This window comes from Polyangium sorediatum, assembly GCF_029946465.1.
Classification (GTDB): Bacteria; Myxococcota_A; Polyangia; order Polyangiales; family Polyangiaceae; genus Polyangium; species Polyangium fumosum.
On sequence record NZ_JARZHI010000065.1, the window covers coordinates 1 to 56,623 of the forward strand.

Below are 56,623 nucleotides of genomic sequence, written 5' to 3' on the forward strand. Positions count from 1 at the left end.
CGCCCATTCCGCCGGCGCCGCCCACGCCGCCGGCGCCGCCCGCTCCGGCTCCACCGCCGCCGCCGCCGGAGCACCCGGCGGCGGCGACCGCGGCGACGAGCAACCACGTGCTCGTGAATCTACACGCTTCGATTCGCATGGCTCGGTCCTCTCAACGACCCCGGCGGCGGCGGGCGAAAAGAAGCGCGGCGAGGCCCAGGCCCACGGCCGCGAGGCCCGGTCGCTCGGCGCCCGACACGCTGCAACCGCCGGTCTCGAGCACGCGGCGCTCGACGGTGTAATCGAGGACGAGCTTGAAGCTCTGCCCGTCGCCCTGGAGGTTGAGCTCGTCGTGGTGCACGCCGGGCCCCCCGCCCACGTCCTCGCCCGAGGGGCTGCCCTCGACGTTGAGGATGCCCGTCTCGCCGGCCAGGACCAGGGTCTTGTCGCTGACGAAGGAAAAATCCTGGGCTGCGACTTCGAAGGCGCAATTGTTCACGAGGTTGACGGTGCCATAACAAACGCATCCGTTCTCAGGCTCGACCGTGTCGAGAACGGCACAGGCGGGCGCTCCCTCGAGGCGGGCTTCGATCTTGATGACGGCGTCGCACCCGTCCCCCGCCTGCGGGCATCCGGCGTGCGCGGCGCGCGGAGCGAGGGTGAGGGCAACGGCGAAAGGAATGGCCAAAGCAAGCAATTTCATGGAAGACCTCCGTGCGGGCGACCGTAGCACGAAACATCCGCGCCGCGCCTCCCCCTCGTGAGCCGCATCGCAGGAGGCCGGTCCTCGCGGGCCGGGCGCCCTGGCCCCAGATGACACGGATCTGGCACGAGCGAACCTGCCGAGGCTTGGCGCGTCGTGTCACGATCCGCATGTCCCCGCACGAGGTGAGCCATGTCCGTTTCCCCGACGATCGAGGTTCGGAACCTCCGGTTCGAGACCGACGAGCGGATCCCGCGTTATTGGCACGGAGGGCGGCGGGCCGTCACCCTCTTCTTCGACAACCTGTCCATCTTCTTCCCGGCGGGCGAGCGATTCTTCATCGCAGCCGTGAAGGCCCATCGGGACCGGGTGCAAGATCCCAAGCTCCTCGCGGAGGTCAAAGCCTTCGTCATGCAGGAGGGCATTCACGGGCGCGAGCACGACCGGTACAACGAGATGCTGCGCAAGGAGGGGTATCCGATCGACGCGATGGAGAAGCGGGTCGAGCGTATCCTCCGCCGCGCGACGAAGTTCCTACCCCCGCGCTGGCGCCTCGCCGTGACGTGCAACCTGGAGCATTTCACCGCGCTGATGGGGCATTTCATCCTGGGGGATCCACGGCTGCTCGAAGGAGCCCACCCGGAGATGGTCGCGCTCTGGCGCTGGCACGCCGCCGAGGAGAACGAGCACAAGGCCGTCGCGTTCGACGTCTACCTCGCGTCGGGCGGCCATGCCTTCGAGCGATGCGCGCTGATGATCCCGACGACCCTGATCTTCTGGGGGAAGGTGATCGAGCACCAGGCGCGGCTGATGCACGAAAACGGGATTCTCTTTTCGGCGCGGGAATGGATCTCGCTCGTCGACTTCCTCTTCTTCCGCCCGGGCGGCATGTTCAAGCTCTTCCTGCATTACCTCGACTCCTACCGGCCCGGCTTCCATCCCTGGGACATGGACAACAGGGACGAGCTCGAACAGTGGAAGGCCTCGTATCGAGGCGCGACGTCGTTGTAAAAATCAGGTTTTGCGGAGCATGCCGGGGGTTCGGCCCGTCCAGCGCCGGAAGGCGCGCGCGAAGTTCGCCGCGTCGGAGTAGCCGAGCCGCTCGGCGATTTGCTCGCGCGAGAGGCTCTCGTCCCGGAGGAGGAGCATGGCGCGCTCCTGCCGCAGCTCGTCGAGGATGTCGGAATAGGAAGTGGCCGCGTCCGCGAGGCGCCGTTTCAACGTGCGCGGCGAGACGCCGAGGTGCTGCGCGATCTCTTCGAGCGAGCGATACCCTTCCGAAAGCGGCAAGAGCTCGCGGACCTTGGCCGCCGTCCGATCGTCCAGGCCGAGGGCCTGCATTTCCCGCTCGCATTGCTCGCGCGCGAGCTGCATCGCCACGGGATCGGCCATGTCGAGGGGCAAGTCGAGCACCGAGGAGGCGAAAATGATGCGGTTCGAGGGCTGCCCAAAACGAACCTTGCCCGGCGCGAGGTGCGCGAACCGCTCGAAATGGGGAGGCGCCTCGAACGCGAGGTCCGCGTCCCCCACGAGCTCCTTCTTCGTGATGTCCCGGCCGATCCGGGCAATGCCCATCATGAGCGCGCCGAGGATGAACTCCCGCGCCTCGCCGAGGGGCGCGCGCTCCTCGAAGACGAGGGACGCCGTCTCCCCCTCGACGTGCAGGTGAAACGCGAGCGCCGTCGTTCGTGTCGGCACGAAACGAATGGCGAGCTCGATCGCCTGGCGGATCGTCCCGGCCGTCATGGCCGCGAAGCCGAGATACCCGTGCGACGAGAGGCGCATCTGGAGGCCCATGAAAAACGCGAGCCCCGGCTCCCCGGTGAGCTTCATCGCGCGCTTGACGAGCGTGCCCGTGGTCTCCAGAGAAATCCGGGCCGCCGGGTTCGTCAAGGATTCACGCGTGAGCCCGAGCCCGGCGAGCAGCTCGTCGGGCGCGACGCCCCACCGCGCCGCGAGATCGACCAGGTGCAGCGCATAAGCCGCCGGTAGATCTCCCGTTGCGTGACCCGCGCCCATGAACCCAAGAGAATCGAATATGGCCGCCCCTGTCAAGAGGCGCGCGCAGGTTCACCGGTCCTGAAACCCATTCCTGCGGTACGTGAGGACCAGCGTATCGCGATGTCCGTACGGCAGCGCCCCCGATTCTCCGCCGAGGAGCGGCTGGATCGGCGTGGACTCGTGGATCACGCGTTCGTCGTCGAGCAAGAGGAACGACCAGGGCTCGGTGAGCGTGAAGCGGATCCCCTGCGGGCCCCGCGCGTCGAAGACGCGGGTCTCGCCGCCGCGAATCCCCTGGCGCTCGATGAGGAACAACGCGACGAAGTCGACGCCGTCGCGATGCGCCCCCTCCGGCGTGGGCCGCCCGATTCCCTCGCTCGTGTCGATGCGAAACTGGTGTGCCTCGACGTACCAGGGCGCCGGGCGAGTGATGTCGGAGCAGAGCCGCCCGAGGCCCGTGAGCAAAGCCGACCAGAACGGCTGCCCGATCAGGGTTTGCCGCATCGGCTCGAACCAGCGCTCCATGCCGCCGTGGAGCGCATTGTATTGCAGGGGTTGAAAGTGCGCGCGGTGCGGGACGAGCTGGCAGGAAGCTTCGTCGACGAGAAACGATGCATGCCGGCGCCGCCGGTAACGCCCGCCGTCCTTGAGGTACGGGTCGAGCGGCATGTCGTCCCATTCCGCGGCGATCGCGGAAAAGTCCACGCGCGGCGCGCCGGTGAGGCCATGAAGGAAGGACGAGCTCGCGACGGCAAACCCCTGCCGCCGCACCACTTCCACGATGTCGGAAGGCGCGGTGATCGGCGGTTCGAACTCGGCAGGCGGCATGATGGGCGCTACCCTAGCACGGTCGCGAGGATACGCTTCCCTCCCGCGCGGCGCGCGTCACCGCGGGCCAGCGATGCCGCCACGGAGCGGCCTCTTCGAGCTGATAGGCGAGGCCGAGCAGGGTCGCCTCCTGTCCGAGCGGCGCGGCAAAATGGCTGCCGAGCGGCAAACCCGATTCCGAGGAGCCGAGCGGCACGGACATGGCCGGCACACCCGCGATGCTGTAGATGGGCGTGTACCCCGCGAGCACCTCCGTGCGGCGAACGAGCAGCTCGCGATCGAGCCCCGGCGCGAGCGTGCCGAGGTCGTACGGCGCCACGGGGAGGGTCGGGCACAGAAGAACGTCATAGCTCGCCATGTAGGAGAGCATTTGCGCGGACGCGTCGGCAAACGCGGCCTCCGCGCGCGCGCGGGCGCCCTCGGGCAAGCTGCGAACATGGTGGATCAGCGCGAGGGTGAAGGGCTCGAGGTCGTCCTCGCCGACGGGTCGACCGAGCATGCTCTCCATGGTGCGGGCGAGGTCGTGCATTCCGCTGCCGGCCAGCGTGAAAAACGCGTCGGAGAGCGACGCGCCGTCGACGGGCGGCGGCGGCGCTTCCACCACCTCGTGCCCGAGGTCGACGCAGAGCCGCATCGCCTGCGAGAGCGAATGCATCACGTCGGGATCGGGCGCCCGGCCGCGGAGCGTCGTCGTGTACACGCCGATACGCAAGGTTCGATCGAGGGGGCGATCCACGTATCCGACCGCGGGTTTGGCCTCCGGGTCCTCCGTCAATGACAACAAGAGCGCGCTGTCGCGCACGCTCCGGCTCACGCAATGCTCGATGAGGAGCTCGAATGCGTCGGCGTACCCCGTGGACACGCACCGCCTGCGCCCCGGCTTGAAGCCAAAGAGGCCACACGCGGACGCGGGGATGCGAATCGATCCTCCGCCGTCGCTCGCATGCGCCATCGGCACCATCCCGCACGCGACCGCGGCCGCGGCGCCGCCGGACGAGCCTGTCGCCGATTTTGCGAGGTTCCACGGATTGCGGGTGATCCCGGCGAGGAGCGTCTCCGTGCTGCCGAGGAGGCCAAACTCGCTCGTCGTGGTTTTTCCGAGCGTGACGAGCCCCGCGGCGTCGAACCGCTCGGTATAAGGCGACCCGGCCGGCGCGATGTGATCGCGGAAGAGCCGCGAGCCCATCGTGAGCTTGTGCCCGGGATACGCGAGCAGGTCCTTGAGGAGGAACGGCACGCCGCCGAGGGGGCCGGTCGGCCGCGATCGGGCTTTCGCCCGGGCCGCGTCGAAGTCCACGCTCGCAATCGCATGGACCACGGGTTCGAGCTTTTCGATACGCGTGATGGCCGCGTCCACGAGGTCGAGCGCGCTCACCTCGCCGGATTGCACGAGGGCTGCCTGCCCGACCGCGTCGAGCTCCCAGAGATCTTGGCTCATGACTGCACCCATTTGGCGAAGCCGGACAAACCGGCGAGCTGATAACTCCAGAACCCTTGAAAGGCCTTGCGGATCTGCGCCTCGTCCTCGTGGGATTCGAGGATCGACACGATCGTACGGACCGTGTTGCGGAAGATCGTTTGGAGGACGAAACGCGCGACGGGGCTCACGCGCCTTTGCGGCGCGTCTTTGCGGAGCCTGGCGAGCGAGGGGCGCATGAGCTCCCGCACGAACGCCTCGGCGAACCCCTCGTGCCGGGATCCCTGGGCCCGATCGAGGAGCGTGATGATCTTCCATCGATGCTCGATCCAGAAGCGGAGCAGCTCCTCGCCGCGCTCCTCCGCGCCCGCGTCGAGCTCCGTGGGCGCGGGCGCGCGCACGAGCGCTTGCACGCGCCTGCGCGTGAGCCGGAGGAACCGCGCCGCGAATTCATCCGGGAGCACCGCGTAGAACAGCGCGTCCTTGTGCTCGAAATACCGATAGATGTTGCCCGTCGAGACCCCGGCGCGCGTGGCGATGGCCGCCATCGTCGCGCCCTGGTACCCGGCCTGGGCAAACACCTCCTCGGCCGCGCGAAAGACCCGCTCGCGCACCTGTTCGTTGAGATGTCTTGCCACGTCGTCTCTCTAAAGTGAACCGTACGTTCACTTTAGAGAGACGTCAAGGATGGGCAGGCGAAAAGTGAACGATGCGTTCACTTTTCTGGAGGGGGCTTCAGAGGTGGCTACTCGTCTTCCTCTTCTTCGTCCTCGTCCTCTTCTTCTTCGTCCTCGTCGCCCTCGTCCTCTTCTTCCTCGTCCTCTTCTTCCTCGTCCTCGCCTTCCTCGTCCTCTTCTTCCTCGTCCTCGCCTTCCTCGTCCTCGTCGTCTTCCTCTTCTTCTTCGTCCTCGTCGCCCTCGTCCCCCGCGGGCTCGATCTGCCAGTGCTCGACGACGGAATCGACGAAGGCCTGCTCCTCCTCGGAGACGTCGTCGTCCGAGCCGACGATCTCCTGGAGCTCGGACGCAATCGAGGCGAGGACTTCCTGCGAGAACACCTCGCCGAGGATCTCGACGGTCTCCTCGACGAGCCGCTCGTCGTCGAGGCGACGCAGCGCATTGCGGAGCACCTTCTCCGCGCTTTGCCGCGAGCCGAGCTGCTCCAGCACGGGCAGGATGTGCTCGGCCGTGGCCTGAATCTCGCTATCCGCGAGGTCCCCGTCCGCGCCCGCCGCGCGCAAGAACAGGAGCGAGAGCCGCACGTCGAGCGGGACATCGCCCATTCGATCGAGCAGCCCCGTGTATTCCTCCTCGTCGAGCTGGGCAAGGACGCCGGCGACGTCTTCCAGCACGGACTCGTCATCCTCGGACCACGTCTCCTCGTCGGGCGGGAGCACGTCGATGCGCTTGATGATCCACGAATCGCCGAAGTTGTAGTCCTCGTTCATGAGGTACCGATAAGGGATGTAGCAATATCCCTTGTCGCCCCACTCCGGCCCCCAGGAGTTGCGGACGATGAAGACCTGGTCCGGATCCGAGTAGCCGACGCAGAGCATCGCGTGGCCGCCGTGGCTCTCGCGCCCCGTCTCGCGCGGGGTCGGGACCGGCACGAGGCCCGCCTTCTTGTGCTTGTCGAACGAGGAGAAAAGCTTGACCCCGAAGATGATCGGGTGGCCCTCCGCGATCGCCGTCTTCCAGGCCTCGAGGTCCGTCGGGACGAGCTCGGTGTCCTCGATGAGGAACTGCTTGGCCTCCTCGTAGGCTTCCTCCGAGGGCTCTTCGTTGACGACCTCCGGGTCGAAGGCCCAGGTCTCCTCCGAACACGCGCCGTACTCCTTGAGGCCCGCGATGACGGATTGCAGGTAGCTGCCCTCGTCCTCGATGTTCTCGGGCTCGTCGACGTAGCGGCCGTTGTAATAGATGAAGAGGCGGCTGACGTCGTAGGCGTCTTCGCCGAGGTGGCGCTTGACGAGGTACTCGTAGGCGCCCGCCGTCGCGTTGGCGGCGCAGCTATTCGTGTCGCTCTGGTCCTCGATCGGCGACATGAAAGGCCGCAGGTCGACCTTGGGGGGGAGCCGCGAGACATTGCCACGGCCGGCGACGTAACGCTTCGCGGCGGCCTTGGGCGGCGCATACCGATATCCGACGACGGCCCGTGACGAGCCGTCGGCTTGCGTGAAATTGAACGAATTCATGGCGGCTGTCCCTCGAAGGCGCGGCAGGGAGCACCGCGCCCATTGGGACTCATACAACGACCGCCGAGGAGGGGGATACGAAAAAAAGCGCGGGGACCGGGAGCAAGCTCAGAGGTCGACCCCACAATCGAACCGCTGGAGGTGGATGCGCGAGGTCTGATCCACCTCCGAGACGACCGAATACGCGACGAGCACGGCGTCCGCCGTGGGGGAGCCGAGGACGGCGATCGGCTGGGACACGCTCAGCTTTTCTTCGATCGTCGCCTCGGGGTTGCCCGCGCTCCACGTGGAGAGGCGCCGCACCTCGATCCGCGTGGAGGTCTGCGCGCCGGTTGCCCACGCGACGACGAGATCGTTGTTCAGGCGGCCGACGCCGAGCGTCGCCGGATTGAGATCACTCGACCCCGCCAAGAAGAACGGCTCTCCCACGAAGGCCCCTGCCGCGTCGAGCCGCTGCGCTTGGAGCGTGGCCGTCGTTTCGATCCATCCCGCGCGCCCCCAGGCCAGCCACGCGCCGTCGTTGCGGCCTGCCATGCCGAGCCCCTGGATCACCGACGGACCGTCGGGGGTCGACCCCGCGAGCGTAATGCCGACCGGGCTGCCATCGGTGACGCGGGCGACGACCACCTGCTTTGCGTTCGACAGCGAGCCCGTGCAGCCGGAAGCGCTCGCCGGATCGTCATTGCTCGCGAAGGCGACGAGCATGCCTTTCTCCGTGGGGACGGCGTCCATCAGCACTTCGTCTTTCGTGCAACCGACGGGCGTGAATCCCTCCACGCTCGGCAGCTTTCCACTGTAGCGACCGAATCCGACGAGGAGCTCGATCGTGTTCCCGGCGTGGGGGCGCCCGTATCCGAGGATGTGCCCCCCGGGGTGCATTCGCAGGAGCCCCGCGTGGGTCGCGTCCGGCGGGAGGTTTGCGGATTTGGGAATCATGAGCTGGGCGGGCACGACCGTATACGGCATTGGACCTGTGCCCGTGTCGCGGAGCAACGCAACCTCCATGGCCGCGCCTTCCGATACCACGAAGGGCCCTTGCGCGTCGGCCAGCACGTGATTCGACCCCTCGACCGGCGGCCACGTGCTCCACGGGTCCAGAAGAAAGCGGAGGTGAATGTCATTCAAAGCGCCCGCAGGCCCGTTCACCGGCACGCCCATGAAGGCGAGCACCGCGGTCTTCGGGTCGAGGCCTGATCGCACGAGCTTCGGCGAAAGCGCGGACTGGTCCAGCGGAGGATCGAGGACCACCGGCGCTCCCACGGGGAGGAAGAAATCACATACCGGTCCGTCCCCTCCCCCGCTCCCCCCTGCCCCGGCCCCGCCACTGCCGCCTCCGCCGGCCCCGCCGACCCCGCCAGGGCCCGCCGATGTGGCATCCACGTCCTTGACTGTCCCGCCGCAGCCCATCGCAGCCGCAAGCGCGACGACCCCCATCCACGAAACAACACAAGTTCGCATACGCATGTCGCCGACGTTACCACGAGCCGCTCCGGGCACCGTGGCTGTCGAAGTCCTGTGTCCAATCCTCGCGGCTCGCGGCGTAAGGCCTCGTGTTCTCGATTTCGAGGTCCTCGCCCCCGTGCCCGAGCCCCCCACTTCCTCCCTTCGATCCCGGCTTTCGCGCACGATCACGCTCGCGTGGCGCGCGAGCCCCTTCGCCCTCGCGTCCATGGTCCTCGCCGCCCTCCTCGCCGGCGCAGCGCCGACCGGCATGGCCTGGTACGCCCGGCGTGTCCTCGACGGCGTCGCCCGCGGCGAAAGGCAGGTCGTGCTCGTCGGTATCGTCGCGGAGGCGGTGCTCCTCTTCCTCACGTACGTCGCCGGAGGCCTGAACCAGTTCGCGACCGCGCGCCTGCGCCTCACGCTCGGCTTTCTCCTTCAGCGGGCGATCCTCGAAAAGGCGATCGCCGTTCCTTATGCCTGCTTCGAGGACGCAGGCTTTTACGACGCGCTCACGCGGGCGCGGCGCGAGGCCGTTGGTCGTCCGGTCGCGCTGCTCGCCGGCTTTTTCGCGATGGTCCAAGCCTTCGCGGTCCTCGCGGGCTCCGCAGCGCTCCTCTTTCGATTCTCGCCGCTCTGCGCGCTCGCGATCCTCCTCGCCGCGTTGCCGAGCTTTTTCACGGAGACCCGCTTCGCGACGGCGATCTTCCGCCTCCAGAATCGACGCGCCACCGAGGCGCGGGAGCAAGCCTATCTGGAGCAGGTGCTCACCCGCGACGACCATGCCAAGGAGGTGCGCCTCTTCGGCACGGGACCAACGTTCCTCGAACGCGCGCGGCGGGTCTTTTCGCTCGTGTTCGAGGAGGACCAGGCGCTCGCGCGAAGGCGGCTCCTCGTGGGCCTCGGCGCAGACCTCGTCGCGCTTGCTCTCTTTTATGCGGTCTACGTCTCCGTGGCGGTTCGAGCCCTCGCAGGGGCGCTCACCGTCGGGGATCTCGGCCTCGCGCTCGTCACGTTCAAGCAGGGGGACGGCGCGCTGAAGCAGGCGCTCGGGGGCTTGCGAGGGCTCTACATGGACCAGCAGTACCTCGGGAACCTTTATGGGTTTCTCGATCTGCCGGTCCCTCCGAAAAGACCGCTCCTCCCCGCAGTCTGCGCGCGGGACGAACGAGGCCTACGCTTCGAGAACGTCGGCTTCACGTACCCGGGCGCGAAGCGTCCTGCGCTCCTGGGCGTCGACCTTTTCCTCGCCCCGGGGAAAAAGCTCGCGCTCGTCGGCGAGAATGGCTCCGGCAAATCGACGATCCTGAAGCTCGTCGCCGGCCTTTACGAGCCCACCGAGGGGCGCATTTTCCTCGACGGGCGGGATCTCTCCGCCTGGGATCCCGAGGCCCTCCGCGCGCGGCTCGCCGTGGTGTTCCAGGACTTCGTCCGGTACCAGCTCCCGGTCCGCGACAACGTGGCCCCGCGCGCCGCCGAGGATGCGGTGCCGGACGAGGGAATCACGCGCGCGCTCGCGCGCAGCGAGGCCGGCCCGATCGTCAAAAAGCTCGCGCAGGGCCTCGATCAGCGGCTCGGCAAATGGTTCCCCGGCGGCGTCGAGCTCTCCGGCGGCGAATGGCAAAAGCTCGCCCTCGCGCGGGCCTTCCTCCGCGAACAAGCGGACCTGCTCCTCTTCGACGAGCCGACCGCCGCCATCGATCCCGCCGCGGAGGCCGCGCTCTTCGCGCGGGTCCGCTCCGAGACGGAGGGGCGCATGGCGATCCTCGTGTCCCATCGATTCTCCACGGTCCGCCTCGCCGACGAGATCCTCGTGATGGACGGCGGGCGCGTCGCCGAGCGTGGCGACCACGACGCGCTCCTCGGCGCGGAGGGACGTTATGCGGCTCTCTTCCGTCTCCAGGCGGCTGGCTATCGTTGAAAAAAAATCGAGGACCTGTCCAACCCGAGCAGGCAGGCGCGTAAGGCTGGATGTCGAAAGATTCGACGCTCACCGAATCCAAGGAGAACCCCCATGTCCCTGCCGAACGACGAAGAAAACATGACCCCGCTCTTCGCGCACCTGCTCGTCGACGACGAACAGACGCAGTCGACCGAGATGAACACGAGCGGCGGCACCAATCCTGCCCCGACGTACCATTGCCTCGACAGCGAGTGCACCAAGAAGTACCCGTCCGACGCGGACGATTGTTACACGTACAAACCTTCCTGCGATTACTTCTGACAGGCGAACGATCCCGAGGAGCCATGGACCCGCGTGAACATCGCAACGCGACGACCTCGTTTGCTTTGATCGGGTGACGCCCATGGCTTCACGGGTCGTTCTTTTGCTCTCCCACGCGCGAGAGCCCTTCGTCACCGAGCGCGTCGCAGAGGAACTCCGCCTCCGCGGCGCGCGCCCCTATCGCCTCGATACCGATCGCCTCTTCGAGGACGGGACGTTCGGCGCCTCGCTCGCCGCCGAAGACCCCGGCACGGTCTGGGTCCGCGGCGAGCGCGTGCGGCCGGATGCCATCTGGCTCTGGCGCGCATGGCCGCGCATCGAGGCGAAAGGAATGGCGGCGGCGGAGAAGGAGACCGTGAACCGGGAGGCGCACGCCCTCTTTTTCGGGGCGCTCGCGCTCCTCGAAGGTCTTTGGGTCGACGCGCCCGAGCGCGTGCACGCCGCGGAGAACAAGTTGCTCCAGCTCCGGCTCGCGCGGGAATGCGGGCTCCGCATCCCCGACACGCGGTTCACCTCGGATCCGGATGTGGTGCGCGCGCTCTTCGAGGCGCACGCGGGGCGTGTCGTGTGCAAATTGCACGCGCCGCTCGACTACGGAATGCGAGGGGGACGCGCGTTCCCGACACGTCGTTTGCGTCCCAAGGACCTCACGCAGCTCGACGCATTGCGACGGGGGCCGATGATCTTCCAGGAGGAGATCCCGAAGGCCCTGGAGCTGCGTGTCGCCTGGGCGGGCGGGGCGGCCTGGACCGGCGCCCTCGACGGGAAAGCGTGTGGCGCCGATTGGCGCTTCTCCCAGGCAGGTTCCTGGAAGCCGCACGTCCTCGATAGGGCGACGAAGGCAAACCTGAACAACCTCATGAGGCGCCTCGGGCTCCGGCAGGGCTGCCTCGATTTGATCGTGACGCCGGACGGCGAGACGGTCTTCCTCGAAGTGAACCCCACCGGCGAGTGGGGGATGCTCGAAGCCGAGCTCGGGCTCCCGATCGCCGCATCGATCGCAGAAACCCTCCTCCGGGAAGGCGACGAACCATGAACGTCCTCATTCTCACGCACCAGAACGACGCCCCTCCTTTCATCGAGCGCGTGGCCGAAGAAATTCGCGGCCGCGGCGCCGAGCCCGTCGTCTTCCACCTGAACGATTTCCCGGTGAAGGCGACGATCTCGTTCCACCAGGAGCCGGAGGGCGAGTCGTTCCTGTGGAATGGTCACGCGATCGGCAAAGACGACGCGATCTGGGGGCGCCGGTATCACAAGCCCGTCGGTTTTCCGGAGAAGATGCACCCGGGCCACCAGCGGATGTCCATCGCGGAGTCGGAGCGGTTCCTCCAGGGCGTGCTCGCCGCCTGCCCCGCATTCAAGGTGGACGCCTTCGCGCGGGTCCGGGCGAGCGACCACAAGCCGCTGCACCAGCGCATCTTTCGGGAGGCGGGCATTCGAACGCCCCGCACGCTCGGCACGAACGATCCGGCCAAGGCGCGCGCCTTTCTGTCGAGCTGCCCCAAGGGCGCCATCGTGAAATTGCTGAGCGCGGAGCCGTTCGTGAAGGACGACGGCAAGCTCCAGGTGATGATGACGACCGAGGTGCGCCCCGAGACGATGGACCGCCTCGAACAGCTCCGCCTTTGCCCGATGTACTTCCAGGAGCGCGTCGAAAAAGCGTATGAGGTGCGCGCGACCGTGTTCGGCACGAAGGTCTTCGCCGCGCGCATCGACTCGCAGCGATTCGAGGGGGCCGACGTGGACTGGCGCAACAAGGGCCTCGCAATGATCGAGGCGTGGCGCCACCACGACCTGCCAAAGCACGTCGAGGACGCGCTCGGCCGGTACCAGGAGGCCGTGGGGATGCAATACGGCGCGGCCGATTTCATCGTGACGCCGGAGGGCGAATACGTGCTGCTCGAAGTGAACCCCGCCGGCGAGTTCTTCTGGCTCGAAGCGAACCCGCCGCATCACCCGATGGTCGCGGCCCTCGTCGACGTGCTCGTCGGCGTCCCGGGGGCGCGCCGCGAGGTCCCTCAAAACCGGTAACGCACCATCCGCCCGGCCTTCTTGAGCGCCGGAATCGCCATGAAGACGCGGTAGCTCAGGCGCGCCACCCTCGACATCCTGGCGAGCTGCGCCGGATCTTGCCTCGACATCTCCGTCAGGAACACGAGCTTCGGGACCTGGACTTCGAGCTCGTGGGGATCGTCGAGGCCCCAGTGCACGGACGCGCCGGTCGCCTTGATCGAATGGTGGCGCCGGAGGAGCCGCACGCCGAAGCGGCTGTAACAGTCGAACGCACATTCGCCCGCCGGGAAATGCGCCGTGAGACGACCAAAGAGGCGGGGCACCTCGTCCTCGCGGAGATACGGAAGGACCCCCTCGGCGACGATCATCGCCGGGCGATCCGCCGGCACCTCGTCGAGCCATTGCGGGGCCGTGAGCGACGAGCCGAGGAGAGTATACCCCGCGCGCTCCGGATAGAGGCGACGGCGCAGCGCGATGACCTCCGGATAGTCGACGTCGAACCAGCGGACGGTCGCGGGCGGATCGACCCGGAACACGCGGCTGTCGAGCCCGCAGCCGAGGTGCAGCACGGTGGCGCCGGGATGGCGGGTGATGAATTCGCGCGTCCAGCCATCCAGGAGGTGCGCGCGTATCGCCAGGGAGATCATGTCGTCCCGGCGGACCTTCAGCTTCGAGAAATCGTAGTTGATCCGCCGGATCGCGTCCGCGGCGAAGCGATCCCGCAGAAGGGAATCGGGCAGGCGGCTCTCCTCCGCCTTGCCGTACACCGTGATGAGGAGGGTCTCTTTCTCCTCGCTCAAGGTCACCTTTTCGTCGGTCGTCATGATGTCCCCTATCACGGCGGGTCCGGTGTTTGGAAGGTCATGGGCTCGGGAGCACGGGACCGTCGCTCCGCCGGGGCGCATCGGGCGACGAGGCCCATTGGAGGAGCGCGTCCAGCGCAGGGCATAACGCCTTGCCCCAGACGGTGAGGCTGTATTCGACCTTGGGCGGCACTTCGGGGTAAACGGTGCGCGCGACGACGCCGTCCGCCTCGAGGTCGCGGAGCTGCTGGATGAGCATCTTCTGCGAGACCTCCGGAATCGCGCGCTCGAGCTCGGAGAAGCGCATCACGGGCTGCACGAAGAGATGGAAGATGATGACCATTTTCCAGCGGCCTTCGAGGATCTTCAGCGCCTCGGTCGTGTCGTGCGCGGCCTGATGTGCGGGGGACTTACTTTCGGGTGAGTACCTTACTTTTTTGTCCGTTCTTGTCACGCGGAGAGCTTAGCCCAATCTTGCGCCCATCGCGACGCGGTCGGGACGTCCGTCGTTCCCACGCTCGCCAGAAGGGAAGCCCCATGCCTGCAGGAATCGCTGATCTTTCGGAAAAACGCGCCCTCGTGACCGGTGGAACGAAGGGAATCGGCCGCGCGACGGTCTTACGCCTCGTGCGCGGCGGCGCGAGGGTCGTCACGACGGCGCGGTCGGACGCCGACGAGCTGCCCGACGGCGTGACGTTCGTCAAGGCCGATGTCGGCACGGCCCAAGGCGCCGCCGCCGTGGCCGCGGCGACCCTCGAACAGCTCGGCGGCATCGATATCGTGGTGCACAACGTCGGCGGATCGACGTCCCAGGGCGGCGGCGTGCTCGCGCTCGACGACGACGACTGGCAACACACGCTCGACGTGGACTTGCTCTCGGCCGTTCGCCTCGACCGCGCCTTGCTCCCCGCCATGATCGCGCAAGGCGCAGGCGCGATTGTACACGTCACGTCCATCCAGCGGCGCATGCCGCTGCACGACGCGACGCTCGCGTATGCCGCCGCCAAGGCCGCGCTCGCGACGTACAGCAAAGGCGTGTCGAACGAGGTCGGGCCACGCGGGATCCGCGTGAACACGGTCGCGCCGGGGTTCACCGAGACGACGGCGGCGACGGCGCTGATCATGCGCCTGGCCGAGCACGCCGGCATCGGGATGGATGCCGCACGGCAAAGGCTCATGGATTCGCTCGGCGGTATCCCCCTCGGTCGGCCCGCGCGGCCCGAGGAGGTCGCCGAGCTCATCGCGTTCCTCGTCTCGGATCGCGCCTCCGCGATCACCGGGAGCGAGTACGTGATCGACGGCGGGACGATTCCCACCGTGTAACGACGCGAGGCGGCGTGTGGCCCGGACCGACCGTTCGATCGACGGAACCATTGACGCGACGGCCGGCCCGTGAGACCAGGGGGCGCCGACGCTCGGCGTCGGCGGAGGTCCGGGGTGAGACAACAACATTACCGTTTTGCGCATCAGGTCTTGATGAGCGCCGTGCTGCGTGACCCGTCCGCGTGGTGGGCGGCTGCGGCGGCCCAGGGACACGCAATGCTGCAGCAGGCGTGGGCCGCCGCGGGCGAGGGCCTCGGGCCCGAGAATCACGCGGACGGCTCGGCGCTCACGCTCGCGCCGGTGTACCCCGCGCCCGGCGTCGAGGCGGTCCTCATCACCCTGCCGCCTCCGCAGGCGCCCACGGAGTGCCATTACATCGCCCTCGTGCGCGCGGCCGGCCAGCCGCCCCGTTATTTCGTGGCGGAGCGGGGCATCGAGGGCGAGGGCGGCGCGCAGCGGGCGTACTGGGCCGAGTGGGCGCACGCGCCGGGCGGAGGGATCATGCGCATTCGTGGCGCCGATCTCCCCGCGGTGAGCCCTGAGGCGTTCGTCGCCGCGGTCGCCGCGGTGTGCAATGCGGCGCCCCCCGGTCCCCAAGCCCCCCCGTGGCAAGGCGTCCGGCCGAACACGCCCGCGAAGATGAACCGTGTCGGGCTTTTCCTCGGCGCCGGCTGTTTTTCCTTGGTCCTCCTCGGGCTCGGCTTCGGCGGGTGTCTGCTGTACCAGGAAGAAGGTCGCGGGCTGCACGTCCCCGATACCGAGGTCGCGAGCGTCGCCGTGGAGCCGGACAAACCCTTCAAGATCCAGTTTGTATGGGACGGCACGGGGTACGCGTTCAACAACATCTGGCTCGTGGTCGACGAGGGGACCACGAGCGGCGCGAGCTTCAAGGTCAAAGGCAACGTCTCCTGCTCCCGCGACAGACGGGCGGAGTCGGTCGACCGCAGCCTGACGGGTTACGGGGCGCACGACGTCGAGAGGAAGGGCGGAAGCGGGTTCTCCGGTTGGTTCTACCTCATGGACGAATACGAGCGTTCGTCGAGCCGGCCCATCGAATGCTCGGGCGTGATCGCGCCCTCCACGGGCGCGTGGACGAAGGCGCGTATCGTCGTCACCCAGCGGCAGCGGCCCAGCGATTGGTTTGCCCAGTAGGCTGCTGCCCAGCACCTTGCGCCCCTCCCCGGTTCGCCGCAGGTACATCGGCGAAAAACCGGAACGTGAAGGGAGGGCGTCATGGCCGAAGGTTTCATCAGCATCCTCGATGGGTCGACGTTCGTCACGTCCCATCGAACGGGGGACATCGACGCTGGGCCGGATCAGCCGCACGGGCTCTTCTACAAGGACACGCGTCACCTCTCGCGCTGGACCCTCCGCGTCAATGGCGAGTGCCCCGGCTTGCTCACCGCGGACAACGTGGAGTACCACTTCGCTCAGTTTTTCCTGTTTCCTCGCACCGGGAGCATCTATGAGAATCCCTATCTCTCGATCCTCCGGCGACGGTATGCCGGGGAAGGCTTCCGCGAGGAGATCGAGGTCATCAACCATTCCCTGAAGCCGATCACGATCGAGCTTCGTATCGAGGCCGCGGCCGATTTCGCCGACCTGTTCGAGGTCAAGGACGCGCTCGCCAAGAAGGGGGAGCTCTCCCGTGAGGTCCGGGGCCACGAGCTCCTGCTCGGGTACCGGCGGGAGAGCTTCGTGCGGCGCACCCTCATCGCGTCCAGCCAACCCGGTCACGTGAGCGAGGAGGGCTTCGTGTTCAAGCTCGAATTGCAGCCGAAATCCACGTGGACGACCACATTCTCCGTGCGCCCGCTCGTCGGTGACGTCACGGCGGTCGAAGCGACGAAGGCGTTGCCCCTGCTCAAGCAGGACCTGCGCGAAGACTTCACGCGATGGATCGAAAACGCGCCGCTCGTGACCAGCGATCCCCCGATCATCCAGCAAGTCTACCTGAGGAGCCTCGTCGACCTCGCCGCGCTTCGCTTCTACCCCTACCCCGACATCTTCCCGCACTTCGCGCTCCCGGCCGCGGGGCTGCCCTGGTTCATGGCGCTCTTCGGCCGCGACAGCTTGATCACCAGTTATCAAGCGCTGCCCTTCCGCCCCGAGCTCGCCGCGACCTCGCTCGTCGTGCTCGGCGGGCGGCAGGGCCGGGAATGTGATGATTTCCGCGACGAGGAGCCGGGGAAGATCCTGCACGAGCTGCGCTTCGGCGAGCTGACCGCCTTCGGCGAGCGGCCGCAGTCGCCCTATTATGGCACCGCCGACGCGACCCCGCTGTTTTTGATCCTGCTCGACGAATACGAGCGATGGACCGGCGACGCGGCGCTCGTGCGCCGGCTGGAGAGGTCCGCGCGCGCCGCGCTCCAGTGGATCGACCAGTACGGCGACCGCGACGGCGACGGGTACATCGAATACGAACGAAGGGCCGAGACGGGCCTCGAGAACCAATGCTGGAAGGATTCCTGGAACTCGATCCTGTTCGCGGACGGGACGCTCGCGCCCACGCCGCGCGCGACCTGTGAGCTCCAGGGGTATGCGTACGATGCGAAGGTCCGGTGTGCGAGGCTCGCACGGTCGATCTTCCGCGATGCGGCCCTCGCCGAGCGATTGGAGCGCGAGGCCGCCGACCTCAAGGCGCGGTTCAATCGAGATTTCTGGATTCCGGAGCGAGGCTTCTTCGCCCTCGCGCTCGATGGTCGGAAGCGCAAGGTCGACAGCCTCACCTCGAACATCGGGCATCTCCTGTGGAGCGGGATCGTCGAGGACGACAAGGTCGAGTCGATCGTCCGCCACCTCATGGGCCCGGCGCTCTTCTCTGGCTGGGGCATCCGGACGATGGCCGACGGTGAAGCAGGGTTCAATCCGATCGAGTACCACAACGGTACGGTCTGGCCCCACGACAACGCCCTCATTGCCGCAGGCCTGGCACGGTATGGATATCGCGAGGAAGCGAGCCGCATCTGCGCGGCTCTCTTCGACGCCGCGAGGTTCTTCCGTTTTCGCCTGCCCGAGGTCTTCGCCGGGTACGAGCGCAAGGCGACCGGCTTCCCCGTCGAATACCCCACGGCATCGAGCCCGCAGGCCTGGGCGTCCGGAGCGCCCTTGCTCGCCATCCGTATCCTCATGGGTCTCGAGCCGAAGGGCGAAGAGCTGACCTCGGCGCCCGTGCTGCCGGATGACATCGCGTCGCTCTCGCTCCGCCGTGTGCCAGGGCGATGGGAGCCTGCCGATGTGAGCGCGGAGCGCCCGGACGCTCGGTCGCGGATCGACGTGATCCGGGATTGGCTTGCCGAGAGGGAGGGGTTCCGGAAGGCTGCGTGAGCCGGTCTCCTACGCGCCGGGGCGGCGCACGTTCACGCGGCCTTTTGGCCCCGGAGCGCCGCCTCGAGTTTTTGCTCTGCGTCCTTGGCCAAGGACGTCCGCAGCACGGTCCCGCCGTACTTGGCGAGCTCCGGGACGACCTTGTCGGCCGTGACCTTGCGCGTGAGCGTGAAGATCGCCGAGCTCCCTGGTTTCATCTGCTCCGCGAGCCGCTTGATGAACGCATCGTCGATTCCATAGTCCGCTGCCTTGCCCGTGATCGCGCCGCTCAAGGCGCCGATCGCCGCGCCAAACACGGGGGCGAGGAAGATGAGGCCGATCAACATGCCCCACAATCCGCCCGACAGCGCGCCGGCGGCCGTGAGGTCCCTGCTCTGGTGGAGCCGGATCTTGCCATCCGGGCGCTTGGTCACATAACAGGCGTCCTCGAGATCAACGAGGTTCTCGCTGCTCAGTCGTTGGATGGTCGACATGACCTCCGCCGCTCGGTTTTCCTCGGGATAGGCAATGACGACGAGATCGCTCATGGATGTGCTCCTTTCGGTCCCTTTGAAAGGCAACGGGCATGCCGAAGGGAGCGTCAGGTCGAGGTTTGCTCGGGCCGAGGACGCCCGGCGTTTTTCGGGAGGAACATCGCCGCGGCGAGGCCGAACAGCCCGAACAGAAAGACCGATCCCAGGGCCAGGCCGATCGCTCGGTCCCGCGCCTCGGCATTGATCCTCGTCACCTCGTCCACGACGGCCTGGGGTTTGCCCTGCAAGGCCTCGCGGACCTCCGCGTCGCTCACGGTGCTGACGCTGCGTTCGAGCGCTGCCGTGAGCGATTGCTTCTCGTCCGCCGACAGCACCACGCTCTCCGCCGCGCGGGAGCCGATGCCTGCATGGAGGGCCGAGATCAGCACAGCGCCCGCGATCGCCGTGCCGAGCGACGATCCCAGGTTCGACACGCTGCGCGATACGCCGGAGATCTCGCCCTGCTCCTCGTCCGGCACGCTCGACTGCACGGTATTCACGGAGGCCGTGAGCATGATGCCCGCGCCGAAGCCCAGCAAAAAAAGCCCAGGCGCGAAAAGGGCGACGCTGGCCGTCGCGCGCACGAGCAAGATCAGGAGGGCGATGCCCGAAAGGGCCGTCGCGAATCCAGCGCGGATGATCGCGCGCTGGCTGTACCTCCGTGTCATCCGGTCCGTTCGCCCTGAAGCGAGCAGGATCCCGAGCGTCGCGGGCGTCACGATGATGCCGGTTCGAATGGCGTCGTACCCCCGGCTGACCTGCAAGAAGACAGCGATGACGAAGGACGTCCCGAGCAACAGGAACCACTGTGCGTTTTGTGTCACGAGCCCGAGGTTCACCGTCCGGCTGGCGAACAGCCGGGTCGACAAGAGCGGCGTTTTTCCCGACCGTTCCCGGCGTCGTACGTGGACGAAGAAGAGAGCGAGCAGGAAGGCGCCGATAGCCGTGAAGACGATGACCGGCGAGAGGTCCCCTCGCGCGAGGATCACGGAATCACCGAGCGCGAAATCCTTGCGAGCGCGCAGCCAACCGTACGTCCCGGCCTGGAGGATGCCGATGACGATGGAGGCGAGGCCGGCCGCGGACAACGCCGCGCCCACGAGATCGAATGCGGGCCTCGGACCGGTGGGGCCTTTGTCGAGGATCCGACGGCTCGAATAGAGAATCCCGAGGGTGATGAGGGCCTCGGTGAAAAACGAGGCGCGCCACGAGATCGTCGACGTGATGAGCCCGCCGATGAGCGGGCCGCTGGCCGAGCCGAGGCCTGCCGCGGCGCTGACCAGCGCGAACGCCTTCGCGCGCGAGACCGGATCGGCGAACGAGACCGTCGTCAAGATATAGATCGGAGGGATCATCAGCGCCGAGCCGATGCCTTCGAGCAGCGACCACCCGATCACCATGACCGAAAGGGCGGGCGCGATGGCCGTGACGAAGGCCCCGAGCCCGTAAATGGCGATTCCGAGCACGAAGCAGCGCTTGCGTCCCCAGATGTCGCTGAGCTTGCTGCCCGGGATCATCAGCGCCGCCATGGTCAACGTGAACACGGTGATGGCCGTCTGCACGCCGGTGACCGTCGTCCCGAGGTCCGCCGTGATCCGGCTGATGGCGACGTTCATGCTCGAAGAATCGTAACTCGCGAGGAACTGCGCCAGCACGAGCGGCACGAGCATCGACCGCGAGGAGCGGGCCTCGAGCTTGCTCCCCCCCTTCGCTTCGCCCCCTCGCCGGTGGCCGAGCGCCCTCGCCACGCGCGCCATGCCTGTTCCCTCCCCCGACGTGCGGAGCCAGAGCGCCGCACGCGGCTCGTAACGCCGGCCGGTGGCCGTCGCAAGACGGGGTTTTCCGCGCCCGCGCAGGACGGGCTCGCACGCACGCGGGATTCGAGCCCGCCGCGCCTTCCTTCGCGCTCGTGTCTCCAAGGCTCGACCTCGTGTCTCCGGAGGCTCGGCCGCGCTCTCCCGAGACGCGTCGTCGTCCCTCCAAGGCTCGACCTCGTGTCTCCAAGGCTCGACCTCGTGTCTCCAAGGCTCGACCTCGCGTCTCCAAGGCTCGACCTCGTGTCTCCGGAGGCTCGGCCGCGCTCTCCCGAGACGCGTCGTCATGTCTCCAAGGCTCGACCTCGTGTCTCCAAGGCTCGACCTCGTGTCTCCAAGGCTCGACCTCGTGTCTCCAAGGCTCGACCTCGTGTCTCCAAGGCTCGACCTCGTGTCTCCGGAGACTCGGCCTCGCCTCTTCCGACCCTGCCCCCCCTCTCTCGCGCACACGTCCCCGTCGCCTTTGGGCTCGCCCTCGATCCCCCGAAGCGACGGCCTCGTCCCACGTGCGCGCTGCAATCCTGTGGCGCGAGAGGAGACCCATGCTCCGGTCGTTCAGCCCTGGCGCGCCCTGTACAGGAGCCTGAGCTGGCCCACCTCGGCGGCATTCTTCATGAGCTCGATGTTGGCCCAGGCAATCACGTGGCCGAGGGGCTTGTCGAACCATGCGACGTGCTGGTCCAGATCGGCCTCCGTGAGACCGTCGAGCGCCTTCGACCATTGATCCCGCAAGCGGGTCAGCCACGCGGCGGCGGCTTCGGCGCTGCCGGGCCAGTCCACGGTCTTCGCGTGCTCGATCATGTCGAGCGGCTCGCCGCGCTTCGCGCCGAAGGTATGGGCATACGCGCCCGTCCACCACCAGCCGATATGCCAGGTCACCCAGCCGATCGTGGTCGTGGGCGGCGGGTCCGGCTCGGGCAGGACGAGATCGGCGACCCAGCGGCCGTTCGCGGGCCGCACCGTCCACGCGCCGGGCGCGGGCTCCCACAGGCACATTTCGTCGCGGAGGCCGTCCAAATGCAGGGAGAGGAGAGCCCAGGAGATGTCGAGCTGGTAGCGCAGCGTCGGGAGAAGCATGGCGGCATCGTACCGCACGCGGCTTGCTGGGTCACACGGCGGGAAAAATAGATCTTCGGCGCGTCTCGCTCGTACAGTAGGGCCTTCCATGACGCCGCCCCGCCCTTCGAAGTGGATCGCCCTCGCTCTCCTGGTTTCCGCAGCCCTCGGGTGTACGAGCACGCCCCCGGCCGTGACGCCGCGCGCGGAAAACACGCCGCCGCAAAGCACGCCGCCCGTGTTCGCCCTCGCCGCGAGCGTCGCCGATACGGCCGAAGACCCCGCCGACCGAGGCGTGGCGTCGCGGATCACGAAGGTCACGGTGTACTCCGATCGGGCCCTCGTGAGCCGCGAGGCGGCGGTGGCCCTGACGACCGAGCCCACGGTCTTCCGTTTCAAGAAGCTGCCCGGCTGGGTCGACGAAGGCTCCGTGCGCGCCGCCACGAGCGCCGGAAAGATCGTGGACGTGGTCGTCGAGCGGCGCTTCCTCGCGCGATCCACGGATGAAGGGTTTCGCAAGGTCGAGGAGAAACACAGGGCGCTGCTCCGGAAGCTACAAGCGCTCGACGACGAGCTCGCGATCCTGAACGCGCAGCAACAACACGTCGAATCGATCAAGGTGTTTTCCGTGGAGAAGCTCGAAGGAGACGCCGTCACGAAAGACATCAAGGTCGACACCTACGGCCAGGTGATCGATTTCGTCTCCGGGGCGCTGCGCAAGACGAGCACGTCGCGGCGCGAGGTGCAGGCCGCGCGCGAGCAGCTCGCCCCCGACGTGGAGGCGAGCGCCCGCAATCTGGAGGAGCTGCGCCGCCTGACCAAGCTGGAAGAGACGACGGTGCTCGTGACGGTGCAAGGCACCGCCGCCGCGAATGCGTCGCTGACGCTCACGTATGCGACGCCCGGCGCGACGTGGGAGCCGATGCACGAGGTGCGCGCCAGCGCGGCCGATCCCGACTGGGTGGAGCTCACGTCGTTCGCGGTGGTCACGCAGACGACGGGGGAAGACTGGAGCCACGCGGAGCTCTCGTTCTCGACGCAGTCCTCGTCCGACAGCGAGCGGATCCCGGAGCTCGAAATGCTGGCGCTCGGCAAGACGCAGGAGGTGACGCGGAGCGTGACGCGGCAGGTGACCTCGTTCAGCTCCGCGCAGAAGAAATTCGAGGAGCAAAACCGCCACTGGAACCGGATGAACCAGGCGTCGTCTCAGCGCGTCTCGGAGGTGGAGCAGTTCGATCAATCCTATTCGTCGAACCTGGCGCTGCTCGAGCGCGTGCAGAGCAAGACCGTGCAGATCTTCCAGGGCCTGCAGACGCGCGGCACGACGGCGCATTTCATCGCGAAGGATCCGGCGATCGTGCGCTCGGACGGCCGCTCGATCCGGCTCCGCACCGGGTCGAGCCGCATCAAGGCGCAACGCCGCATCATCGCCGCCCCGGAAGAGTCACTCAACGCCGCCGTCACCCTGGAGATGGCCAACAAGACGGGCCAGCCGCTCCTGCCCGGCAGCGTCGCGCGGTACCAGGACGGCGCGTTCCTCGGCATGACCGATATCGATTTCGTCACCAAGGACGAGGATTTTTCCGTCTTTTTTAGTGTGGCCGACCAGGTCAAGCTGACGCGGGAGCTCGACAAACACCAGAGCTCGCTCCAGCGCAACGCGCGAAACCGCATGCAGCTCTCGTTCGTCAGCAAGGCGAAGAACCTGTCGGATCGCCCCGTGACCGTGGTCCTCGCCGAGCGCATCCCCGTCTCGGAGAACACCGAGATCCGCGTGAGCAACGTCAAGATCACGCCCAACGAAAAACCCGACGCGAAGGGGATCGTTCGTTTCACGATGACGCTCGCGCCGCGCGAGGAGCGCGAGTTCCGCGTGTCGTATCAGGTCGAATACCCGCCCTCGCTCGTGTTCGACGTGCGGCGCAAGCAGATGCAATCGCCGCCCTCGCCGAGCCCGGCCGCCCCCAAGCGGAAGATCGATTTCGAGGAGCGGCTGATCGACATCGAGCAGCAGTTCTGAGCCGCCGGGCGTCGGCCGATCCGATCGGCCGACGCCAGCGGTGGGCGCGGCGCCGCGGGGTGGCGATGAGCGTCCACGGCTTTATGGATCCAGCGCGGCCAAGGGAGTTATTTCCTATGGATTCCAGCGCATCTGGACGACAAGGGGGCCCGGAACGCTCGCGGCCGAGTCCACGCGAGAGGCCGGTCGGGACGAGGGGAGCCATGAACCCGAGTGCACGCGCGGAGCTCGAAAGCAGGGGGACCACGCACGCAGCGACGCCGCCGGCGAACAACCTCGATCAGGTGCGCGAGATCCTCTTCGGGGCCATCGTTCGCGATTTCGAGCGAAAGCTCGCGCGCATCGAGGGCCTCGTCGCATCACAAGGCGACGAGCTGCGCGCCGATACGAGGCGCATGATCGACGTGCTCGAAGCCCACGTGAAGCGAGAGACGGACGCGCAGGGCACGCAGCGGGAGTCCGACCGCGCGGCGCAGGTGGTCGCGCTGAACAACGTGGCGCGCGAGGCGCGGGACGCCGTCGCCGAGCTCGACCAGCGCATCAAGAAGCTCGAAGACGGGCTCGTCCGGGCGCAACGTGATTTCCGCCAGCAGATCCTCGACGAGGCCAAGGGGTTCGTCGAGCAATCCCGCTCGCTCCGGGACGAGCTCATGTCCACGCTCCAGCGGGAGCTCGCCGTGTACACCGGGGAGCCGTCCGAGGCCGGTGGCCCCGTGAGCGGGGTCGTCGAGGGAGCACGCACGCCGGAGCCTCGCGCCGAGCAGTCATGAGCGCCCGCCTGCGCGCGCGGGCGCGGCGGCGAGACCACGACTACACCCTCGACGACCTCCGCCCGCTGCTCGTCAAACCCGAACAGGACCGGCTGAAGTCCCTCGAACACAAGCTCGAGACGCCCGAGGCCCTCGCCGAGGCCATCGGCGAGGTGCTGGCCCGCGCGGCCGTCGTGAGCCAGAAGCGCGGCGAGGAGCTCGCGTCCGCGATGCAGCCTCTCATGCTGGCGAGCATCCACGACGCTGTCCGCAAGAACCCGGAGCTTTTCGCGGAGGCCATCTTCCCCTCGATCGGCCCCGCCGTCCGGAAGGCCGCCCGCGCCGCGCTCGAAGCGCTCGTCCTGCGGGTCGACGAGATGGTCCAGCGGACGATGACGCTGACGAGCCTGCGCTGGCGCATCGAGGCGGCCCGTACCGGCCGTCCCTTCGTCGAGGTCGTGATGCGCCACAGCCTCGCCTACCGGGTGGAGCACGTGTTCCTGGTGCACCACGAGAGCGGGATCGTGTTGCAGCACGTGGCCGCGGAGGACGTGACGTCGGAGGATCCCGATCAGGTGTCGGCGATGCTCGCGGCCATCGACGATTTCGCCCGCGACGCCTTTCGTGAAAAAAAAGAAGCCGGGTTGTCGCGCTTCTGCGTCGGTGAGCTGACCGGCATCGTCGAGCACGGCCCGCGCGCCATGCTGGTCGCTATCGTCCGCGGCGTCGCGTCGAAGGACGTGGAGGTGTCGCTCGCCGAGACGCTGGAGGAGATCCACCGGACCTACGCGGACGCCCTTTTGCACTTCCAAGGCGAGGTGGCCGCGTTCGAGAAGGCCCACGACGCGCTCGTCGGGTGCATGCGGGAGGAGCGGATCCAGAAGCCGACGAGCCGCCGCCGCGGGGTGCTCGTGCTCGCCGCCATCGCAACGATCGCCCTCGTCGGCGCCGGGATCGGGTGGAAGACCGTGCACGACCGGAATCGACGCTTCGACGCGTACGTGGAGGCGCTCCGCGAAGAGCCTGGCCTTTTGGTGACGAGGACGGGGCGTCAGGAAGGGCGCAGCTTCGTCGAGGGGCTCGGGGATCCCCTCGCGAAGGATCCGGCCGCATTGCTCGCGCGCCATGGGCTCGGCGTCTCGGAGGTCGAGCTGCGCTTCAAGCCGATCTACTCGCTGGATCCTCCGCTCACGGAGCGACGCGCCGCCCAGGTGCTCCGGCCGCCGGCCGGGGTCTCGCTGGGCCTCGCCGACGGGACGCTTCGAATCGCGGGCGTCGCCGAGCGCGCTTGGATCGACCGGGCGCGGCTGCTCTCCACGAGCCTGCCGGGCGTCACGGCGCTCGATGATACGCGCCTCTTCGAGGCCGAGGCCCTCCGTACCGCAAAGGCGGCGGCGGCCACGCTGGAGGGCATCGAGATCGTGTTCCCGCGCGGCTCGGCCCGCCCGTCCCAAGCCGAGCGCGCCCGCCTCGACGCCGCGGCGCGCGCCGTGCAAGGGCTCCTCGACGCCGCTCCACGGGGCGGCCTTTCCGCGCGGATCGAGATCGTGGGGCACGCCGACGCCACGGGCACACCCGAGAGAAATCAGCGCCTCAGCGAGGAGCGCGCGTCGAGCGTGTCGACCGAGCTCGGCGCGCGGGGCGTCCCGACCGAGCCGCTCGCCGCGCGGGGCGTCGGGGACGCGGTTCTGGCTGCGCCCAAGGTCACGTTCGTCGTGCGTCTTTCGCCGGCGCGCGAGGGCTCATGAGCACGCTCGCGAAGCGCAAGGTGTGCCTGCTCGGCGCCACGGGCGTCGGCAAGACGAGCCTCGTCCTGCGCTTCGTCCGCAGCATCTTTTCCGACACGTACCAGACCACGATCGGGACGAGGATCGAGACGAAGCACATCCGCTACGACGATCACGAGATCGTCCTGGTCCTCTGGGATCTGAGCGGCGAGGACGAGTTCCAGCGCGTCCGCCTCTCGTACCTGCGCGGCGCCGCGGGGTATCTCCTCGTCGCCGACGGGACCCGCCGCGCGACGGTGGAGACCGCGCTCGCCCTGCACCACACCGCCGCGGCGCTGCTCGGCGACGTCCCGCGTGTCCTCGTGCTGAACAAGGCCGATCTGCGCGCCTTGTGGGAGCTCGACGACGCCTCCGAGCGGGAGCTCGCCGCGCGCTGGCCCGTCTTCGAGACCAGCGCCAAGACCGGCGCGGGCGTCGAAGAGGCCTTCCGCGCGCTCGGCCACGCGCTGCTCCCGCGCTGAAGGGCTCGCTCGCATGGAGACCTCGATCGCAAGCTCGATCCTCGCGTCCCTCGGGAAGGTCGTCCTCGAACGCCAGCCGGACGGGACGTTCTTGCAACGCGGCGACGCGCCCGCCTGGTTCGCGCACCGGATGCGGGGCGTGCTCCACCCGGACACGCCCATCCGCGTGGAGAGCCTGTTCCCGTTCCTCGAGGTCTTCCTGCCCGAGGCGGAGGCCGTCTGGCAGGGCGAAGGCGCGACGCGGATCGACTCCGACGTCTGGTGCGAGACGGCCGAAGGCGGCGAGGAGCTGCCCCTCGAAGCGACCGCGCTCCTCGTGGGCTCCTCGCGCCTGCTCGTGATCACCCGCTGCGACGAGCTCTTCCACGAGCGGCGCCTGGTCCTTCAGCGCGCGCGCGAGTTGCGCATCACCTACGACGCGCTCGCCCGCGAGATCGAACAAAAAGACATCCTCATGCATTGCATCGTCCACGACCTCGCGAGCCCGCTCCAGACGATCCTCGGCGTGCTCTCGTCCCTCGACGAGCGGAATCCGCCCGGCGAGGACGGCGTCCTGCTCGACGCCGCGCTCGACGCCGCGCTCCGGCAGCGCTCGATGATCCGCGAGATCCTGACCGTGTTCGCCGCCGAGCACGGCGGCCTCGACGCCACGCACGAGGAGGCCGTGGTGTGCGATCTGCACGTCGTGCTCCCCCGCGTCGTGGCCGAGCACGAGCGCACGGCGCGCGGCCGGAACGTGCGGATCGAGCGGGACGCGCCGCCGCCGGGCAGCTTCGTCGTCGCGGACGAGCCGCGGCTCGTGCGGGTCCTCGCGAACTTACTCGACAACGCCGTCCGCCACAGCCCGGTCGGGGGCCACGTGCACGTGCGCGTGCGCGGGGACGACACGAGCCTCGAAGTGAGCGTCGAGGATGAGGGGCCGGGCGTGCCGCCTTCGCTCGCGGCGCGGCTGTTCGAGCGGTTCGGCCGGGGGATCGGGCCCGAGGCGGGCACGGGGCTCGGGCTTTATTTCTGCCGCATCACCGTCGAGCGCTGGGGCGGCGCGATCGGGTACGCCGCGCCTCCCGAGGGAGGGGCCCGGTTCTGGTTCCGCCTCCGCAGGGCTGCCACCTCGACAGGGGCCAGGGCGGCGTGAATGAAGGAAAGCGGAGCGAGGGAAGGACGGGCCATGGCGAAGCTCCTGATCGTGGACGACGACGACGAAACCAGGCTGTGGATGGCCTCCGCGCTCGCCGACGTCGGGCACGAGGTTCGCACGAGCCCGGGCAGTCGTGACGCGCTCCGGATGCTCTCGACGTGGAAGCCGGATCTCGCCCTGCTCGACGTCCTCATGCCCGAGATGGATGGGTTTGCCCTGAACCGCGTGCTCAGGAGCCAAGGCATTCCCACGGTCTTCGTCACCGTGGTCAAGCGCGAGGCCGAGGCCATCCTCCACGGCGTGTCGGGGTACGTGGAGAAGCCGGTCACGGCCGGGGAGCTGCGGGCGGTGGTGGCGCGTGTCCTCGGCGGGGCCACGGGCGGGGCCATCTTGCTCGTCGAGGACGACCCGTTCCTGCGCCACGTGTATCGATCGGTGCTGGAGCCACGGTTTCAGGTGCTCGAAGCCGAGAACGGACGCGAGGCGCTTTCCCTCCTCGCGTCGCACGCGGTCGCGCTCGTCATCACGGACATCCACATGCCGGTGATGAACGGGGTGGAGCTCGTCCGCGCGATCCGCAGCGACGCCCGCATCCGCGACGTGCCCGTGGTCGTGCAGAGCTGCGATACCTCCTCGGTCCGCTCGCCCATCTGGTCGGGGCTCCACGTTTCGAGCGTCATGCCCAAAGAGAATTTCATCGGGTGGTTGATCGGGCAGATCGAGGAGCAACTTTCGGTCGTGTCCGCGAGGTCTGCCTGAGCGACGCGTGGCGCGGGCGTGGGAGGGACGACGACGGCCATCCGATCGTGCCATCGACGTTCGAGCTCTCGGCCGAAATGCAAATCATGCGGCCAGTGGAATCCCCGGCCGGGCGCGCGTATTCACCGCTTTCCCTTGCGCCGCGCCTCGCCCGATCCTCGCCGGAGCACGACGATCCGCCCCGTCGGCGTCGCGACCGTCTTCTCGTGGGTCGTCCCTTGCTCGACGAGCACGCGTTTGGCCTCGGCGAGCTCTTCGTCGGCGCGCTGGCCCTTCACGAGGAGCACGAGCCCGCCCGGCTTCGCGAACGGCGCCGTGAGCGGCACGAGCGCATGCAACCGCGCCACGGCGCGCGCGGTCACGACGTCGAACCCCCCGCGAAGCTCCGAAGCCCCGAGCTGCTCGGCGCGGCCCGCGCGTGCTTCCACGTTCGTGAGGCCAAGCGCTTCCGCGACGGCCGAGAGAAACGCCGTTTTTTTCTGCGTCGCGTCGACCAACGTGACCTGGAGATCGGGCCGGGCGATCGCGATCGGAATGCCGGGCAACCCGCCGCCCGAGCCGATATCGACGAGCCGTGATCCCGCGCCGACGTCCCCGAGCAAGGGCAAGAGCGTGAGCGCGTCGAGCGCGTGTTTTTCCCAGGCTTCGGTTGGATCTTTGATCGCGGTGAGGTTCATCTGCTCGTTCATCGCGAGCAGCCGCGCGAGGTAGTCGCCGAGCTTCGCGAGGACGGGCTCGTCGAGGCGAACGCCTATCTCCGCGAGGCGCGCGTCGAAGCCGTCGGGCGGCGCGAGGGGCGTGGAGATCGGGAGCGGGAGCGGAGGACGGGCGGCCGTGGTCACGCCGAGGGGGTAGCACGCCCCGACACGCTCGGCACAAGCCGGCACAGCCCGAACGATGCATCGGACGCAAAAACCAACGTGCGAGCGGCGGCACGCGGATTGCCAAGTGAATCCGCATGCGTGTCTACCTGCATCGCCTTCTCATCGCTTCTCAATGGGGCGCAAGCCTCCTCCTCGCCTCGGGGTGTGGGGCCAACGTCGAGGGCGGCCCGGGGGCCCCCGACACGGAAAACGCTCCCCAAACCCTCGAACCTGCCCCGGCGCCCGCCTGTTACGGGCCCGTGTACGACGACGGTTTTGGTTATCATGGCCAATGTTGCGACATCACCCTCTGCACCACGCCCGTGAACGGCGTTTGTCCTGACGTGGACAAGGTCGAGCTGGCGGGACGGCCGCCGGGCTCCGGGGAATGCGAATGCCAGCCGCTCCGCGGGCCGTATGCCAATGAAGACGCCGGCAGCACCGAGAGCTGCTGTTATCTCGTCGGCTCGATCAGCTGCGATGGCCGGCCGCTCCTCGTGCAAGGAACGCCCCGGCTCGCCGACGTGCGTGAAGGGCCGAGCGCCTGGTCGAGCGCGCCGGACGCGCCCGCCGATCGCGCCGAGGGCCTCCGCGATTTCAATGCCGCGCTCCGCGAGCTCGATACGGCCGCTCTCCCGGCCGACGTGCGCGCGCGCCTCGCGCAGCGCTGGGCCGAACGAGGTCGCTACGAGCACGCGTCCGTGGCCTCGTTCGCGCGATTCTCCATGGCGCTGATGGCGCTCGGCGCGCCGCCGGCGCTCGTCGAGGCGGCCCACCAAGCGGCGCTCGACGAAGTGCGGCACGCGCGCCTCGCCATGGCGCTCGCGTCGGCGTATGGCGGCGCGTCGCTCGGCTTCGGTCCGCTCGCCGTGGACGGGGCCTTCGAGGATCTCGGCTCGCTCACGGCGGCCACCCTTGCCACGGTGGTCGAAGGTTGTGTGGGCGAGACGCTCGCGGCCATCGAGGCCGCCGCGGCGGCGCAGGAGGCGGGGCCACGCGCGGTGCGCCTGGCATTGCTGGAGATCGCCGAGGACGAGATGCGCCACGCCGAGCTCGGATGGGCCTTCGTGCGCTGGGCGATCGGCATGGGCGGCGCGTCGCTCGCCCGCGAGGTCGCGGCGACGCTGGAACAGGCGCTCCGGGTGGCCTGCAAGGACACGACGGTCCCAGGCGAAGCGTTGCCCCGGGAGCACGGTTTCCTCCCCACGGAGGAGGTCACCTCGTTGCGGCGGCAGGCGGCGGCGCAGGTGCTCCGGCCGGCGGGCGACGCGCTCGTCGAGCACGGGCGTGCCAATGGCGCGGCGCGCTCGCCTCGCCTTTCGACCCAGCCCTTGCTTTCGTGAGGCAAACGGGCTCGCTCCGCCAAACCCTCCGCGTTCGCACCAGGGAGGGATGCTCACCGTCACCTCCATGACGTCCCACGCCTCCCCGATCCCCCCGTAGCGAAGCGTACTCCCGCGGGAGGACAGCGCTTTCCGGCCGGCTGCTCTTTTGGTACACGGGCCAGATGGGGATCGAGGAACGTGCTGCGCCGGCTCATTTCGAGGATGCAAGACTGCTGGGTGCGCTCACGCGCGAGGCGCCGATGGGCATCGTGGGCCTCGACATGAAGGGCACCATCGTCGCGTGGAACCCCGAGGCCGAGCGGATCTTCGGGTACGTCGGGGTCGAGGTCATCGGAAAAACGATACGCGATCTCCTCGGCCCCGCGACGGACGCGGACCCGGGCGCGCTCGTCTCGCAGCTCGACCCCACGAGCCCGCAATCGTTCACGGCCCCGTGCGTGCGGAAAGACGGCGCGCGTTTTCATTGTGAATGGCTTTTTCGCGCCCTGCGCGACGAGAAGGGCGAGCTCCTCGGACGCGCCGCTTTCATTCGCGATACGACCGAGGAGACCGAGACGCGCGCCACGCTCGCCGCCGAGCGCCGCTTCCTGCGGCGCATGCTCGACAATACCCCGCTCGTCCTCTGGTCCACCGACAAGAACGGCATTTTCACGCTGTCCGACGGCGCTGGGCTCCGCGCGCTCGGGTTCGCGCCCGGCGAGGTCGTCGGCATGAGTGCATTCGAGGTCTACCGGGACGTCCCCGAGATCGTCGGCGCGATCCGCGGCGCCCTCGCCGGCACCTTTTCGACGACCCTCGCCGCGACGAACGGCACCGTCTGGGAATGCCGATACATCCCGATCACGCGCGAGGACGGCGGCCCCGTGGAGGGCGTGCTCGGCGTCGCGCTGGACGTCACCGAGCGCGTCGAAGCCGAACGTACGCTCCGCCGGCAGCTCGACCTGATCGCGCAGCAAGAGGGCGCGATCCGCACGCTCTCCACGCCGATCGCGCGTGTATGGGAGGGCGCGCTCGCGCTGCCGCTCGTCGGGACGATCGACGGGGCGCGCGCCGAGCAGATCCTCGCCACCTTGCTCGAAGCGGTCGTGCGGGAACAGGCGCATTACGTGATCCTCGACATGACGGGCATCGGCGAGGTCGACGCGACGACCGCCGATCACCTCTTCAAGGTGCTACGCGCGCTCGGGTTGCTCGGCGCGACGGCGCTCGTGACGGGCGTCAATCCCGGGGTAGCGACGGCGCTCGTGGGCCTCGGCGTGGATCTCGGGAGCGTCGTGACGCTCGGGAATCTGGAGGAGGCGCTCCGGTACGTCATGAAGCGCCGCGCCGGCAAGCCACGCCGCGCCCCTGCCCCTTCCGCCCACCGGGTTTGACGGCTGCCCGGGTCGTTTTCCATACCAGGCGCCCGTTGTCGTCCTCTACACTCGGGGCGGTAGCAAGGAGCTTCCCCATGTCGATGAAGATGGCCTCTCGGGTTCTTCTGTGTCTTTTGGCGGCCGGCGTCGCCGCGTGTTCGGGCGCGGATTCCCAAGGAAGCGGCGGTGAAGGCGGGGCGGGTGAAGGCGGCAGCGGCGGCAACGCCGGCCAAGGAGGAATGCCGAGCAGCAGCGCGTCGAGCGGCAGCGGCGGCAACGGCGGCAACGGCGGCGGCGGCACGACCAGCAGCAGCGGCGGCGGGTCCGATCCGTACGAGGCGGCCCGGCAGGCGTGTGTCGATACGATCAACGCGCACCGCGCGACGATGGGGCTCCCGCCCTTCGCGCGCTGGAAGGAAGCGGAGCCCTGCGTGGATCAGCAGGCGACGTGGGATCAAGAGAACAACAAGGCGCACGGGTCGTGGGGCATGGGCCTCTACCCGACCTGCAATGGCAGCGGCCAGAACGAGTGCCTGGGCCACGGGGCCGAGAATGTCTCGGGCTGCCTCGACGGGATGTGGGCCGAGCGGGATCAGAACGGCTGCTCTGGCTGCGACGCCTGCAACGAAGGGTACAACCCGAACTGCCCGAACTGTGATTTCTACGGGCAAGCCACGGGCGATGTGTGCGGGCATTACGTGAACATGAGCGCGAAGTACTTCTCGAAGGTCGCCTGTGGCTTCAGCGCGGCCGGCGGGTGGATCGCCATCAACTTCCAGTAGCGCTCATTTCGGCGTCTCGATCGGCGCGCAGGTGGACACGCCCGCGCCGACGATGTTCGTGCCGAGGCCCGTCTTCACCACGGTCGTCTTTCCGGTCGACGGTCGATACTGCTGGATCTGCGAGTCGCCCGTGGGGCTCGTGAACAACCAGAAGTCGCCGCCCCACACCGCGAATGCCCAGCCGCTCCCGATCGTCACCGTCGGCTGCGGGGCCTGGCTCAGGATTTTGCCCGTGAGTTTGTCGATCTCCGCGATGATGATCGGGCTGTAATTGAAAAACCCGAAGATACGCGCGTCGCCCGTGCCCGTGAGCTCCGCCGCGCCGGAGAGCTGGTCCCACGGGCCGACGAACGAGAGATCGAGCGTCTTCGGGTCGATCTGCGCGAGGCCCTTGCCGTTGTAGTCGGCGACGTAAAGCGTCTCCTCCGCGCTGCCCTTCGCATTGGAGACAAACCCCATCCCGAACGTGGTAAACCCCTGCTGTCCCGGGGTGAACTTGGTCGCCGCGCAGGCCGCCGTCTTCACGTCGACGTGGTAGATGCGGCCGTCGCTGAAGAGGATCCACGCCGTCCCTCGGCGGTCGACGGCCATCGAGAACGGCGTGCCGAGGCCGCCGGTGGGGCAATCGATCACGCCGATGAGCTTCACCTCGAGTGTGGGCGGGTTGAAGCTGTAAAGCTCGTTGTCCTGGCCGATGATGTACACGAGCCTCGCCTCGTCCACGCAGCCGTCGCCGCCGGATCCACCTCCCGCGCCCATGAATCCGCCATCGCCGAAAAGATCTCCGCCCGCGCCGCCCATTCCGCCGTTCCCGCCGCCCATTCCGCCGGCCCCGGCGCTCCCGCCCTGCCCGCCGCTCGATTCGCCCACCTCGGCGCCGCTCTCCGAAGAGAACGTGCCATGGGGCGTGACCGTGCACGCGGAGAGGACGAGCACCGCAGGGACTACAAATTGCAACGAGCGGTGAAGAAAATGCATGGGAACCTCCGATCCCGAGGATAGGAGGTAACCCGAGTCACGTCACGCGCCCCGTGACGTCTGATTTACCGAAGATCGAGAATGAAGTCGGCGATGAGTCCGGCGACGAACGCGCGCGTGTCCAGGGCGCCGGTCGCGGACGAATAGAAGCGCGTCCAGGTCACATAGGGCGTGAGCGCCAGGAAATCGAGCTCCGGGCCCGCGCTGTAGCCGCCGGTCAACCCCAGAGGAACGGACGTGGTCGCTCGCGGATCACGGAGGTCGCCGACGATGAGGACGCTCGCCCCGCCAATGTGGAAACGCTCCGCGAGCTGGACGTACACGTTCAGCGGGACACGAACGCCGACATGCGAATCCGTGGTGGGATACCAGGGGACATAGACGCCGGTATCGATACGGAGGTGCTTGTTCGGACGGAGGATGGCAGGCAGCCCCGGCTGAACGTAGCTGACGAACGGGTGCGTGGGGTTCGGGTCGAAGACGGTCATGAAGGAGGCGCCGAGGTCGACGGGCCGGGTTTTGACGAACCGACCGGTGAAGGTGAGGCGGTTCGTGCCCGGAAGCGGCTCCTGGCCGATGTAATAGGGGCCGATCTGGAGATCGACGTGCACCTCGGGGACGATGCCCCATAACGTGCCGATGCTCGCCCCGAAGCGATGGAAGCCTCTATCGATGGGGCGCTCGACGAAGGTGCTCATGTAGGGATCGAGCAGCCCCGTGGGCAGGATGAGCCCGCGTTGCACCATGGGCGTGGGACCGCTCGGTTTGCTGCGGTCGACCCTGGCCGTGCCCGCCCGCGCCGAGACGGGCGGCGGCGTGACGGCCGAGGCGCGAGCGCCGGACACGAGGACGAGAGCGATCGCGGCAAACGCCGGCAATGGTCGGTACGAGGCCACGGGATCTGCGATCGTCATGGAGCCTCGACCCTCCGGACGTCATCCCCAACCGCCCGAAGACCCACCGGCCGGAGAGCGGCCGGCGGCTCAGCCTTCGAGGCTCGACAGCACGCTGAGGTCCTCGGGTCCGCCGAAGACTGTCGCGGGGACGCCGAGGATGCCCATTTCCAGCAATTCGTGGAACGACCTCGACGAGGTCGCGAAGTAGCCGGTGCACGGAGAGGCTCTCAGCTCGGGCCTCGCGCTCGTCAGGGCGTCGAGCCTGCGCGCACGCTCGCGCAAGGCGGCCGAGACTTCCTGGGGACGGGCAGCATGTTCGGTGAGCGCCGCATATCCGATTCGAAGGCGCACCTCGTCCTTCGGCAGCTCGGCGAACACGTCCCGCGTCTCCTTCTGGAAGCGCTCGGGCACGATGCAGATCCCCGCGTGATCCGGGACGAGCCAGCCCTTCGAGAGCGACGTGAGGAAAACGGCGCTCTCGTCTTCGAGCAAGGCCCGCGAGACCTGCGTCGGCGGCGTCGCATAAACCGAATCGAGGATGAGCATACGACGGTCGTCCGCACGCGCCCAGCGCCGGAGCGCGTCCGCTTCGTGGGGCGCGAGCGCCGAGCCCCAGGGCTTCAGGGGCTCGCAAATCAACAATACGTCGAGCGCGTCGAGCGCGGGAAGACCGACGCGCGCCTCCCACGGGACGATCGTCGCGCCCGCCTCCGCCGCGAGGTGCAGATAGACGGGGTAGACATCGGCGGGCACGCCGACACGCGCGTTCCGCTTTGCGAGGAGCCCGAAGAGCGCGCGAAGCGAGCGGCGGACGCCGTGGCTGACCTGCGTGCGTGGCTTCAGCGCCTGCGGGAGATCGAGGTGCGCGAGGAATCGCTCCGCGAGGTGACAACGATAAGGCGCTTCCGGGTGGGTCGAGGGCACGATGGAGGGGAAGGCACGCCCGAGGCTCCGGTAGACGTTCAGCTCCGCGAGGTCGACGAGCGAAGGCCGCGCGGCCCGGAGCTCGGCGCGGCGCGCAAGGAAGGTTTCGTGGTTCATAACGTGGAGCTCGGATCTTCCAGCGAGGCGAGGCAGGTTCCGTCGGCCATCACGTTCCACGAGCGAACGATCCCATGCGTGCGCTCCCAGCCGACCGAGGGCTCCGTATACGCGGCCACGCGCAGCGCGTGGCCTTGGATGTCGCCTTCGAACACGGGGCTCCCCCAGGGCAATTCCGCGCATTTCTCGAAGCCGAGCTCGGCGAGCGTGTGGAGCACGAGCGAGAGCGGCACCTGGTTCGTCTCGCAAAACTGGTTCGCGAGGCTCGGCGCCCACGGGTTTTCCGAGAGGCTCGAAACGTAGAGCTCCTTGAAACAAACCTCCTGAAACCCCTCGGCGGCGCTGCGTTCGAGGTAGGCGCGCACCTTCGCGGCGTCGTCGACGCCGCCCCGCTGGAGCACACAAATCGCCCGCGTGCGGAGCCCCGGCGCACGCCCGAGCGCCCCGGAGTCGACCTCGATCCCCATGATCCGCGCATCGTCTTCTCGCGTCACGCCGTGGCGGCTCACCGCGAGCGTCGTGAGCCCGGCTTCCCGGAGGGCTTCGAGCTGCGCGAGGTCGAGGCGCGCGCCGTTCGTGATGAGCAAGGTTGTCGGGAACAACCCCGCGAGGCCACGCACGAGCGCGCGGAGCTTCTCGGGTTCGAGCAGCGTCGGCTCGCCGCCCCCGGTGATGACGGCGCGCTCGGCGCCCCGCTCCTTCGCGAGCTTCGCCCAGGTGAGAGAATGCGCGAGCGTGCCACTCCGCTGGCGCGCGAGATCGGACACGCTCGCCTTCGAGAAGCAGAAGCCACACCGCGCCTGGCAGGCCTTCGCGACGGGCAGCACCGACACGCTCCGCGGCCGGCACTTCGCCCATTCGACGAGCCTGTCGTCGTCGAGGCGGAAGGCCTCCGCGGTGATCTCCTCGTGCCGCGTGGGGACGAGCGAATCCTTCTCGTCGACCCACGCCACGCCGGAGAGCGGGATCTCGCTCGCTGGCCAGCGCCAGCCAATGCCCGTGCCGGTCACGTCGTTCGGGCGCATCCCCGCGGGCCCGACCGGGAGCCGCGCCCGCAGCGCCACCACGCGATCCTTTGGCCGACCGAGCTTCGCCACGAGCCGCCGCGCCTTTTCGAGTCCCGGCGCCCAGCGCTCGTCCTCCTTCAGCATGTAGAACGCGTCGGGAAACCTCGATTCACCGATCAGCGCCTTCGAATACCGCATCCCGTAGCGGTCGAAGCCCCGCAGCCAGTTGGAAAGCGGAATGAAGGCGAGGAAGGGATCCATCACGACATGGTTCTCGACGTACAGGATCAAGTCAACCCGACGCGTGGGGTCTTCGCCGCCGATCCACCCGCTGGAGGAGCGCCGCGACCTCGGCCGGGAACGCACCGGCATACGCCGCGAGGTTCCTCTCGATCTCGGCCACGAAATCGATGTTCATCGCCTTCTCGGCCTTCTTGCCGGCGAAGGCGAGGTACCAGGGGGCCGCCCCGAAACGACAAAACCACGCGACGAAGTCCGAAAACGAAAGTTCGAGGGGGAAGAGCTCGCATCCGTCCTGCGCGAGGCCGATCCGATAGGGTGCGCCCTTCGGATCGAAGGGGTCGATGGTGAGCCATGCGGACGCGCCGGGGACGGATACGAGCAGCTTCGACCGCTTCAGCGTGTTCAGGCGATCGAGATCGCGCTTCGACGCCACGTCGAATCCGTCGCTCCAGAGCTCCTCGCAGAACGGCTGATCGTAAAGATCCCCCGCTTCCACGTCGTTCTCGTAGTCGCTCCTGCGACGGTATTGTCGGTGCGGGCGAAAGCCCGCGAAGGCCGCTTCGAGCCCGCAGATAGAGGCCTCCTCGCCGAGGGGCACGCCGCCGCGGGTGGCGCGGAACGTGAGGCCGTCGCTCCTTTCGTAGAACGCCGCGACGTCGTCGGGAAGGTCTTTTCCGAGCACCACACGGACCTGGCCCGCGAACTCCGCGAGCCTGCTCTTGGGTCGCCGGATGGTGATTGTGACATCTCCCACGGTTTTGATCTCGGTCGTCTCGGCCATCGCACCCCAGCCCATCGTGCGCTCGCGCTCGTGTCAACGATCCGACGGGGAAATTTGTTCAGGCGAGGCGCTTCGGATCGTACATGCCTTGACAAGTATATGCCTTGATGGGCATATGCGCGTCCATGTTGAGCGCGTTCGAAGTCGTTGCAGAGCCGAACCGAAGGCGCATCCTCGACGTTCTCCGCGAGGGACGTTGCCCTGTCGGGGAGCTTTCGCATCGGCTCGGGCTCACCCAGCCCACCGTGTCCAAGCACCTGCGCGTGCTCAAGGATGCGCGGCTCGTCGATGTGGAGCAGGACGCGCAGCGCCGGCTCTACCGCTTGCGCCCGGAGCCCCTCGTGGAGCTCGACGCCTGGCTCGCGCCGTATCGCGAGCTCTGGTCGCAGCGGCTCGACGCGCTCGAGCGCCACCTCACCACGATGGCGGACGACCCCCCCGCGAGCGCCCGCCCGAGCCCGCCCCCGAGGAGGAAACGATGAAAAACGGGACCCTGACCACAAAAGGCAATCACGTCGAGCTCCGATTCGAGCGGCGCCTCGCCCACGCCCCCGAAAAGGTTTGGCGCGCGCTCACGGAAACCCAGGAGCTCGCCCACTGGTTCCCCGCCCGCATCGAAGGCGCCCGTGAGGCCGGCGCCGGGCTGCAGTTCTTCTTCGAGGAAGGCGCGCCGGGCGCGGGAAAACTTTTGGTCTTCGAGCCGCCGCGCTTGCTCGAATACACGTGGGAAGGAGACGTGCTCCGGTGGGAGCTCGTGCCCGAGGGCAAAGGCTGCCTCTTGATCTTCACGACGATCCCGGCGGAGCGCGCGAACGTCGCCCGCGACGCGACGGGCTGGCACTTTTGCCTCGACAACCTGGAGGCAGCGGTCGACGGAACGCCGGCCGCCGGATTCGACAAGGCGCGCTTCTCCGCGCTCAATGCGGAGTACGCCGCGCGTTTCGGCCTGGGCAGCTTCCCGGCCTTCCTGACGAGCGCGGCGAACCACGTCGCGGCGGATTCCCTGCACATCCCCGGCGTCGAGGCCTACGTGTTCGACGGCGCGGATGGCACGCAGATCTTGCTTTGCCACGCCAAGACCGACGCGGATACGGACGAGCAGTGGCGCGACGCCGACGAATACCTCGCCGTCCTGGAAGGCAGCTACGTGCTGCGCATCAATGGCATGGATATGGAGCTTCGGGCCGGGCGTGAATTCGTCGTCCCGAGGGGCGCGCGTGTCTCGGGGAGGTTTTCCGCTGGAACGCGGACGATGCACGCGTTTCGAGGACGGAGCCTCGGGCGAGGTGGGGCGTAGGACGTCCCGCGCCGGGCACGCCCAGGGCAAACCTCAGCGCGCTCGCCGCCGCCGCATGGCCGCGAGCCCCATCATCGCCAGCGCCGCCCACGCGGCACCCGTCGTCTCCTCGTCTCCCGCCACCCGGCATCCGCACGACCCTTCGCTGCCGCTCAAGTCGGGGCCGCCGGGACCACCACTCCCGCCGCTCCCCGCCGTGCCGCCCATCCCGCCGCCGCCCGCCGCGCCGCCCTCGCCGCCGGTGCCGAAGATCCCCGACGAGCTGCTGCTCGCGTCCGAGCTGCTCGGGTTCTCCACGCATTGCCCCGCCATGCACGTCTGGCCCGTCGGGCACACCGCGCCCATGCAATCATCCACGCACGTCCCGCCCGCGCAATGCGTCCCCGCGTCGCACGTCACGCCAATGCACGCCACGTCCACGCAGAGGCCGCTCATCGTCTCGCACGCCTTGCCGCCGGCGCAGGGCAGGCAATCGCAGCGCGTGACGCACACGCCGCCGTCGCAGACCTGGCCACTCTCGCACGTCACCCCGGCGCACGGATCGACGCACGCACCCACGCGACAAACCTGCGGGAACGGACACGTGACGTCGTCGCACGGGCCCTTGCACGTGCCACCGACGCAGACCTTGCCGGCCTCGCAGGACACGTCCTTGCACGCGGCATCGACGCAGTAGCCGCTGCTGTTGCAGGCCTGATCGGGCAAACAGTCGAACTCGCCGCCCTTGCAGCTCTGCACGCAGGTGCCCTTGTCGCAAACGTACCCCGCCGGGCAGATGTCCCCCTCGTCGACAGGCCCGTTGCAATCGTCGTCGATCCCGTTGCAGCTCTCGCCCGCCGGCTGCGTGAGCTGCTGGCACACGACGCCGTTCGAGGTGCATTGCGTCACGCCCGCCGCGCAGACCCCGGGATTGCCCGTCTCGCAAGGCTGGCCGCCGCCGGAACAGGTGATGCCGGTGAGGAAATAGACGTCGTCGTTGAAATCGCCGTCGTTGTTCCAACCCGACGCGCTGGTCGACCCGTCCTCGAAGGCGATGTAATAGGCGTTCGGCGTGGTCTTCGAGGCGTAAATCATCGCCGTGACCCACGGCGCCGCCGGGTTGCAGGCCGAGCAGAGGTTGTTGTAGGCCGGGTTCGTGTAGTGCGTCTCGCCGCCCACGAGCGCGAAGCCGACGAGCCCGCCGGCGTAGCCCGGATCGTTCTTGATCGACGTGCCGTTGAACATGGTGCCGACCGGCGAGTTCGGCGGCACGAGGACGTGCAGATCCGCAGGCTGCGGCTTCTGCCCGGTCTCGTTGTACCAGGCGAGGCCGAAGTGCGAGCCGGCCTCGTTGAGCACGAACCTCGCGGTGAAGCCGCACAGCGGCGAGAACGCGTTCGGCGTGGTATGCGCGTCGGCCTTCCAGTCGACGGGATCGTTCAGGTTCTGGAACATGGTGTAGAGCTGGACCTCGCCGTTGGCCGAATCGAGCGGCACGACGAGGCCGTTCGGCTCCGTGACGAGCGCGTCGGCGGTGCTTGCGGCGAGGATGAGGGCGAGGGAGGAAGCAAAAAGCGGTGTGCGGCGCATACCTCAGGCTACCGCACCGCCGCGCGTTTGGGGGAGTACCCCTGGAGAAGAATTCGTGCGATCCCGTTCCCTCGGCCGAGCCGGGACGACGTCCTTCAACCGAGCCGCGTGATCACCGCCGCGACCCTCGTGAGCTCCTCCTTGTTTGCCTCCGGGCCCAGAAGATCCGCCGCAATCCGTCGGGCCGTCGGCACGGCGTCCGCGAGGAGCTTTTGCCCCGCTGGGGTCAGCACCGCAAACGTGACACGTCCGTCCTCTTCGCTCGGCTGGCTCGTGACGAGCCCGCGCTGCGTCAGCGGGCGCAACATCCACGTCACGCCCGAGGCCGTCACGCCGAGCTGCTGGGCCAGATCGATCCGCCGGAGCCGGCGCTCGGGCGCCTGATCGAGCACCTGGAGCAGGTGCAGGTCGTTGAGGCCGATGCCGTGCACCCCGCCGAGCGAGGCGTCGAAGCGGCGGATCACGGTCGCGTGTGCCCGGTTCAAGTCGAAAAAGAACGTCAGATGATACGCCGACATATGCGCCTCTCTTTTGTTGAGCACTCAAATAAATCACTTGCGAGGGAGATGCAAGGGTGTTAGTTGAGAACTCAAGCAATGACAAGGAAGAGGCGCATGTCCACCCGCGAAGAGGCCGATGCTCGTTCTGCCGCCCAGCCGTTCTGGTTGCGCGGTCCCTTTGCGCCGGTCGCCGACGAGGTGACGGCGCACGACCTGCCCGTGGCGGGCGAGCTCCCGCGCGACCTCGCCGGGACCTATGTGCGCAACGGACCCAATCCCAAGGACGGCGCCTCCCGGCATTGGTGGTTCGGCGACGGGATGCTGCACGGCGTCCACCTCGACAACGGAAAAGCGCGCTGGTACCGAAACCGTTACGTACGGACCGCCAGGTATGGCGGGACGAACCTCGACGCGGCGGCGAACGGCGAGGACACGAGCGCGGCTCGTGCGCGGCGGCTGCGCGGCGGCGGCACCTCGAATACGCACGTCATCGAGCACGCGGGCCGGCTCCTCTCGATGGTCGAGGCGGCGCTGCCGATGCAGCTCGATCGGGAGCTGTCGACCATCGGCATCTTCGATTTCGACGGAGCCCTCGACACACCCATGACGGCGCACCCGAAACGTTGTCCCTTGACGGGCGAGCTCCACTTCTTCAGCTACCAGACGGTGCGGCCTTACCTCACCTATTACATCGCCGATGCGGGGGGCCGGGTGATCTCGAAGCGGGAAATCGAGGTCGACAGCCCCTCCCACATGCATGACTTCGCCCTCACGGAGCACGATGCGGTCTTCTTCGATTCGCCCGCCCGCATGACGCGCGACTGGGGCGACGGGATGCCCTTCGCGTGGAGCGAGACCCACACGGCGCGCCTCGGCGTGGTGCCGCGCGCGGGAGGGGCGGTGCGCTGGTTCGACATCGAGCCGGGTCACCTCAGCCACACCGCCAATGCATTCGAGCGCGACGGGACGATCGTCCTGGAGGGGACCCGCTGCGCGCGCTTCGAGGCCAGTCCGCCGTGTCTCCATCGCTGGGAGATCGACCTCAAGTCCGGGCAAACCCACGAACGGGCGATCGACGAGCGTATCGTCGATTTCCCTCGCATCGACGACCGCCGCGTCGGGCGGCCGCATCGCTACACCTACGTCGTCGAGCTGTGCGATTTCGTGGGCGGCGCCCCGACGAGCGCGCGCTTGCGCCGCTACGACGCGGCGACGGGCGCCTCGGCCGCGCAGGATCTCGGACCGCGGCGCATTCCGGGCGAATGCGTCTTCGTCCCCAGGGGCGATGACCCTTCCGAAGACGCAGGTTATCTGCTCAGCATCGTCTACGACGGCGAGCGTGACGGCAGCGAGCTCGTCGTACTGGACGCCGAGACCTTCGGCGCGGCCCCGGTGGCCCGTGTCCAATTGCCCCAGCGTGTCCCCTTCGGCTTCCACGGGACGTGGGTGAGCACACCGTGAGCACGTTTACGACACGAAGGCCACATTTACAAGGAGCGAAGAGTACGACTACCCTCCAATTTGTGTAGTCTGCATCGCTGCCCATGCACGATCGGAGGACACACCCTTGAGCCTCCCGAGGGCGCGCATGTGCCCTCGGGGCTCGTTTCCGGAGGACCCTTATGAAGCATTCATTTCTCGGGATGGCCAGCGCGCTCGTGTTCCTGCCTTGCGTGCTCGGGACGGCTTCCTGCGGCACCGCCCCGGCTGGAGACATCGCCAATTCCACACAAACGCCGCCGGATCCCAGCGGCAGCGGCGGCAGCGGCGGCAGCGGTGGCAGCGGCGGCGACGCAGGCAGCGGCAGCGGCGGCGGCGGCGCGAATAGCTGCGGCGAGGGCGTCCAGAGCCCAGGTATCGTGCCCCTGCAGGTGAGCTCGGCCGTCGACGTCGACCCTGCGAACAACGTGGCCGTCACCGGAACCTTTTCGGGTGTTTTGGACCTCGGCGACGGTTCGCCCGTCCAAGCGTACGACGTGGGGCCGGATATCTTCGTCGCAAAACTCGACGCGGAGAGCAAGCCGCTCTGGACCCGTCAACTCCACGCAAGGAATGGCGATGGGAACGGAGTCGCGTTCGATCGAGAAGGCAATGTCATCGTCACCGGGTATGTCTTCGGAGGCATGATCTGCGACGACATGCCCTCTGGCCTCCCGGTCAATCAGGACATCCTCGTGTCGAAGCTGGATCCGGACGGGAACCTGCTCTGGACGCGCGTCTTCCCTGCCCCGGGAGACCAAGCGGGCGTCGACGTGCTCACGAACAGCGACGGCGATATCGTCGTGGCTGGTTACATGACGGCCGGCGACCTGACCTTCGACGAGATCGGCACGACGCTCCACACCAATGGCCTGATCAGCGCCGTGCTCATGAAATTGAGCCCGAACGGCAGCGTCGTATGGGCCAAGAGCTTCGGAGGCTCGCAGAGCGCCGCGTTGGCCGTCGACAGCGGGGACAACATCGTCCTCACGGGTGACATCCTGGGGACGACCGATTTTGGCGGAGCGCCGCTCACGGCGGGGTACGATCGCGATACCTTCCTCGCGAAGTTCGACGACGCGGGCAACCACCTCTGGAGCCAGAGCTTCGAAGGTACCGCCTCCGGGACGATGCATGACGTCGCCGTGGACAGCGCCGACAACATCCTCCTCTTGGCGCCATTCAACTGGTCCGTGGACATGGGAGGCGGTCCGATCGTGAACCCGGGCAGTCCCGACACGGCTCTCGCCAAATACGATCCTTCGGGCCATCACCTCTGGAGCCGAGGCCTCGTCAGCGTCGTCCAGGCGGCGAGCACGCAGGGCATGTCCATCGACGTGGACGGCGCCGATAACGTCATCGTCGGAGGGAGTTACGTCGGAACGGCGGATCTCGGCGGCGGTCCGCTCGTGAACACCAGCGCTCTCGATATCTTCCTCGCGAAGTTCGATCCGTCCGGTGGCTGGCTCGCGAATCAGCGGTTCAGTACGCAGGCCGAGGACGAGACCGCGGCGATTCGTATGGATCACACCGGGCGCGTCATCCTCACGGGGCGCAACGCCTCCATCGATTTCGGCGGAGCCCCGAAGGTGCACAACACGGTCCCCGGACAGAGCGACTTCTTCGTCGCCTGGCTCGCCCCCTGAACGCGCCTCCCGCTCGACACTCCATTCCGTAAGCTCACGCCTCCGTTGAGCTCTCCGCCTCGTCGGCCGTCTGCGCGGCGCCCGCTGTCTGCACGGGCGCGAGCAGCAGCCGCCCGAGGACGAGGCCGACGATTGCCGCCGCGCCGCTCGCCGCGAGCACGCCGAGCTTCGCCGCGGCGAGCAGCGACGCATCCTCAAAAGCAAGCTGCGCGATGAACAGCGCCATCGTGAACCCCACACCCGCGACGACCCCCAGCACCACGAGGTGCCGCAAACGCATCCCCCGCGGCAACATCGCGACGCGCAGGCGCAACACGATCGCGCTCGCGAGGAGCACACCGAGTGGTTTGCCCACGACGAGCCCCACGGCGACGGCCACGAAGACACGCCACGCAGCGGGATCGAGCGAGCCACCCGTCACCGAAACGCCCGCATTCGCCAGCGCAAACACCGGCATGATACCAAAGGCCACCCAGGGATGCAGGGATTCGATCAGGCTCTCGGCGGGCGACATGGCTTCCCGGCGCAGGGCGTCCACGTGACGCAGCGTCCCCGCGAGCTCGTGCGACGAGAGCGCCTCCGGCGGGGCCTTCGCGAGCTGCTCGATGTCTCCGCGAATGCCGGCGACAAACCCCTCCGGCCCGAGCCACGCGCGCACGGGCGTCACGAGCCCAACGAGCACACCGGCGATCGTCGGATGCACGCCGGCCGCATAGATGCCGGCCCACGCGACGAGGGCTGGCAGGACGTACGCGAGCTTCACGCGCACGCCGAACCGCTGCATCAGGAGCACCCCGCCAAACCCTGCCGCGGCGACGAGAAGCCCCGAGACCACGATTCCCGACGAATAAAACAGCGCGATGACGACGATGGCCCCGAGGTCGTCGATGACGGCAAGCGCGAGCAGGAGCACGCGCAGCGCCGCGGGGACACGCTTGCCGAGCAGGGTGAGGATACCGACGGCGAAAGCGATGTCCGTGGCCATTGGGACGCCCCACCCCGAGCGGGTCGCAGGAGCCCCGGCGAAAGCGAGGTACAGCGCCGCCGGCGCGAGCATGCCGCCCAGCGCAGCCGCGGCGGGCAGCGCCGCGCGACGCCACTCGGAAAGCTCGCCGTGGTGAATCTCGCGGCGGATCTCCATTCCGACGACGAAAAAGAAAATCACCATCAGGCCGTCATTGACGAACCACGCGAGCGTCCGCTCGAAGGCGAACGCGCCGACACGAATCCCGATCGGCGTGTTCCAGAGGTGGAAGTAACTCTCGGCCCACCGCGAGTTTGCCCAGACGAGCGCGACGGCCGCCGCGACGAGCAGCAGAATGCCGCTCGCGGCCTCGATCCGGAGGAAACGCTCGAGCGGACGGCCCGCGAGCCGCGTGAAACGCAAGAGCGGCTCCCAGGCCTCGGGAGGCGACGAAGGCAGGGGGCTCCGCCCCGGATCGTTCTTGATCGACATACATCATCCCTCGCCGGCGGAATCACCGGCTGGGATGGCGGCCCGACCATCCTCGATCCTGCAGCGCCCGTCGCTGCACCCTTCCTGCAAACGCGCGGCCAAGATGGCATGTCCCCGCGTCCCTGTCGAGGGGCCTCGGGACGAATGCGGGCGCCTCCTGCCTTTGCCCATGACGGCATCACCCCCGCGCGGCCTCGATCTCCGCCCTCGGCAACGAAAACCGGAACGTCGTCCCCGCGTCGTCGCTCTCGACCCAGATCCTCCCGCCGTGCGCCTCGACGATGCCCCGACAAACGTACAGCCCGAGACCCACCCCGAGCACGGGCCCCTTGTGCAGCCGCCGAAACCGCTGAAAGAGGCGTGGAATGTCCTCGGCCGGAATCCGCGTCCCCCGGTTGTGCACCGAGATGCGCGCGCCCTCCGCCGTGCCCTCGACCCATACGCGGATCGGCGTATCGGCCGCCCCATACTTCACGGCATTCGAGAGGAGGTTCCCGAGCACCTGCTCGATACGCGTGGGATCCACGAGCACCCGCGGGATCTCCCCCACGATCACGATCTCGCCTCGCCCTCCGAGGGAGGCGCGCTCGACGGCGCCCCGCACGAGCAAAGGCAGATCCGTCGGCTCGAGCGCGAGCTCGAGCTGCTTTGCGTCGATGCGGGTGGTATCCAGCAGATCCCCTATCAACCGGTTGAGCCGCGCGGCGCTTTGCGAAATGTTCTCCGCGCGCCGCTTCTGCGTGGGCTCGTCGGTGCGCGCGAGCAGCGCCGCGTGGCTTGCGATCGCCGTGAGGGGCTGGCGCAGCTCGTGCGCCACGATGGAGCTCCACTCGTCGCGCATTTGCTCGAGCCACTTGAGCCGCGTGATGTCCTCGTACGTCGCAATGGCGCCGACGATGTGGCCATGCGCGTCGCGGACGGGGCCCGCGCTCTCGAGCACTGGCAACCCAGGATTGTCCGGGCGGCCCACGCGCAGCTCGCGGCTGCGCGTCTCCTCGCCGCGCAATGCGCGCGCCATGGCGTGCTTCTCCGGGGAAAGGTTTTTTCCGGACGGATCACAAAGGGCCGCGAGGTACGACAACGAGACCTCGTCGGGCCGCGGGGGTCGGCCCAGGATCTCCGCGGCCCTGCGGTTCGCCAAGAGCCGATCCCCTTTCGCCCCGACGGCCAGCACGATCCCCACCGGCGTGTGCTCGATGACGCTCCTCAACCGGCTCCGATCGGCCTCCATTTGTTCGAGGAGGAGCTCGCGCTCCTGCTCCGCTCTCTTTCGCTCGGTGACGTCGCGCGCCACGGCGATGAGCCCGATCGGGACACCGAGCTCGTCCCTTATGGTCGTGCCCTTGATCTCCGCCCACACGAGCGCCCCGTCTTTTCGATGAAACCGGATGAGGAGCGACTCGGCCTCGTTATCGCTCCGAAAGCGCTCGTAGGCCTCTCGATCGTCCTCGTGTGCGATCTTCATGCCGAGATCGGGATCGGCGTACCATTGCTCGACGGAATAGCCGGTCATGGCGAGCACGGAGGGGCTCACGTATTCGAATCGACGACGCGGCTTGAAGGAGACCTGATACACGACGTCCGAGGCGTTCTCCGCGAGGAACCGGAAGCGCGCCTCGCTGAGGCGCAGCGCCGCCTCGGTGCGCTTGCGGCGCGAGACGTCGCGCAGGGTCACGAGGTGAAACCCCGGGACGAAATGCGCCCTCGCGCCGAGCTCGACGGGGATCGTGCTGCTGTCGTGGAGGTGCAGGGTGATCTCGAGGTCGAGCTCCCCTTGCACGGAGAGGCGCCGCCACGGCTCTTCGAGCAGCGCCGCCGTGGTGGGCGTGACCAGGGACGTCATCCGCCGCCCGATCAGCGCCTCGCGCGTCTCGTGAAAGAGCGCGCACGCGGCCGGGTTCGCGTCGACGAAGCGCATCTGCTCGTCCAGGAGCACGATCGCCTCGCGGGCGCTGTGGAAGATCGCGTGGTACTTGCGCTCGCTCTGCCGCAGCCGATCCTCGATCCGTCGTTTTTCGGTGATGTCCTCGATCTGTGAAATGTAATGGAGCGGGATGCCACGGGCGTCGCGCACCATCGAGGCGCTCAGCATGACGTCGACGACCTCGCCCGTCTTGCGAACGTACCGCTTGGCGAGCTGATACCGCTCGATCTCCCCACGCAGCAGCCGCGCGACTTGCTCGAGATCGACCTCGAGATCTTCGGGGTGGGTGATGTCCTGAAAGCGCAGGCGCTCGAGCTCTTCGCGACCGTAACCGACGATATCGCAGAGCACACGGTTGACGCGGACGAAGCGTCCGTCGAGGCCCACCAGCGCCATTCCGATGGGCGCGTCGTCGATCGTACGGTTGAGGCGTTCTTCCACATCGCGGAGCACCTCCTGGGCACGCGCGAGCTCGTCGATGTGTTTGAGCAACCGCTCCTGCGAGCGGGCCCCGTCGAGCGCCCACGCGAACACGGAGGCGAGCGCCACGACGACGGCTTGCTCCTCGTCGCGATCGGAGAGCTCGTGCCCGATGCCACACGTGACCGCCCCGAGGATTTGCCCTGCGGCGACGAGAGGCGCCACGATCACGACCTTCACCTCGCAACACGAAACGATCGTGCGAGCATCGACGAATGTGCTGGCCTCGGGCATGGCCGCCTCGACACAAAGGGCGCTCCGCATTGCGATGGCCTCGGTCACGAGGGTGGGTCCTTGCGCGGGCGCGATCTCCGATACCCCGGCAAGGGCCGCGCTCGGGATGCCGTGCTGCGCGAGCAGCCGAAGCGGTGGACCGTCGACGGAGCCGTACAGGCAGGCGACCCGCGCGTCGAGATGACGCTCGAGCTGCACGAGGAGCGTTTCGATCACGTATTCCGGCGAGCAGGCGCCGGCAGCGAGCGCCGCCACGGATTCGCCGACGGCGAGCGCGACCCGCCCCCCGGGCGGTTCGCCTCCCTGTCCAGGCTTCGCGGCGCGGAGCACGAGCGACTTCGCACGGTCCGGACTGGAGACCGATGCCTCCGGCTCTCGCTTTACGGCCAGGCTCATGCAGGCGGCTCGTCCTCCGACGAATATAAGACCCACGTGGCGCACGGGCCACTCGCGCTCGTCGGCGAACTGCCGCGCACGACAGGAACGGGCGCGCCTGCGCGAGCTTTGCCAAACCGACCCGCGGCCCTCCCGACGCACGGCGCCCTGGCACGCCAAGCGGCCCGCCTGCTAAGGTGGGGGCCGCATGAAGCCTCACTGCTATCACGACGGAAAGATAGTGCCGACGGAGAAGGCGACGTTGCCGGTCACGGATCTGGCGGTCTTGCGTGGTTATGGCGTGTTCGATTTCCTGAAGACGGTGAACGGCAAACCATTCTTGTGGAAGGAGCACTGGAGGCGCTTGCAACGCTCGGCGAAGCTCCTCGGCATGAAGATCCCGCTCCCGGAGAAGGCCGTGCGCGAGGCGATCGATCAGCTGCTCGCGAAGAACAAAGGGGAGGACTGCAACATCCGGCTTCTGCTCACGGGCGGCGTCGCCAGGAATGGGCTCCTCGTCGACGAGCCGCGTTTGTATGTTCTCTCGGAGCCCATCCAAATGCTCCCCAGGAAGGTCTTCGAGAAGGGAGCGAAGGTCATCCGGTGCGCACACGAGCGAATCGTGCCGGAGGCCAAAACGACGGACTATCTCGCCGCGGTGCGCCTGCAGAAAGAGCGAATCCGCGCTGGGGCGGTGGAAATCCTCTACGTGGTGCGTGGCAGGGTCCTGGAGTGCTCCACGAGCAACTTCTTCCTCGTGAAGGACGGGCGCCTGATCACCGCGCGTGACGCGGTGCTCCTCGGGACGACGCGAAATCTCGTCCTCGATCTCGCGAAAAAAGCCGGAATCGTGTTCGAGGAACGAGACGTCGCGGAAACGGAGCTCGCATCGGCCGAGGAAGCGTTTCTCACGGCGACCAACAAAAACATCGTGCCGGTGGTCCAGGTCGACGACCTCGCAATCGGCAACGGAAAACCGGGCGTGGTGACGCGCCGGCTGATGACCCTGTTTGCGGACTACATGGCTCGTTATTGAAGCTCCGCTCGGTTCGAGCGAGCCGACGCTGCCACGAGGGCGTCAGGTTCGTGGGAGCGCCTGATCCGACGAAGCGCCCGGCGCACGAGCTCGAGCAGGCTCCTACTTTCGACGAACTTTGTAAGCGTGACACGAAGCCTTGATCATGTTTTACTGGCGCGGCGTGGGACAAGATGGCGGGCGCCGACACAAGCATCGTTGCCAGCAGCGAAGATACGTTTTCCACGCTCGCGGCGCGCCTCCTCAGCAGCTCCGTCGAGCCTCGGGACGCGCACCGCATCGCCGTCGACTTCGTGGCCTCGGCGCTCGACACACACGTGACGCTCTTTTACGGCGTCAGCGAAGACGGGCGTACGCTCGCCGTTTCCGCGCATCACGGCGCACCTGAGGCGCTGCTCGCCCGTCTCGCCTCGCTCCCGCTCGAATCCGCCAGCCTGATTGCCCGGGTGGCACGCACGCGCAAAGCCGCGGAGGTCGACGCCGCAGCAAAAAACGCCCCCTCCGACGCGCGCGTGGCCGCGGAGCTCGGATGCGGCCAGAGAGCCCTCGCGGCGCCCCTCGTGGCCGGGGAGCGTCTGCTCGGGCTCCTCCTTTGCTTCGCGGCGCCTGCCAAAAACGGTGAGGACCGGACACTCCCCATGCTTTCGGCCCTCGCCAGTTTGATCGGGGCCGCGCTCGGCTCCGCGCGTCCGGCGGAGGAGAATGCGCTGCGCCGGAGCCGGGAGCGCCTCGCCCGTATCGGGAGCTGGGAATGGGAGATCGACACAAACGAGGTCTTCTGGTCGGACGAGTGCTCCCGCCTCTTCGGCCTGCCCCCCTCAGCCGAGAAAAAGACCTGCGAGGACTTCCTTTCGTTCGTGCATCCCAACGATCGCGTGGAGGTCGAGGAAGTCATACGAGGCGCCCTCGACGGGGCCGCCTCCTCGTATTCAATCGATCACCGTATCCTCGCCGCCGACGACCGGGAGCGGATCCTGCACGTGGACTGCGACGTGAGCCGCGACGACGCGGGGCGCGCGATCCGCATGTGGGGGACGGTAGAGGACGTGACGGAGCAGCGCTGCGCGGAGAAGGCGCTCCAGAAGAGCGAGGCGCTCTTCCGGAAGGTCCTCGAGACGTTGCCGGTCGGGGTATGGGTCTCCGACGAGCACGGCCACCTGGTCCTGATCAACCCCGCCGGACAACGCATCTGGGGCGGGGCGAGGTTCGTCGGACCGGAACAATTCGACGAGTACAAGGGTTGGTGGGCCGACACGGGCAAGGAGGTCAAATCCGACGAATGGGCCCTCTCTCGCGCCGTGAAGAAAGGCGAGACCGCGCTGAACGAGCTCGTCGAGATCCAGACCTTCGACGGCATTCGCAAGTTCGTGCTGAACTCGGCGGCGCCGGTGCGAGATCCGAACGGCCGGCTCCTCGGGGCTTTCGCCATCAATGACGACGTGACCGAGCAGCACCGGCTCGAAGCGGAGCGTGAACGGCTCGTTCACGCGTTGTCCACGGAGCGGCGGTGGCTCCGGACCGTGATCGATCGCTCGCCCATTGGAATCGTGCTCTGCAAGCTTACCAAGGGGCCGGAGTTTCTCATGAACCACAAGGCGGAGGAGCTCATGGGGCAGGCCATGCCGACGGACGTGCTCGGCCTCTTGCGGCAGCGGCTCCACCTGCCGGACGGCTCGCCGGTCCCCGATCAGGATATCTCGCTGGATCGTGCCCTTCGCGGCGAGATCGTCACAGGACGGGAGCTCGTCATCCGGACGCCCCACGAGCCCGACGTGCCCGTCTTGAACAATGTGTCGCCCATTCGCGACGAGGGCGGCGAGATCGTCGGCGCCGTGGTGACGTACGAGGACATCACGCCGCTGAAGGAGCTCGAACGATTGCGCCAGGAATGGACCAGCGTGGTGGCCCATGACCTGCGCCAGCCGGTCGCGACCATCATGACGCTCGCCGGGGTCCTCGCGCGCTCCGGGGCCGACGCCACGGCGCGCAGCCGCGGCGAGCGGATCGTCGGAAGTGCGGCGCGGCTCAGCCGCATGATCGGCGACCTGCTCGATGTGTCGAGAATCGAGGCACACAGGCTGGAGCTCTTGCGCGCGAAGGCCGACCTCCCTGCGCTGCTCGGGCGCGTCCTCGAGGCGAGCGGCAGCCGCGAGCGCGTCACGCTCTCGATCCACGGCGAGATCCCGGCCATCTTCGTGGACGCGCAACGGATCGAGCAGGTCGCGGAGAACCTCCTCTCCAATGCGATCAAATACGGCTCCCCCGGGACGCCCATCGAGCTCGTCGCGGAGCGGCGCGGCGACGAGGTGGTGGTGGCGGTGCGGAACCAGGGGCCGGGCATCGCCGCCGAGGACATCCGCACCCTGTTCGAGCGATTTCAGCGAGGGCGCGCGAAAGGCAGCATGATCAAGGGGCTCGGGCTCGGGCTCTACATCGTGCGGGGCCTCGTGGAATCGCACGGCGGGCGGGTCGAGGCCCACAGCGTCCCCGGCGAGACCACCACGTTTTCGTTTTCCTTGCCCATCGAGGCCTGCGTGGAAGAGGCGCACGGGGACACATCGACATAATCGGCGACGTCCTCGCGCGCGAGCGGGCCAAAACGCCGGACGAAGAAGCGCATCGCGCCGGGGGCCAGCTCGTCTGCGAGCCTTGACGAGGTGCGCTCGCTTGGCCGTTTTGATCCGGATCTCCCGCGTCGAACGTGAACAGGTGGGCGCCTGGACGTACGCGCGCCCTACCCCACGTTCGGGGAAAGGGGGGGAGCTCTGATGTCCATTGGAAAAAAGATCATCGCAGAGGCTGTCGGGACGTGCTGGCTCGTGCTCGGCGGCGTCGGCAGCGCCGTCATCGCGGGCGACAAGATCGGAAACCTCGGCGTCGCGTTCGCGTTCGGTCTCACCGTACTCACCATGGCCTACGCATTCGGCCACATCTCGGGCGCGCACCTCAACCCGGCCGTCACGGTGGGGCTCGCGGCAGCCGGGCGTTTCCCGCGCGCGGAGGTGCTGCCGTACATCGTCGCCCAGCTCGTCGGCGGCGTCGTCGGCGCGGGCCTCTTGCTGCTCATCGCGCGAGGCATGCCTGGCGGTTACGACCCCGTCGCGAGCGGCCTCGGCGCGAACGGCTACGGCGCGCACTCGCCGGCCGGTTATGCCGCGTCGTCCGCGTTTTTCGCCGAGGTCGTGCTGACGTTCTTTTTCGTCGTCGTGATCCTCGGCGCCACGTCGAAGCGCGCGATGAATACGTTCGGCGGAATCGCGATCGGCCTCTGCCTGACGCTGATTCACCTCGTCGACCTCCCGATCACCAATGCCTCCGTCAACCCTGCGCGCTCCACGGGACCTGCGCTGTTCGTGGGCGGCTGGGCGCTCGCGCAGCTCTGGATGTTCTGGGTCGCGCCGCTGCTCGGCGCCGCGCTCGCGGGGCTCACGGCGCGCGCGCTCGAGCCGGATCAGGTGCTCCGCAAGGCGCGCCCGGGCCCGCCAGGGCCGGCCGAGCAGGTGCCCACGCGGGCGTGACGGGGACGATCGAAATCGTCCTTCCGGGTCACCACCCATCGCCGATCTGAAAGCCGCCGCCCCCCTCGTTGGGGAACCGGGCGCGCGCTACCCACCACGGCTCCGGAAACGCGATGACGACGATTTCGTCAACGGAATCCTGTTCCAACCCTGGAGTCCCCTCCGTTATGCCCACGAGCGACGTTTCTTGACATCGCGAGATCGTTTGCTTAGCTGACTTTCCGAACATGCGCCCCTCGAGCTCTTTCCGGTCGTCGTGCCTCTCGGGAATCGCCGCAGCCATGCTGGCGGTCCCGGGATCCGCGTTTGCGTGCTCGGGTCCGGGTGCGATGGAAGCGATCCTTCGCGCCGAGCGGCTCGGCTGGATCCTGTGGCTCGTGACGCTGCTCGTGGCCGGTGGCGTGGCCTTTACACCTCGGCTGCGCTCGGCGGGCTGGCGAACACAGGGGCCCTTGTTCCTCGTGGTGGCGCTTCATCCGGGCTCGTGGATGAGCGCTCGCGCCGGGGACTGCGGACGCACGCTGGTGGCAGGCTCGATTCTCGTCGCGGCGCTGGCGCCCCTGGTGGCCGGCTTCCTGTACTGGCGCTCCGGACGCGCGGCGAACGCGGCTCGTTGAGCCGAGGCCAGCGCGCGCGTTCCCGGCGCGAATCCTTTTGACCTCCGCGCTTCGTGGGTCGTGCTCTGCGTTGCAGAGCGCGCGCAGGCCATTGTCGTCCCCCGGCACAACGCGTAAGGTGCGCGGCCCATGAGGTACCTTTTGGATCGCCGCGTTCGCGGCATTCTCCTTGGCAGCACCCTCGCCCTCGTCGCATGCGGCGGGGAGGACAGTCCCCCGCCGCCCAGCGGCCCGGGGAAGCCGGAGATCCCGGCCCCCGAGGTCGCGGGGACACCCGAGACCAACGCCCTCGCCGATGCCCCGGCGCGCTGCGGGCAGCCCGATCACGCCTGGCAGAGGGATCTCTCGCTCGGCGAGATCACCTCGCACAGGGCGACGGCCACGTACCCCAAAGGCCTGCTCGACGCGCTCGCGGCCGAGGCGCTCGGCAACCTGCCCGTTTCGCTGCAATACGACGTCGTGACCCATGTCTTCACGTACGTGACGCAGGATCGCGGCAAGGCGGTGGAGGCGACGGCGCTGCTCGCGTGGCCGACGAGCGTGCCCGAGGACGCCGAAGCGCTCCCGACGCTCATGGTCTTGCACGGCACCAGCGGCTTCACCGACGGCTGCGGCCCGAGCGCAGAAACGGATACCGCGGCGCTCGCGGCCGCGCTCGCGTCGATTGGGTATGTCGTCGTGGCGCCCGATTACATCGGCCTCAAGAACGAGCCGCCGCCCACGGGCTTCTTGCACCCGTACCTGGTCGGCCAGGCGACGGCCATCGCCTCGCTCGACGCGGCCCGCGCGGTCCTGCGTTTGCCCGAGGAGATCCGCGAGGGCGGCGCGCGGCCCTCGACGCGCCTCGCCGTGGTGGGTGGATCCCAGGGCGGGCACGCGGCGCTTTGGGTCGATCGTCTCGCGCCTTATTATGCGCGCGAACTCGAGATCGTCGGCATTGCGACCACCGTCCCGCCCGCGGACATGCTCGGCGAGGGCACGCTCGCGCTCACCACGAAGCGCGAATCGACGGACAACATGGTCGCCTTTTATGGCGCGAGCGCGGGCTGGTACGGCGCGGCGGACAAACTCGCGGAGGTGCTGCTCCCGCCGCTCGACGCGGAGGTCCCGGCCGCCCTCGGCGCGGGGTGTGATCCGGGCGATCTCCTTTCGGGCAAGGACATGCTGACGTCCATTTTCCAGCCCGAGGTGCTCGACGCCGCCGCGTCCGGGAAGCTGGATGCGTTCGCGCCCTGGGGATGCATGGCTGCCGAGAATGGGTTGACCACCACGAGCGTATCGCGCATCCAGAAGGACGCGGCGAGTTATGGCATCCTGTTCATCACGGGCGAGGCGGACACGCTGGTCGATACGCCGACCGAGCGCGTCGCGTTCGGGGCGCTGTGCGACGCGGGGATGCCCATGCGTTACCTCGAGTGCGCCGGCGCCTCGCACACGAGGGCCACGACCTGGGCGCTGCCGGAGATCCTCACCTTCCTCGGGGATCGCGTCGCGGGCAAACCATTCGAGAAGGCCTGCGCCACGAGCGCCCCGGTGACCTGCGCCGGAACCCCGACACCTTAATCATGGATTCCGCGTCGCAGAACGACGCAGAATCCATGGAGAAGGGACAGCGCAGGTGCGCCCGCGCGTCGCGCGACACGGGGCCAGAATGGGCATGGTATCCTCGTTGACCATGTGTTGCGCGACGCAGGCGTGGGAACGTCATCGTATTGACGTTGCCCACGACATGGACGGGTCGGACCTTTTCGTGGACAGACCACGGTGATGGCGATTGACGCCGGGTTGTTGATTGTGTTACCCCGAACGATGGGGAGAGATTTTGAATCATCGCAACACAGCCCTCAGGGTTCCGCGGCGGGGGGTGATCCCTGCGCCCCGAAAAAAAGTCCTCATCATCGACGATGACGACGACTTCGGCCGGCGCGCGGCATGGACGCTCGACGGCGCGGGCTTGGTCGCGCGTTTTCACCACGGGCCTCAGGGGAGCTTGCAGGCGATACGGGAGACAGGCTGCGAGGTCGTGTTGCTCGACGTCAATATGCCGCAGCTCGACGGCCCGCGTCTGATGCGGATGATCCGCGAGACCTTCACCGCGCCGCGTGTACGCGTGATCCTGTGCAGCAACATGCACAAGGGTGTCTTGCAGAAGCTCGCGGATCGCCTCGGGGCCGACGGCGCCATCCAGAAGCCAGAGGACACGCAGGAGCTCGTCGGCGCGCTCGAAGCCGCGATGCTCATCGAGCCGTCGAGCCGGGTGCGTATGTCCGCGACAGCGCTCCTCTCGGACCCTCTCGGCGAAGCGTCCACCCGGCAAAGCGGCGGCGAAGGTCCCCCTTCCACGAGGAGGGCGCAGGCCCCGGAAACCGGCAGCTTCGACATCACCATCGAGCCGCCGGACCTCGTGGTGCTCAAGGCGCGGAGCTGTGGCGGGAATGGCAACGACAAGGCCGGACTCTCGCGCCTGGAGGAGTGGGCTGGCCCGCGTCCCTATTACCTCATCCTTTTTGATATGTCCGAGACCGTCGCCCTCGATGCAGCGGCGCGGGATCACATGAGCGCTTGGGCCAGGCGCGTGCCGCCCCACGCGATGGCCGCGTTTGGTGCGGACTTCCATATTCAGGTGGTCCTCGAAATGGTCCAGCGTGCGGT

General features: G+C 68.1%; 49 protein-coding genes (1 of these 49 cut by a window edge). 27 read left to right on the forward strand and 22 right to left on the reverse strand.

Translation table 11 applies throughout. The annotated features are described in order from the left end of the window. Window positions 1-151 precede the first annotated feature (151 nt). Window positions 152-682: an MXAN_0125 family MYXO-CTERM protein gene (locus QHF89_RS39885; RefSeq protein WP_136970330.1), complete on the reverse strand. Its 531-nt coding sequence runs from the start codon at window positions 680-682 to the stop codon at window positions 152-154. Window positions 683-874: 192 nt separating this feature from the next. Between QHF89_RS39885 and QHF89_RS39890 the strand changes: the two genes are divergently transcribed. Further along, on the forward strand, window positions 875-1,693 hold the full coding sequence (locus QHF89_RS39890; protein ID WP_136970331.1) for a metal-dependent hydrolase: 819 nt from the start codon (window positions 875-877) through the stop codon (window positions 1,691-1,693). Window positions 1,694-1,696: 3 nt separating this feature from the next. Here the strand turns inward: QHF89_RS39890 and QHF89_RS39895 are convergent, their stop codons facing one another. The 6 genes from QHF89_RS39895 to QHF89_RS39920 all read right to left on the reverse strand — a co-directional run bounded on the left by QHF89_RS39895 (window position 1,697) and on the right by QHF89_RS39920 (window position 8,586). Then, window positions 1,697-2,701, reverse strand: a complete 1,005-nt coding sequence (locus QHF89_RS39895) for an AraC family transcriptional regulator (protein ID WP_136970332.1) — start codon at window positions 2,699-2,701, stop codon at window positions 1,697-1,699. A gap of 51 nt (window positions 2,702-2,752) precedes the next feature. Continuing rightward, window positions 2,753-3,511 carry a 2OG-Fe dioxygenase family protein gene (locus QHF89_RS39900; protein ID WP_136970333.1) on the reverse strand — a complete coding sequence of 253 codons (759 nt, stop codon included), beginning with the start codon at window positions 3,509-3,511 and terminating at the stop codon, window positions 2,753-2,755. A gap of 13 nt (window positions 3,512-3,524) precedes the next feature. After that, the gene (locus tag QHF89_RS39905) at window positions 3,525-4,949 is read right to left on the reverse strand and encodes an amidase (RefSeq protein ID WP_284721536.1); all 1,425 of its coding nucleotides are present in this window, start codon (window positions 4,947-4,949) and stop codon (window positions 3,525-3,527) included. Beyond that, entirely contained in the window at window positions 4,946-5,566 is a 621-nt protein-coding gene (locus tag QHF89_RS39910; RefSeq protein ID WP_136935199.1) for a TetR/AcrR family transcriptional regulator, read from the reverse strand. Before QHF89_RS39910 ends, QHF89_RS39905 begins: the two co-directional genes overlap by 4 nt. Before the next feature lie 107 nt (window positions 5,567-5,673). Further along, window positions 5,674-7,122: a C1 family peptidase gene (locus QHF89_RS39915; protein ID WP_136970335.1), complete on the reverse strand. Its 1,449-nt coding sequence runs from the start codon at window positions 7,120-7,122 to the stop codon at window positions 5,674-5,676. 108 nt (window positions 7,123-7,230) lie between these two features. Beyond that, window positions 7,231-8,586 (reverse strand): hypothetical protein, encoded by a 1,356-nt coding sequence (locus tag QHF89_RS39920; protein WP_136970336.1) that lies wholly within the window; start codon window positions 8,584-8,586, stop codon window positions 7,231-7,233. Between the two features lie 115 nt (window positions 8,587-8,701). On the opposite strand from QHF89_RS39920, the gene QHF89_RS39925 reads away from it, so the two are divergent. The 4 genes from QHF89_RS39925 to QHF89_RS39940 all read left to right on the forward strand — a co-directional run bounded on the left by QHF89_RS39925 (window position 8,702) and on the right by QHF89_RS39940 (window position 12,817). Then, the gene (locus QHF89_RS39925; RefSeq protein ID WP_284721537.1) at window positions 8,702-10,483 is read left to right on the forward strand and encodes an ABC transporter ATP-binding protein; all 1,782 of its coding nucleotides are present in this window, start codon (window positions 8,702-8,704) and stop codon (window positions 10,481-10,483) included. 93 nt (window positions 10,484-10,576) lie between these two features. Then, a complete protein-coding gene (locus tag QHF89_RS39930; protein WP_136935195.1) occupies window positions 10,577-10,786 on the forward strand; it encodes a microviridin/marinostatin family tricyclic proteinase inhibitor in 210 nt (69 codons plus the stop codon). 82 nt (window positions 10,787-10,868) lie between these two features. Next, window positions 10,869-11,822 carry an MvdC/MvdD family ATP grasp protein gene (locus QHF89_RS39935; RefSeq protein ID WP_136970338.1) on the forward strand — a complete coding sequence of 318 codons (954 nt, stop codon included), beginning with the start codon at window positions 10,869-10,871 and terminating at the stop codon, window positions 11,820-11,822. After that, the gene (locus QHF89_RS39940; protein WP_136970339.1) at window positions 11,819-12,817 is read left to right on the forward strand and encodes an MvdC/MvdD family ATP grasp protein; all 999 of its coding nucleotides are present in this window, start codon (window positions 11,819-11,821) and stop codon (window positions 12,815-12,817) included. The genes QHF89_RS39935 and QHF89_RS39940 overlap by 4 nt, the downstream gene beginning before the upstream one ends. Here QHF89_RS39940 and QHF89_RS39945 read toward each other — a convergent pair. Together QHF89_RS39945 and QHF89_RS39950 are read right to left on the reverse strand one after the other, a co-directional pair. After that, entirely contained in the window at window positions 12,805-13,623 is an 819-nt protein-coding gene (locus QHF89_RS39945; RefSeq protein ID WP_136970340.1) for a class I SAM-dependent methyltransferase, read from the reverse strand. The two genes, QHF89_RS39940 and QHF89_RS39945, sit on opposite strands and share 13 nt — an antisense overlap. Before the next feature lie 37 nt (window positions 13,624-13,660). Next, window positions 13,661-14,056 carry a winged helix-turn-helix transcriptional regulator gene (locus QHF89_RS39950; protein ID WP_136970341.1) on the reverse strand — a complete coding sequence of 132 codons (396 nt, stop codon included), beginning with the start codon at window positions 14,054-14,056 and terminating at the stop codon, window positions 13,661-13,663. 83 nt (window positions 14,057-14,139) lie between these two features. Here QHF89_RS39950 and QHF89_RS39955 point away from each other — a divergent pair, with 83 nt between their 5' ends. The 3 genes from QHF89_RS39955 to QHF89_RS39965 all read left to right on the forward strand — a co-directional run bounded on the left by QHF89_RS39955 (window position 14,140) and on the right by QHF89_RS39965 (window position 18,252). Continuing rightward, window positions 14,140-14,925, forward strand: a complete 786-nt coding sequence (locus tag QHF89_RS39955) for an SDR family oxidoreductase (protein ID WP_136970342.1) — start codon at window positions 14,140-14,142, stop codon at window positions 14,923-14,925. A gap of 153 nt (window positions 14,926-15,078) precedes the next feature. Further along, on the forward strand, window positions 15,079-16,077 hold the full coding sequence (locus QHF89_RS39960; protein ID WP_284721538.1) for a hypothetical protein: 999 nt from the start codon (window positions 15,079-15,081) through the stop codon (window positions 16,075-16,077). An 81-nt stretch (window positions 16,078-16,158) separates the two neighbouring features. After that, entirely contained in the window at window positions 16,159-18,252 is a 2,094-nt protein-coding gene (locus QHF89_RS39965) for an amylo-alpha-1,6-glucosidase (RefSeq protein WP_284721539.1), read from the forward strand. 32 nt (window positions 18,253-18,284) lie between these two features. On the opposite strand, the gene QHF89_RS39970 is transcribed toward QHF89_RS39965, so the two are convergent. The 3 genes from QHF89_RS39970 to QHF89_RS39980 form a co-directional block, all read right to left on the reverse strand. Then, entirely contained in the window at window positions 18,285-18,779 is a 495-nt protein-coding gene (locus QHF89_RS39970) for a DUF1269 domain-containing protein (RefSeq protein WP_136970344.1), read from the reverse strand. A 53-nt stretch (window positions 18,780-18,832) separates the two neighbouring features. Further along, entirely contained in the window at window positions 18,833-20,521 is a 1,689-nt protein-coding gene (locus QHF89_RS39975) for an MFS transporter (protein WP_136970345.1), read from the reverse strand. Between the two features lie 612 nt (window positions 20,522-21,133). Continuing rightward, window positions 21,134-21,655, reverse strand: a complete 522-nt coding sequence (locus tag QHF89_RS39980; RefSeq protein WP_136935186.1) for a DinB family protein — start codon at window positions 21,653-21,655, stop codon at window positions 21,134-21,136. 88 nt (window positions 21,656-21,743) lie between these two features. Here QHF89_RS39980 and QHF89_RS39985 point away from each other — a divergent pair, with 88 nt between their 5' ends. The 6 genes from QHF89_RS39985 to QHF89_RS40010 all read left to right on the forward strand — a co-directional run bounded on the left by QHF89_RS39985 (window position 21,744) and on the right by QHF89_RS40010 (window position 28,548). Continuing rightward, complete coding sequence (locus QHF89_RS39985; protein ID WP_284721540.1) at window positions 21,744-23,654, forward strand: mucoidy inhibitor MuiA family protein; 1,911 nt, start codon at window positions 21,744-21,746, stop codon at window positions 23,652-23,654. 203 nt (window positions 23,655-23,857) lie between these two features. Further along, window positions 23,858-24,424, forward strand: a complete 567-nt coding sequence (locus QHF89_RS39990) for a hypothetical protein (protein ID WP_136970347.1) — start codon at window positions 23,858-23,860, stop codon at window positions 24,422-24,424. Then, window positions 24,421-26,151: an OmpA family protein gene (locus tag QHF89_RS39995; RefSeq protein ID WP_136970348.1), complete on the forward strand. Its 1,731-nt coding sequence runs from the start codon at window positions 24,421-24,423 to the stop codon at window positions 26,149-26,151. The genes QHF89_RS39990 and QHF89_RS39995 overlap by 4 nt, the downstream gene beginning before the upstream one ends. After that, window positions 26,148-26,651, forward strand: coding sequence for a Rab family GTPase (locus QHF89_RS40000; RefSeq protein WP_136970349.1), 504 nt, complete (start codon window positions 26,148-26,150; stop codon window positions 26,649-26,651). The genes QHF89_RS39995 and QHF89_RS40000 overlap by 4 nt, the downstream gene beginning before the upstream one ends. Before the next feature lie 13 nt (window positions 26,652-26,664). Continuing rightward, window positions 26,665-27,786, forward strand: coding sequence for a sensor histidine kinase (locus QHF89_RS40005; protein WP_136970350.1), 1,122 nt, complete (start codon window positions 26,665-26,667; stop codon window positions 27,784-27,786). A gap of 33 nt (window positions 27,787-27,819) precedes the next feature. Then, window positions 27,820-28,548, forward strand: a complete 729-nt coding sequence (locus tag QHF89_RS40010; RefSeq protein ID WP_136970351.1) for a response regulator — start codon at window positions 27,820-27,822, stop codon at window positions 28,546-28,548. Between the two features lie 122 nt (window positions 28,549-28,670). Here the strand turns inward: QHF89_RS40010 and rsmG are convergent, their stop codons facing one another. Continuing rightward, on the reverse strand, window positions 28,671-29,390 hold the full coding sequence (gene rsmG, locus QHF89_RS40015) for a 16S rRNA (guanine(527)-N(7))-methyltransferase RsmG (protein WP_136970352.1): 720 nt from the start codon (window positions 29,388-29,390) through the stop codon (window positions 28,671-28,673). Between the two features lie 116 nt (window positions 29,391-29,506). On the opposite strand from rsmG, the gene QHF89_RS40020 reads away from it, so the two are divergent. The 3 genes from QHF89_RS40020 to QHF89_RS40030 all read left to right on the forward strand — a co-directional run bounded on the left by QHF89_RS40020 (window position 29,507) and on the right by QHF89_RS40030 (window position 32,894). After that, complete coding sequence (locus QHF89_RS40020; RefSeq protein WP_136970353.1) at window positions 29,507-30,754, forward strand: hypothetical protein; 1,248 nt, start codon at window positions 29,507-29,509, stop codon at window positions 30,752-30,754. A gap of 164 nt (window positions 30,755-30,918) precedes the next feature. Next, the gene (locus tag QHF89_RS40025; protein ID WP_136970354.1) at window positions 30,919-32,130 is read left to right on the forward strand and encodes a PAS domain S-box protein; all 1,212 of its coding nucleotides are present in this window, start codon (window positions 30,919-30,921) and stop codon (window positions 32,128-32,130) included. A gap of 77 nt (window positions 32,131-32,207) precedes the next feature. Then, a complete protein-coding gene (locus QHF89_RS40030) occupies window positions 32,208-32,894 on the forward strand; it encodes a hypothetical protein (protein WP_136970355.1) in 687 nt (228 codons plus the stop codon). A 3-nt stretch (window positions 32,895-32,897) separates the two neighbouring features. Here the strand turns inward: QHF89_RS40030 and QHF89_RS40035 are convergent, their stop codons facing one another. The 5 genes from QHF89_RS40035 to QHF89_RS40055 form a co-directional block, all read right to left on the reverse strand. Beyond that, window positions 32,898-33,872, reverse strand: a complete 975-nt coding sequence (locus QHF89_RS40035; protein WP_136970356.1) for an NHL repeat-containing protein — start codon at window positions 33,870-33,872, stop codon at window positions 32,898-32,900. 65 nt (window positions 33,873-33,937) lie between these two features. After that, window positions 33,938-34,786, reverse strand: coding sequence for a hypothetical protein (locus QHF89_RS40040; protein ID WP_136970357.1), 849 nt, complete (start codon window positions 34,784-34,786; stop codon window positions 33,938-33,940). 69 nt (window positions 34,787-34,855) lie between these two features. Then, complete coding sequence (locus QHF89_RS40045) at window positions 34,856-35,809, reverse strand: PLP-dependent aminotransferase family protein (protein WP_136970358.1); 954 nt, start codon at window positions 35,807-35,809, stop codon at window positions 34,856-34,858. Then, window positions 35,806-37,107: a radical SAM protein gene (locus tag QHF89_RS40050; RefSeq protein WP_284721541.1), complete on the reverse strand. Its 1,302-nt coding sequence runs from the start codon at window positions 37,105-37,107 to the stop codon at window positions 35,806-35,808. The genes QHF89_RS40045 and QHF89_RS40050 overlap by 4 nt, the downstream gene beginning before the upstream one ends. A gap of 1 nt (window position 37,108) precedes the next feature. Further along, a complete protein-coding gene (locus QHF89_RS40055) occupies window positions 37,109-37,855 on the reverse strand; it encodes a hypothetical protein (protein ID WP_284721542.1) in 747 nt (248 codons plus the stop codon). Window positions 37,856-37,965: 110 nt separating this feature from the next. Here QHF89_RS40055 and QHF89_RS40060 point away from each other — a divergent pair, with 110 nt between their 5' ends. After that, the gene (locus QHF89_RS40060; protein ID WP_136935169.1) at window positions 37,966-38,322 is read left to right on the forward strand and encodes an ArsR/SmtB family transcription factor; all 357 of its coding nucleotides are present in this window, start codon (window positions 37,966-37,968) and stop codon (window positions 38,320-38,322) included. Further along, window positions 38,319-39,137, forward strand: coding sequence for an SRPBCC domain-containing protein (locus QHF89_RS40065; protein WP_136970360.1), 819 nt, complete (start codon window positions 38,319-38,321; stop codon window positions 39,135-39,137). The genes QHF89_RS40060 and QHF89_RS40065 overlap by 4 nt, the downstream gene beginning before the upstream one ends. 33 nt (window positions 39,138-39,170) lie before the next feature. Here the strand turns inward: QHF89_RS40065 and QHF89_RS40070 are convergent, their stop codons facing one another. Together QHF89_RS40070 and QHF89_RS40075 are read right to left on the reverse strand one after the other, a co-directional pair. Next, entirely contained in the window at window positions 39,171-40,706 is a 1,536-nt protein-coding gene (locus tag QHF89_RS40070) for an MYXO-CTERM sorting domain-containing protein (protein WP_136970361.1), read from the reverse strand. 95 nt (window positions 40,707-40,801) lie between these two features. Beyond that, complete coding sequence (locus QHF89_RS40075) at window positions 40,802-41,224, reverse strand: MarR family winged helix-turn-helix transcriptional regulator (protein WP_136970362.1); 423 nt, start codon at window positions 41,222-41,224, stop codon at window positions 40,802-40,804. A gap of 96 nt (window positions 41,225-41,320) precedes the next feature. Between QHF89_RS40075 and QHF89_RS40080 the strand changes: the two genes are divergently transcribed. Both QHF89_RS40080 and QHF89_RS40085 read left to right on the forward strand, forming a co-directional pair. Further along, on the forward strand, window positions 41,321-42,667 hold the full coding sequence (locus QHF89_RS40080) for a carotenoid oxygenase family protein (protein WP_136970363.1): 1,347 nt from the start codon (window positions 41,321-41,323) through the stop codon (window positions 42,665-42,667). 161 nt (window positions 42,668-42,828) lie between these two features. Further along, window positions 42,829-44,331, forward strand: coding sequence for a hypothetical protein (locus QHF89_RS40085; RefSeq protein ID WP_136970364.1), 1,503 nt, complete (start codon window positions 42,829-42,831; stop codon window positions 44,329-44,331). 34 nt (window positions 44,332-44,365) lie between these two features. Here the strand turns inward: QHF89_RS40085 and nhaA are convergent, their stop codons facing one another. Both nhaA and QHF89_RS40095 read right to left on the reverse strand, forming a co-directional pair. Further along, window positions 44,366-45,787, reverse strand: a complete 1,422-nt coding sequence (nhaA, locus tag QHF89_RS40090; protein ID WP_136970365.1) for a Na+/H+ antiporter NhaA — start codon at window positions 45,785-45,787, stop codon at window positions 44,366-44,368. Between the two features lie 178 nt (window positions 45,788-45,965). After that, window positions 45,966-48,821, reverse strand: a complete 2,856-nt coding sequence (locus QHF89_RS40095; RefSeq protein ID WP_136970366.1) for a PAS domain-containing sensor histidine kinase — start codon at window positions 48,819-48,821, stop codon at window positions 45,966-45,968. Between the two features lie 187 nt (window positions 48,822-49,008). On the opposite strand from QHF89_RS40095, the gene QHF89_RS40100 reads away from it, so the two are divergent. The 6 genes from QHF89_RS40100 to QHF89_RS40125 all read left to right on the forward strand — a co-directional run. Further along, on the forward strand, window positions 49,009-49,836 hold the full coding sequence (locus QHF89_RS40100; protein ID WP_136970367.1) for an aminotransferase class IV: 828 nt from the start codon (window positions 49,009-49,011) through the stop codon (window positions 49,834-49,836). 173 nt (window positions 49,837-50,009) lie between these two features. Further along, window positions 50,010-52,403, forward strand: coding sequence for a sensor histidine kinase (locus QHF89_RS40105; RefSeq protein ID WP_136970368.1), 2,394 nt, complete (start codon window positions 50,010-50,012; stop codon window positions 52,401-52,403). Window positions 52,404-52,604: 201 nt separating this feature from the next. After that, window positions 52,605-53,354, forward strand: coding sequence for an aquaporin Z (gene aqpZ / locus QHF89_RS40110; protein ID WP_136970369.1), 750 nt, complete (start codon window positions 52,605-52,607; stop codon window positions 53,352-53,354). A gap of 329 nt (window positions 53,355-53,683) precedes the next feature. Beyond that, entirely contained in the window at window positions 53,684-53,971 is a 288-nt protein-coding gene (locus tag QHF89_RS40115; RefSeq protein WP_136970370.1) for a hypothetical protein, read from the forward strand. A gap of 129 nt (window positions 53,972-54,100) precedes the next feature. Next, the gene (locus QHF89_RS40120; protein ID WP_136970371.1) at window positions 54,101-55,534 is read left to right on the forward strand and encodes a lipase family protein; all 1,434 of its coding nucleotides are present in this window, start codon (window positions 54,101-54,103) and stop codon (window positions 55,532-55,534) included. Between the two features lie 301 nt (window positions 55,535-55,835). Further along, window positions 55,836-56,623 carry the 5' portion of a response regulator gene (locus QHF89_RS40125; RefSeq protein WP_284721543.1) on the forward strand. Its footprint extends 106 nt past the window's final position, so the window shows 788 of its 894 coding nt (coding positions 1-788); the start codon lies at window positions 55,836-55,838; its stop codon lies beyond the right edge, outside the window.

What these genes read in the sequence shown, in the direction of transcription:
- QHF89_RS39885 (WP_136970330.1), bottom strand. Translation starts at nt 682, where the DNA reads ATGAAATTGCTTGCTTTGGCCATTCCTTTCGCCGTTGCCCTCACCCTC.
- QHF89_RS39890 (WP_136970331.1), top strand. Translation starts at nt 875, where the DNA reads ATGTCCGTTTCCCCGACGATCGAGGTTCGGAACCTCCGGTTCGAGACC.
- QHF89_RS39895 (WP_136970332.1), bottom strand. Translation starts at nt 2,701, where the DNA reads ATGGGCGCGGGTCACGCAACGGGAGATCTACCGGCGGCTTATGCGCTG.
- QHF89_RS39900 (WP_136970333.1), bottom strand. Translation starts at nt 3,511, where the DNA reads ATGCCGCCTGCCGAGTTCGAACCGCCGATCACCGCGCCTTCCGACATC.
- QHF89_RS39905 (WP_284721536.1), bottom strand. Translation starts at nt 4,949, where the DNA reads ATGAGCCAAGATCTCTGGGAGCTCGACGCGGTCGGGCAGGCAGCCCTC.
- QHF89_RS39915 (WP_136970335.1), bottom strand. Translation starts at nt 7,122, where the DNA reads ATGAATTCGTTCAATTTCACGCAAGCCGACGGCTCGTCACGGGCCGTC.
- QHF89_RS39920 (WP_136970336.1), bottom strand. Translation starts at nt 8,586, where the DNA reads ATGCGTATGCGAACTTGTGTTGTTTCGTGGATGGGGGTCGTCGCGCTT.
- QHF89_RS39930 (WP_136935195.1), top strand. Translation starts at nt 10,577, where the DNA reads ATGTCCCTGCCGAACGACGAAGAAAACATGACCCCGCTCTTCGCGCAC.
- QHF89_RS39935 (WP_136970338.1), top strand. Translation starts at nt 10,869, where the DNA reads ATGGCTTCACGGGTCGTTCTTTTGCTCTCCCACGCGCGAGAGCCCTTC.
- QHF89_RS39940 (WP_136970339.1), top strand. Translation starts at nt 11,819, where the DNA reads ATGAACGTCCTCATTCTCACGCACCAGAACGACGCCCCTCCTTTCATC.
- QHF89_RS39945 (WP_136970340.1), bottom strand. Translation starts at nt 13,623, where the DNA reads ATGACGACCGACGAAAAGGTGACCTTGAGCGAGGAGAAAGAGACCCTC.
- QHF89_RS39955 (WP_136970342.1), top strand. Translation starts at nt 14,140, where the DNA reads ATGCCTGCAGGAATCGCTGATCTTTCGGAAAAACGCGCCCTCGTGACC.
- QHF89_RS39960 (WP_284721538.1), top strand. Translation starts at nt 15,079, where the DNA reads ATGAGCGCCGTGCTGCGTGACCCGTCCGCGTGGTGGGCGGCTGCGGCG.
- QHF89_RS39965 (WP_284721539.1), top strand. Translation starts at nt 16,159, where the DNA reads ATGGCCGAAGGTTTCATCAGCATCCTCGATGGGTCGACGTTCGTCACG.
- QHF89_RS39970 (WP_136970344.1), bottom strand. Translation starts at nt 18,779, where the DNA reads ATGAGCGATCTCGTCGTCATTGCCTATCCCGAGGAAAACCGAGCGGCG.
- QHF89_RS39975 (WP_136970345.1), bottom strand. Translation starts at nt 20,521, where the DNA reads ATGGCGCGCGTGGCGAGGGCGCTCGGCCACCGGCGAGGGGGCGAAGCG.
- QHF89_RS39980 (WP_136935186.1), bottom strand. Translation starts at nt 21,655, where the DNA reads ATGCTTCTCCCGACGCTGCGCTACCAGCTCGACATCTCCTGGGCTCTC.
- QHF89_RS39985 (WP_284721540.1), top strand. Translation starts at nt 21,744, where the DNA reads ATGACGCCGCCCCGCCCTTCGAAGTGGATCGCCCTCGCTCTCCTGGTT.
- QHF89_RS39990 (WP_136970347.1), top strand. Translation starts at nt 23,858, where the DNA reads ATGAACCCGAGTGCACGCGCGGAGCTCGAAAGCAGGGGGACCACGCAC.
- QHF89_RS39995 (WP_136970348.1), top strand. Translation starts at nt 24,421, where the DNA reads ATGAGCGCCCGCCTGCGCGCGCGGGCGCGGCGGCGAGACCACGACTAC.
- QHF89_RS40000 (WP_136970349.1), top strand. Translation starts at nt 26,148, where the DNA reads ATGAGCACGCTCGCGAAGCGCAAGGTGTGCCTGCTCGGCGCCACGGGC.
- QHF89_RS40005 (WP_136970350.1), top strand. Translation starts at nt 26,665, where the DNA reads ATGGAGACCTCGATCGCAAGCTCGATCCTCGCGTCCCTCGGGAAGGTC.
- QHF89_RS40010 (WP_136970351.1), top strand. Translation starts at nt 27,820, where the DNA reads ATGGCGAAGCTCCTGATCGTGGACGACGACGACGAAACCAGGCTGTGG.
- QHF89_RS40020 (WP_136970353.1), top strand. Translation starts at nt 29,507, where the DNA reads ATGCGTGTCTACCTGCATCGCCTTCTCATCGCTTCTCAATGGGGCGCA.
- QHF89_RS40025 (WP_136970354.1), top strand. Translation starts at nt 30,919, where the DNA reads ATGGGGATCGAGGAACGTGCTGCGCCGGCTCATTTCGAGGATGCAAGA.
- QHF89_RS40030 (WP_136970355.1), top strand. Translation starts at nt 32,208, where the DNA reads ATGTCGATGAAGATGGCCTCTCGGGTTCTTCTGTGTCTTTTGGCGGCC.
- QHF89_RS40035 (WP_136970356.1), bottom strand. Translation starts at nt 33,872, where the DNA reads ATGCATTTTCTTCACCGCTCGTTGCAATTTGTAGTCCCTGCGGTGCTC.
- QHF89_RS40040 (WP_136970357.1), bottom strand. Translation starts at nt 34,786, where the DNA reads ATGACGATCGCAGATCCCGTGGCCTCGTACCGACCATTGCCGGCGTTT.
- QHF89_RS40045 (WP_136970358.1), bottom strand. Translation starts at nt 35,809, where the DNA reads ATGAACCACGAAACCTTCCTTGCGCGCCGCGCCGAGCTCCGGGCCGCG.
- QHF89_RS40055 (WP_284721542.1), bottom strand. Translation starts at nt 37,855, where the DNA reads ATGGGCTGGGGTGCGATGGCCGAGACGACCGAGATCAAAACCGTGGGA.
- QHF89_RS40060 (WP_136935169.1), top strand. Translation starts at nt 37,966, where the DNA reads ATGTTGAGCGCGTTCGAAGTCGTTGCAGAGCCGAACCGAAGGCGCATC.
- QHF89_RS40065 (WP_136970360.1), top strand. Translation starts at nt 38,319, where the DNA reads ATGAAAAACGGGACCCTGACCACAAAAGGCAATCACGTCGAGCTCCGA.
- QHF89_RS40070 (WP_136970361.1), bottom strand. Translation starts at nt 40,706, where the DNA reads ATGCGCCGCACACCGCTTTTTGCTTCCTCCCTCGCCCTCATCCTCGCC.
- QHF89_RS40075 (WP_136970362.1), bottom strand. Translation starts at nt 41,224, where the DNA reads ATGTCGGCGTATCATCTGACGTTCTTTTTCGACTTGAACCGGGCACAC.
- QHF89_RS40080 (WP_136970363.1), top strand. Translation starts at nt 41,321, where the DNA reads ATGTCCACCCGCGAAGAGGCCGATGCTCGTTCTGCCGCCCAGCCGTTC.
- QHF89_RS40085 (WP_136970364.1), top strand. Translation starts at nt 42,829, where the DNA reads ATGAAGCATTCATTTCTCGGGATGGCCAGCGCGCTCGTGTTCCTGCCT.
- nhaA (WP_136970365.1), bottom strand. Translation starts at nt 45,787, where the DNA reads ATGTCGATCAAGAACGATCCGGGGCGGAGCCCCCTGCCTTCGTCGCCT.
- QHF89_RS40095 (WP_136970366.1), bottom strand. Translation starts at nt 48,821, where the DNA reads ATGAGCCTGGCCGTAAAGCGAGAGCCGGAGGCATCGGTCTCCAGTCCG.
- QHF89_RS40100 (WP_136970367.1), top strand. Translation starts at nt 49,009, where the DNA reads ATGAAGCCTCACTGCTATCACGACGGAAAGATAGTGCCGACGGAGAAG.
- QHF89_RS40105 (WP_136970368.1), top strand. Translation starts at nt 50,010, where the DNA reads ATGGCGGGCGCCGACACAAGCATCGTTGCCAGCAGCGAAGATACGTTT.
- aqpZ (WP_136970369.1), top strand. Translation starts at nt 52,605, where the DNA reads ATGTCCATTGGAAAAAAGATCATCGCAGAGGCTGTCGGGACGTGCTGG.
- QHF89_RS40115 (WP_136970370.1), top strand. Translation starts at nt 53,684, where the DNA reads ATGGAAGCGATCCTTCGCGCCGAGCGGCTCGGCTGGATCCTGTGGCTC.
- QHF89_RS40120 (WP_136970371.1), top strand. Translation starts at nt 54,101, where the DNA reads ATGAGGTACCTTTTGGATCGCCGCGTTCGCGGCATTCTCCTTGGCAGC.